Origin of the sequence: Polaribacter sp. AHE13PA (assembly GCF_019278505.1) — a bacterium.
In the GTDB taxonomy this organism is placed as follows: domain Bacteria; phylum Bacteroidota; class Bacteroidia; order Flavobacteriales; family Flavobacteriaceae; genus Polaribacter.
Map to the genome: position 1 here is coordinate 4,019,042 of NZ_CP058985.1, position 57,671 is coordinate 4,076,712.

The 57,671-nt window shown below is 30.0% G+C and carries 56 protein-coding genes and 2 tRNA genes (2 of these 58 running past the window's edge); 36 read left to right on the top strand and 22 right to left on the bottom strand.

Translation table 11 applies throughout. From position 1 onward, the window contains the following. From H0I28_RS16970 to H0I28_RS17755, 6 genes are all read right to left on the bottom strand, one after another. Nucleotides 1-1,216, bottom strand: the 5' portion of a protein-coding gene (locus H0I28_RS16970; protein WP_218759879.1) for a sodium-translocating pyrophosphatase. It extends 1,133 nt beyond the left edge of the window; only the first 1,216 of its 2,349 coding nucleotides appear in the window; its start codon is at nt 1,214-1,216; its stop codon lies beyond the left edge, outside the window. A gap of 283 nt (nt 1,217-1,499) precedes the next feature. Next, entirely contained in the window at nt 1,500-2,033 is a 534-nt protein-coding gene (locus H0I28_RS16975; RefSeq protein ID WP_068448985.1) for an inorganic diphosphatase, read from the bottom strand. A 129-nt stretch (nt 2,034-2,162) separates the two neighbouring features. Continuing rightward, nucleotides 2,163-4,673, bottom strand: a complete 2,511-nt coding sequence (locus tag H0I28_RS16980; RefSeq protein WP_218732577.1) for a DUF5686 family protein — start codon at nt 4,671-4,673, stop codon at nt 2,163-2,165. 250 nt (nt 4,674-4,923) lie between these two features. After that, nucleotides 4,924-5,904, bottom strand: coding sequence for a pyruvate dehydrogenase complex E1 component subunit beta (locus H0I28_RS16985; protein ID WP_165732143.1), 981 nt, complete (start codon nt 5,902-5,904; stop codon nt 4,924-4,926). A gap of 253 nt (nt 5,905-6,157) precedes the next feature. After that, nucleotides 6,158-6,814, bottom strand: a complete 657-nt coding sequence (locus tag H0I28_RS17750) for an acyltransferase family protein (RefSeq protein WP_218761834.1) — start codon at nt 6,812-6,814, stop codon at nt 6,158-6,160. Continuing rightward, the gene (locus H0I28_RS17755) at nt 6,802-6,948 is read right to left on the bottom strand and encodes an acyltransferase family protein (protein WP_368384475.1); all 147 of its coding nucleotides are present in this window, start codon (nt 6,946-6,948) and stop codon (nt 6,802-6,804) included. Before H0I28_RS17755 ends, H0I28_RS17750 begins: the two co-directional genes overlap by 13 nt. Nucleotides 6,949-7,144: 196 nt before the next feature. Between H0I28_RS17755 and H0I28_RS16995 the strand changes: the two genes are divergently transcribed. The 5 genes from H0I28_RS16995 (at nt 7,145) to H0I28_RS17015 (ending at nt 12,409) form a co-directional block, all read left to right on the top strand. After that, nucleotides 7,145-7,891, top strand: a complete 747-nt coding sequence (locus H0I28_RS16995) for an electron transfer flavoprotein subunit beta/FixA family protein (protein ID WP_218759880.1) — start codon at nt 7,145-7,147, stop codon at nt 7,889-7,891. Between the two features lie 107 nt (nt 7,892-7,998). After that, nucleotides 7,999-8,955, top strand: coding sequence for an electron transfer flavoprotein subunit alpha/FixB family protein (locus H0I28_RS17000; protein WP_218759881.1), 957 nt, complete (start codon nt 7,999-8,001; stop codon nt 8,953-8,955). Nucleotides 8,956-9,344: 389 nt separating this feature from the next. Further along, nucleotides 9,345-9,956 carry a bifunctional nuclease family protein gene (locus H0I28_RS17005; RefSeq protein WP_218759882.1) on the top strand — a complete coding sequence of 204 codons (612 nt, stop codon included), beginning with the start codon at nt 9,345-9,347 and terminating at the stop codon, nt 9,954-9,956. 17 nt (nt 9,957-9,973) lie between these two features. Next, nucleotides 9,974-11,419: a NupC/NupG family nucleoside CNT transporter gene (locus tag H0I28_RS17010; protein ID WP_218732582.1), complete on the top strand. Its 1,446-nt coding sequence runs from the start codon at nt 9,974-9,976 to the stop codon at nt 11,417-11,419. 165 nt (nt 11,420-11,584) lie between these two features. Beyond that, nucleotides 11,585-12,409: a thymidylate synthase gene (locus H0I28_RS17015; RefSeq protein WP_218759884.1), complete on the top strand. Its 825-nt coding sequence runs from the start codon at nt 11,585-11,587 to the stop codon at nt 12,407-12,409. A gap of 85 nt (nt 12,410-12,494) precedes the next feature. On the opposite strand, the gene H0I28_RS17020 is transcribed toward H0I28_RS17015, so the two are convergent. Continuing rightward, a complete protein-coding gene (locus H0I28_RS17020) occupies nt 12,495-12,791 on the bottom strand; it encodes an isoamylase early set domain-containing protein (RefSeq protein WP_218733771.1) in 297 nt (98 codons plus the stop codon). A 302-nt stretch (nt 12,792-13,093) separates the two neighbouring features. On the opposite strand from H0I28_RS17020, the gene H0I28_RS17025 reads away from it, so the two are divergent. Continuing rightward, the gene (locus tag H0I28_RS17025) at nt 13,094-13,588 is read left to right on the top strand and encodes a dihydrofolate reductase (RefSeq protein ID WP_218759886.1); all 495 of its coding nucleotides are present in this window, start codon (nt 13,094-13,096) and stop codon (nt 13,586-13,588) included. Here the strand turns inward: H0I28_RS17025 and H0I28_RS17030 are convergent. Next, the gene (locus H0I28_RS17030) at nt 13,581-14,012 is read right to left on the bottom strand and encodes a DUF6146 family protein (protein ID WP_218752128.1); all 432 of its coding nucleotides are present in this window, start codon (nt 14,010-14,012) and stop codon (nt 13,581-13,583) included. The genes H0I28_RS17025 and H0I28_RS17030 overlap by 8 nt on opposite strands. A gap of 98 nt (nt 14,013-14,110) precedes the next feature. Here H0I28_RS17030 and H0I28_RS17035 point away from each other — a divergent pair, with 98 nt between their 5' ends. From H0I28_RS17035 to H0I28_RS17045, 3 genes are read left to right on the top strand one after another with little or no spacing between them, the layout of a single operon-like run. Then, nucleotides 14,111-14,671: a DNA-3-methyladenine glycosylase I gene (locus H0I28_RS17035; protein WP_218759888.1), complete on the top strand. Its 561-nt coding sequence runs from the start codon at nt 14,111-14,113 to the stop codon at nt 14,669-14,671. Then, nucleotides 14,668-15,429 (top strand): hypothetical protein, encoded by a 762-nt coding sequence (locus H0I28_RS17040; RefSeq protein WP_218752129.1) that lies wholly within the window; start codon nt 14,668-14,670, stop codon nt 15,427-15,429. Before H0I28_RS17035 ends, H0I28_RS17040 begins: the two co-directional genes overlap by 4 nt. 38 nt (nt 15,430-15,467) lie before the next feature. After that, nucleotides 15,468-17,507 (top strand): dipeptidyl peptidase 3, encoded by a 2,040-nt coding sequence (locus H0I28_RS17045; RefSeq protein ID WP_218759890.1) that lies wholly within the window; start codon nt 15,468-15,470, stop codon nt 17,505-17,507. Nucleotides 17,508-17,658: 151 nt separating this feature from the next. On the opposite strand, the gene H0I28_RS17050 is transcribed toward H0I28_RS17045, so the two are convergent. The 4 genes from H0I28_RS17050 to H0I28_RS17065 form a co-directional block, all read right to left on the bottom strand. After that, on the bottom strand, nt 17,659-18,615 hold the full coding sequence (locus H0I28_RS17050) for a type IX secretion system membrane protein PorP/SprF (RefSeq protein ID WP_218759892.1): 957 nt from the start codon (nt 18,613-18,615) through the stop codon (nt 17,659-17,661). Further along, a complete protein-coding gene (locus H0I28_RS17055) occupies nt 18,612-23,321 on the bottom strand; it encodes a cadherin-like domain-containing protein (protein WP_218759894.1) in 4,710 nt (1,569 codons plus the stop codon). The genes H0I28_RS17050 and H0I28_RS17055 overlap by 4 nt, the downstream gene beginning before the upstream one ends. A 319-nt stretch (nt 23,322-23,640) precedes the next feature. After that, nucleotides 23,641-23,889: a hypothetical protein gene (locus H0I28_RS17060; protein ID WP_218759896.1), complete on the bottom strand. Its 249-nt coding sequence runs from the start codon at nt 23,887-23,889 to the stop codon at nt 23,641-23,643. Nucleotides 23,890-24,061: 172 nt separating this feature from the next. Continuing rightward, nucleotides 24,062-24,268, bottom strand: coding sequence for a hypothetical protein (locus tag H0I28_RS17065; RefSeq protein ID WP_218732591.1), 207 nt, complete (start codon nt 24,266-24,268; stop codon nt 24,062-24,064). Nucleotides 24,269-24,481: 213 nt separating this feature from the next. On the opposite strand from H0I28_RS17065, the gene H0I28_RS17070 reads away from it, so the two are divergent. Further along, entirely contained in the window at nt 24,482-24,868 is a 387-nt protein-coding gene (locus H0I28_RS17070; RefSeq protein WP_208890263.1) for a nucleoside triphosphate pyrophosphohydrolase family protein, read from the top strand. A 138-nt stretch (nt 24,869-25,006) separates the two neighbouring features. Here the strand turns inward: H0I28_RS17070 and H0I28_RS17075 are convergent, their stop codons facing one another. Both H0I28_RS17075 and H0I28_RS17080 read right to left on the bottom strand, forming a co-directional pair. Further along, nucleotides 25,007-25,489: an ABC transporter ATPase gene (locus tag H0I28_RS17075; protein ID WP_218752137.1), complete on the bottom strand. Its 483-nt coding sequence runs from the start codon at nt 25,487-25,489 to the stop codon at nt 25,007-25,009. A gap of 90 nt (nt 25,490-25,579) precedes the next feature. Continuing rightward, entirely contained in the window at nt 25,580-26,191 is a 612-nt protein-coding gene (locus H0I28_RS17080; protein WP_218759897.1) for a thioredoxin family protein, read from the bottom strand. Nucleotides 26,192-26,406: 215 nt separating this feature from the next. Between H0I28_RS17080 and H0I28_RS17085 the strand changes: the two genes are divergently transcribed. After that, nucleotides 26,407-27,075 (top strand): hypothetical protein, encoded by a 669-nt coding sequence (locus H0I28_RS17085; RefSeq protein ID WP_218759898.1) that lies wholly within the window; start codon nt 26,407-26,409, stop codon nt 27,073-27,075. Nucleotides 27,076-27,078: 3 nt separating this feature from the next. After that, on the top strand, nt 27,079-27,600 hold the full coding sequence (locus H0I28_RS17090; RefSeq protein WP_218759899.1) for a nuclear transport factor 2 family protein: 522 nt from the start codon (nt 27,079-27,081) through the stop codon (nt 27,598-27,600). Nucleotides 27,601-27,766: 166 nt separating this feature from the next. Here the strand turns inward: H0I28_RS17090 and H0I28_RS17095 are convergent, their stop codons facing one another. The 5 genes from H0I28_RS17095 to H0I28_RS17115 all read right to left on the bottom strand — a co-directional run bounded on the left by H0I28_RS17095 (nt 27,767) and on the right by H0I28_RS17115 (nt 34,979). Then, nucleotides 27,767-28,240 (bottom strand): regulatory protein RecX, encoded by a 474-nt coding sequence (locus H0I28_RS17095; protein ID WP_254712808.1) that lies wholly within the window; start codon nt 28,238-28,240, stop codon nt 27,767-27,769. Nucleotides 28,241-28,313: 73 nt separating this feature from the next. Then, nucleotides 28,314-31,847: an efflux RND transporter permease subunit gene (locus H0I28_RS17100; RefSeq protein WP_218759900.1), complete on the bottom strand. Its 3,534-nt coding sequence runs from the start codon at nt 31,845-31,847 to the stop codon at nt 28,314-28,316. An 11-nt stretch (nt 31,848-31,858) separates the two neighbouring features. Next, the gene (locus H0I28_RS17105) at nt 31,859-33,031 is read right to left on the bottom strand and encodes an efflux RND transporter periplasmic adaptor subunit (protein ID WP_218759901.1); all 1,173 of its coding nucleotides are present in this window, start codon (nt 33,029-33,031) and stop codon (nt 31,859-31,861) included. A 6-nt stretch (nt 33,032-33,037) separates the two neighbouring features. Continuing rightward, a complete protein-coding gene (locus H0I28_RS17110; RefSeq protein ID WP_218752144.1) occupies nt 33,038-34,372 on the bottom strand; it encodes a TolC family protein in 1,335 nt (444 codons plus the stop codon). 7 nt (nt 34,373-34,379) lie between these two features. Further along, entirely contained in the window at nt 34,380-34,979 is a 600-nt protein-coding gene (locus H0I28_RS17115) for a TetR/AcrR family transcriptional regulator (RefSeq protein WP_218732600.1), read from the bottom strand. Nucleotides 34,980-35,106: 127 nt separating this feature from the next. On the opposite strand from H0I28_RS17115, the gene H0I28_RS17120 reads away from it, so the two are divergent. The 3 genes from H0I28_RS17120 to H0I28_RS17130 all read left to right on the top strand — a co-directional run bounded on the left by H0I28_RS17120 (nt 35,107) and on the right by H0I28_RS17130 (nt 37,317). Further along, complete coding sequence (locus H0I28_RS17120; RefSeq protein WP_218732601.1) at nt 35,107-36,078, top strand: polyprenyl synthetase family protein; 972 nt, start codon at nt 35,107-35,109, stop codon at nt 36,076-36,078. A gap of 63 nt (nt 36,079-36,141) precedes the next feature. Next, nucleotides 36,142-36,218 (top strand) — tRNA-Ile (locus tag H0I28_RS17125). A gap of 919 nt (nt 36,219-37,137) precedes the next feature. Beyond that, complete coding sequence (locus H0I28_RS17130) at nt 37,138-37,317, top strand: PID-CTERM protein-sorting domain-containing protein (protein ID WP_218732616.1); 180 nt, start codon at nt 37,138-37,140, stop codon at nt 37,315-37,317. Here H0I28_RS17130 and H0I28_RS17135 read toward each other — a convergent pair. Beyond that, on the bottom strand, nt 37,307-37,891 hold the full coding sequence (locus H0I28_RS17135; protein ID WP_218752159.1) for a riboflavin synthase: 585 nt from the start codon (nt 37,889-37,891) through the stop codon (nt 37,307-37,309). The genes H0I28_RS17130 and H0I28_RS17135 overlap by 11 nt on opposite strands. Before the next feature lie 59 nt (nt 37,892-37,950). Here H0I28_RS17135 and pdxA point away from each other — a divergent pair, with 59 nt between their 5' ends. From pdxA to H0I28_RS17185, 10 genes are all read left to right on the top strand, one after another. Further along, nucleotides 37,951-38,985: a 4-hydroxythreonine-4-phosphate dehydrogenase PdxA gene (pdxA, locus tag H0I28_RS17140; RefSeq protein ID WP_218732618.1), complete on the top strand. Its 1,035-nt coding sequence runs from the start codon at nt 37,951-37,953 to the stop codon at nt 38,983-38,985. A gap of 71 nt (nt 38,986-39,056) precedes the next feature. Next, complete coding sequence (locus tag H0I28_RS17145; protein WP_218732619.1) at nt 39,057-39,593, top strand: DUF177 domain-containing protein; 537 nt, start codon at nt 39,057-39,059, stop codon at nt 39,591-39,593. Between the two features lies 1 nt (nt 39,594). After that, the gene (gene rpmF, locus H0I28_RS17150; RefSeq protein WP_165733114.1) at nt 39,595-39,792 is read left to right on the top strand and encodes a 50S ribosomal protein L32; all 198 of its coding nucleotides are present in this window, start codon (nt 39,595-39,597) and stop codon (nt 39,790-39,792) included. A 154-nt stretch (nt 39,793-39,946) separates the two neighbouring features. Further along, on the top strand, nt 39,947-40,942 hold the full coding sequence (locus H0I28_RS17155) for a beta-ketoacyl-ACP synthase III (RefSeq protein WP_218732620.1): 996 nt from the start codon (nt 39,947-39,949) through the stop codon (nt 40,940-40,942). 25 nt (nt 40,943-40,967) lie between these two features. After that, nucleotides 40,968-41,438, top strand: a complete 471-nt coding sequence (gene accB / locus H0I28_RS17160) for an acetyl-CoA carboxylase biotin carboxyl carrier protein (protein ID WP_208890249.1) — start codon at nt 40,968-40,970, stop codon at nt 41,436-41,438. Between the two features lie 81 nt (nt 41,439-41,519). Next, the gene (gene accC, locus H0I28_RS17165) at nt 41,520-42,857 is read left to right on the top strand and encodes an acetyl-CoA carboxylase biotin carboxylase subunit (protein ID WP_218732621.1); all 1,338 of its coding nucleotides are present in this window, start codon (nt 41,520-41,522) and stop codon (nt 42,855-42,857) included. A gap of 90 nt (nt 42,858-42,947) precedes the next feature. Further along, a complete protein-coding gene (locus tag H0I28_RS17170; protein ID WP_218759902.1) occupies nt 42,948-43,397 on the top strand; it encodes an Lrp/AsnC family transcriptional regulator in 450 nt (149 codons plus the stop codon). Nucleotides 43,398-43,520: 123 nt separating this feature from the next. Next, a complete protein-coding gene (locus H0I28_RS17175; RefSeq protein ID WP_218759903.1) occupies nt 43,521-43,931 on the top strand; it encodes a response regulator in 411 nt (136 codons plus the stop codon). 15 nt (nt 43,932-43,946) lie between these two features. Beyond that, on the top strand, nt 43,947-44,264 hold the full coding sequence (locus tag H0I28_RS17180; protein ID WP_218732624.1) for an Hpt domain-containing protein: 318 nt from the start codon (nt 43,947-43,949) through the stop codon (nt 44,262-44,264). Nucleotides 44,265-44,278: 14 nt separating this feature from the next. Continuing rightward, entirely contained in the window at nt 44,279-44,986 is a 708-nt protein-coding gene (locus H0I28_RS17185) for a LytTR family DNA-binding domain-containing protein (RefSeq protein WP_218759904.1), read from the top strand. 160 nt (nt 44,987-45,146) lie between these two features. Here H0I28_RS17185 and H0I28_RS17190 read toward each other — a convergent pair. Beyond that, nucleotides 45,147-45,219, bottom strand: a tRNA-Phe gene (locus H0I28_RS17190). Between the two features lie 125 nt (nt 45,220-45,344). On the opposite strand from H0I28_RS17190, the gene H0I28_RS17195 reads away from it, so the two are divergent. The 7 genes from H0I28_RS17195 (at nt 45,345) to H0I28_RS17225 (ending at nt 52,958) form a co-directional block, all read left to right on the top strand. Next, a complete protein-coding gene (locus H0I28_RS17195; protein ID WP_218761837.1) occupies nt 45,345-46,073 on the top strand; it encodes a type III pantothenate kinase in 729 nt (242 codons plus the stop codon). Further along, nucleotides 46,070-47,359 carry a hypothetical protein gene (locus H0I28_RS17200; RefSeq protein WP_218759905.1) on the top strand — a complete coding sequence of 430 codons (1,290 nt, stop codon included), beginning with the start codon at nt 46,070-46,072 and terminating at the stop codon, nt 47,357-47,359. The genes H0I28_RS17195 and H0I28_RS17200 overlap by 4 nt, the downstream gene beginning before the upstream one ends. A 15-nt stretch (nt 47,360-47,374) precedes the next feature. Next, nucleotides 47,375-48,697, top strand: a complete 1,323-nt coding sequence (locus H0I28_RS17205; RefSeq protein ID WP_218732627.1) for a lipopolysaccharide assembly protein LapB — start codon at nt 47,375-47,377, stop codon at nt 48,695-48,697. Between the two features lie 4 nt (nt 48,698-48,701). After that, nucleotides 48,702-49,265 (top strand): LPS export ABC transporter periplasmic protein LptC, encoded by a 564-nt coding sequence (lptC, locus tag H0I28_RS17210; RefSeq protein WP_218732628.1) that lies wholly within the window; start codon nt 48,702-48,704, stop codon nt 49,263-49,265. A gap of 1 nt (nt 49,266) precedes the next feature. Continuing rightward, nucleotides 49,267-49,464, top strand: a complete 198-nt coding sequence (locus H0I28_RS17215) for a hypothetical protein (protein WP_218732629.1) — start codon at nt 49,267-49,269, stop codon at nt 49,462-49,464. Between the two features lie 15 nt (nt 49,465-49,479). Next, on the top strand, nt 49,480-50,745 hold the full coding sequence (locus tag H0I28_RS17220) for a hemolysin family protein (RefSeq protein ID WP_218732630.1): 1,266 nt from the start codon (nt 49,480-49,482) through the stop codon (nt 50,743-50,745). Nucleotides 50,746-50,867: 122 nt separating this feature from the next. After that, nucleotides 50,868-52,958, top strand: coding sequence for a peptidylprolyl isomerase (locus H0I28_RS17225; RefSeq protein ID WP_218759906.1), 2,091 nt, complete (start codon nt 50,868-50,870; stop codon nt 52,956-52,958). 322 nt (nt 52,959-53,280) lie between these two features. Here H0I28_RS17225 and rho read toward each other — a convergent pair whose 3' ends face one another. Further along, nucleotides 53,281-54,990, bottom strand: coding sequence for a transcription termination factor Rho (gene rho / locus H0I28_RS17230; protein ID WP_218759908.1), 1,710 nt, complete (start codon nt 54,988-54,990; stop codon nt 53,281-53,283). Nucleotides 54,991-55,186: 196 nt separating this feature from the next. Between rho and H0I28_RS17235 the strand changes: the two genes are divergently transcribed. The 4 genes from H0I28_RS17235 to H0I28_RS17250 form a co-directional block, all read left to right on the top strand. Further along, entirely contained in the window at nt 55,187-55,618 is a 432-nt protein-coding gene (locus H0I28_RS17235) for a DUF4293 domain-containing protein (protein ID WP_218732633.1), read from the top strand. A 289-nt stretch (nt 55,619-55,907) separates the two neighbouring features. Beyond that, on the top strand, nt 55,908-56,573 hold the full coding sequence (locus H0I28_RS17240) for a response regulator transcription factor (protein ID WP_165733098.1): 666 nt from the start codon (nt 55,908-55,910) through the stop codon (nt 56,571-56,573). 168 nt (nt 56,574-56,741) lie between these two features. Beyond that, on the top strand, nt 56,742-57,434 hold the full coding sequence (locus tag H0I28_RS17245) for a hypothetical protein (RefSeq protein WP_218759910.1): 693 nt from the start codon (nt 56,742-56,744) through the stop codon (nt 57,432-57,434). Nucleotides 57,435-57,440: 6 nt separating this feature from the next. Further along, nucleotides 57,441-57,671, top strand: the 5' end (the start) of a protein-coding gene (locus H0I28_RS17250; protein WP_218759912.1) for a tetratricopeptide repeat-containing sensor histidine kinase. It continues 1,575 nt past the right edge of the window; only the first 231 of its 1,806 coding nucleotides appear in the window; it begins with the start codon at nt 57,441-57,443; the stop codon falls past the right edge of the window.

Consider the following 57,671-nt stretch of genomic DNA (forward strand, 5'->3'; position numbering starts at 1 on the left):
ATACTATAATTGCAGCAGCAATTAAAAGAATAGGGATCATGGTAGACATCATTCCCACACCTAAACCAGCAATAATGTTTGTTGCTGCTCCAGTTTCCGATTGTGCTACAATAGACATTACAGGTTTTTTACCTGTAGCAGTATAATATTCTGTTATTTTACCCACACCTAAACCAGCTACTAAACCAGCTATTGTTGCTTTAAAAACACCCATTGCTCCAAATGGTAAACCTTCTATAGATTCAGGAATTAAAGCTGTTATTATAAAGTAAGAAGCTACAACCATTAAACCTGCAGAACCAAATTCTCCAATATTTAAAGCTGTTTGTGGATTTCCACCATCTCTTACTTTTACAAAAAATGTACCTAAAATAGACATCAAAATACCTACAGCCCCAAGAACTAAAGGTAAATAAACTGCTCCTAGACCATCAAAATTAGGTGTTAAAATAAAAGCACCTAATACCATTGTACCAATAATAGAACCAACATAAGATTCAAATAAATCGGCTCCCATACCAGCAACATCACCTACATTATCACCTACATTATCTGCAATAGTTGCAGGGTTTAAAGGATGATCTTCTGGAATACCAGCTTCCACCTTACCAACTAAATCTGCACCAACATCTGCTGCTTTTGTATATATACCACCACCAACACGTGCAAATAATGCAATTGAAGATGCACCTAATGAAAAACCAGATAATACGTTTAATACTAATGTTAAGTTCTCTGCCCCAGGCCACATTGTTTGGTAAAACATAAATAAGCTACTAAGCCCTAAGATACCTAAACCTACAACTCCTAAGCCCATTACTGCACCTCCCGCAAAAGCTACTTCTAATGCTTTACCTAATGAGGTTTTTGCTGCTTGTGTTGTTCTAACATTTGCTTTGGTTGCTACTTTCATTCCAATAAAACCTGCCAAAGCAGAACAAATTGCTCCAATAATAAAAGAGACAGCAACCATTCCGTTAGAACCTACTTCTGTATTTCCTTTAAAGAAAAGTAAGATGGCTACAGCAATTACAAAAATTGCTAAGACTTTATATTCAGCTTTTAAGAATGCCATTGCTCCATCTGCAATGTTTTTTGCTATTCGAGACATTTTTTCGTCACCAACTGCTTGTTTGGATACCCAACCACTTTTTAGAAAAACGAAGATTAACGCTACCACACCAAATAGTGGTAAAAAATTTACTATTATTTCCATGTTATTTAGTTAATTTAATTCATATTTTTTTTAATTATGTTAAAAATAGTTAAATTAAATTAATAAAAAAAGTATACATAAATTAAAGATTCTATATTTAATTATGGTTTATTTTATATTATTTATACTATGACATATGTCAGATTTATGAATAATTCCAATTGAATTTTAATATTATTATGTTTGTTTTGATAATTATTATCGATATAAGAGGTTTAAATTGAAAACAAAAAAAACACCTTAAAATTTAAGGTGTTTTATACTTCTGTAATTTGTTATCTACTTATATAGTAAATGTTCTTTTTTTCTTGTGTTCGCTATCATCATAACGTTTAACACATTCATCATAAATTTTAATTGCAGCTGCTGCGTCTCCCCATCCACCTGTATCAACTTTTTTCTTTTCTAAGTCTTTATAAACTTGAAAGAAGTGTTCAATTTCTTTTAATCTGTGAGGATTTAAATCTGCGATATCTTCTTTATTACTCCAAATAGGATCAGAAACAGGAACACAAATTATTTTTTCATCAGGACCTTTTTCGTCAGTCATGTAGAAAACTCCAATTGGTCTAACTTCCATAACAACCATTGGGTAGGTTGGTTGGTGTCCTAAAACTAATACATCTAATGGATCTGCATCTAATGCTAAAGTTTCAGGAATAAACCCGTAATCACCAGGGTACATCATAGATGAAAAAAGCATTCTATCGAATCTGATTTTGTGTAATGTAAAATCATATTCGTATTTATTTCTACTTCCTTTAGGTATTTCTATAAGTACGTCAAAAGTTACTTGTCTTTTTGGTTCTTTACTCATTGCTTTCGGTTCTTTCATTTTTTGGTTTTACACAAAAATAGTTATAAATTAAATTTTATTTTAGTTTTGAGGGCATAAATTTACGCAAAGGATTTCGATTTGGTTCTTAAAATGCTTCAATTTCTTGTTTTAAAAATTAAATATCAATCCTGCTGTCACTCCAAATTTTCTTGCTTCTGAATTATCAAAGTAGTTTCCTCTAAAGTTAAAATCTACTCGTAATACCTTAAAAATATTAGCAACACCAACACTGTATTCATAATACGGATCTTGAGAAGGAGCAGTTAAGGGGATCTCAAAACTATTGCCGGTTGTGTTCAGTGCAACATTTTTGTCAGAGATATCTCCTAAAAAGGTTTTAAAACCTATTACAGTTCTTAATTTTGTCTTTTTTAACAACGGAATTCTAGAAAAAATTCTACCATTAAAATTATGCTCTAAATGAAAAGAAGCATATTTATCTGTTACAAATTCGTAGAAATTTAACAGGTTAAAGGTGTTGTTAAACATAAAATAAGTTTGATTTCCTGGAGCAACACTTAATAAGCCTAAAGGGACTTCTCCGAAAGTTTGTCCCATTTCTAAGGAAGTTTTTAACCTTCCTAGACCGCCAATTTCCCATAATTTAAATACAGAAAGCTGTACTTTAGTATAATCAAAATCACTACCAAAAATATCTTTAGTTCCTCTTGTTATTTGGGTAAAGTATTTTGTGTAGTTTGTATTTGCAGGCTCTCGCTGTACTCCAAAACCAGACATTTTTCGTTTAGGATAATAGCCCATAGAAAATACGGTTTCTAATTGCCTTATATTAGAAGATATGCCACCTGAAGCGTTAACATCATTATAATCTAAACTAAAACTATCTGAAGCTGAACTTAATGTTTTATAATTTGCAGAAAGCTTTAATATTAAATTTGGTGCTGGTTCTATTTCTCCTGTTAGCGTAGTAATATTAACGTTTGTTAGTTTATCATTTGTACCAGTGCTTATTAATGATGAAGAACCATCGCTTCTACCTAAAACATCTGTATTTGCAGTTAAAGTAGCTCCAATTTGTTCTATATCATTTTTCTTTCCACCCGTAATTATAAATCTATTTTTTTTGTTTAGAAGCCATTTTGCTTGAAATCCATATTTTAAATTTTCATCTTTTAAGCCATAAGCAGTATAGGCTTCTAGTCTAAATAAGTCATTAGAAGATTTATAAGTTCTTGCCCCAACTCTTACTCGTAATCCTTCTACATCATTATAACCAAAAGTAGAAAAAATAGGGCCATAATCTATGTTTAAGGATTCAATTTCAAAGTATCCAGAATACGAAGTCTGAACAGCTTTGTTTATATTCTTAAACTTTTTAACCGTTTTTAAGGTATCTATTAATTTGTAAATACCTTTTTCATTTTTGTTGAGTTCTTCTAATCTATTATTGTCCCAAAACTCTCTAGATTTACTATATATGGAATCGGTGTTTGGCGTAAAAACTTTTTTATCATAAAAGTGTTCATCCTTTAGTGGTTTATTGAAAACATAATCTTTATATATGGTTGTTTTTTTACCATAGATCCCTCTTGATTTATCTTTTTTACTAAGTGCAAAATCAGATAATAAATAGTCTCTTTTTAAAACAAAAATAGAATCGTTTAACAATTCAAACTCTTGCTCTATATACACATCTTTAACCCAGTTTATATTCGCATTTTTTACTACTTGTAAATTAATTTCTTTAACAGCAAATGTGGAATCATTTACCCAAAAATTACCTTTAAAAGTAAGTTCGTTTTGTCTTCTAGGATAGTAAATAATATTATAACACCATTTTTTACCTATAAAAGAACTGTCTGCTAAAACATAATTATAGTTGTTGATTCCTGTTTTAGACAATGGACTTACAAAGCTTTTATCGAAGATTTTTAAATAATTATCATAAATATCATATTCAGCATATAGGTCATCTACATAATCGATAAGTTGTTGGTCTTTGCTAAAACCAGAGTTTTGGTTTGCAATTAAAACTTCTTTTTCTTTATTTAAAGTATTGTCTCCATATACGTGCGTAAGGTTTTCATTTAAAAAAACGGGTAAAAAAGTTTTTCCGGTTATGCTAGAGGTATCTACATCTTTAAAAACAAATTCTAATCCTTTAAATATTTTTTTCTCTTTTAATTTTTCATCAATAGTATTTAAATCAAATTCTACCTTTTGGTATTTTTTATAGGTATATTGATTAAAGTGACTTAAACCATTTTTACGTTTTTGAGCCCAAATTTTTCTAAGAATGTCTATTGCAGGATTGTTCTTTTTGGGTTGTTTTCCTGTTGCTATTATAATTTCATCTAAAGCATCTGTTTCTTCTTCAAGTATAATTTTTAAGTTATAGCTAATTCGGTTTTCTAAAGGAACTATTAGTGTTTTATAGCCAATGAAAGATATTTCTATTTCTTTCCAAGTTTCCTTAGATTCAAAATAAAAACCACCATTTTCATCACTCGTAGTTCCTTCTATAGAGCCCTTAAATTGTATACTACAATAAGGAAGAGGTGTGTTGTCTGCGTCTGTTATAATTCCCTTTACTTTTGTTTGTGCTAATAAAGAGATAGAAAATAATAGAGTATAAATTAAAGCGAGTTTTATTTTCATTAGTAAGAATAATTCTTGTTGTTTTTTGTGAATTAGATAACGTAATCGTCAATTAATTATTTCCTAGTCGGTGTGTTATTTACGTCCTTACTAAAAAAAAGATATTTTGATTGAGGTAGTATTTAAAAGTAGAAAATACGTGAGTTTTAGATAGTGTAGAAGTGTTATTTTTTTGAATTAATCCAAATAAAAAAAAGACTAATAAAATATATATTTATTAGCCTTTTTTAAGAATTTATTGAAGTTCTTTTTATTTTTTATACATCACTTCTTTTACCGCTTTTATAACATCGTTATAATTAGGTATCCATTTCTCAAATAAAACAGGAGAATAAGGAGCAGGAGTATCTGCAGTAGTAATTCTTTTAATAGGAGCATCTAAATAATCAAATGCTTCTTCTTGTATTCTATAAGTTATTTCTGTAGAAATACTAGCAAATGGCCAAGATTCTTCTAATATAACTAATCTATTTGTCTTTTTTACTGATGTTAAAATAGCAGCATGATCCATTGGACGTACTGTTCTTAAATCAATAATTTCACAAGAAATATTTTCTTTTGCTAATTCGTCAGCAGCTTTATAAGCTTCTTTAATAATTTTTCCAAAAGAAACGATTGTTACATCTGTTCCTGCTCTTTTAATGTCTGCAACTCCAATAGGGATAATGTATTCTCCTTCTGGGATTTCCATTTTATCACCATACATTTGTTCAGACTCCATAAAAATAACCGGATCGTCATCTCTAATAGCTGCTTTTAGTAAACCCTTTGCATCATAAGGATTAGAAGGTACAATTACCTTTAAACCAGGTGTATTTGCAAACCAGTTTTCAAATGCTTGTGAGTGTGTTGCCCCTAATTGACCAGCAGAACCTGTTGGACCTCTAAAAACAATTGGACAATTGAATTGTCCACCAGACATTTGTCTAATTTTGGCAGCGTTATTTATAATTTGATCAATTCCAACTAAAGAGAAGTTAAAAGTCATATATTCTACAATTGGTCTAAGACCATTCATTGCAGAACCAACAGCAACACCTGCAAAACCAAGTTCTGCAATAGGTGTATCTATAACACGTTTAGCACCAAACTCATCTAACATACCTTTAGATGCTTTGTATGCACCATTATATTCGGCTACTTCTTCACCCATTAAGTAAATGCTTTCATCTCTGCGCATTTCTTCACTCATGGCTTCACATATAGCCTCTCTGAATTGAACTGTTTTCATCTAGTATTAATTGTAATTAGTAATTTCTATTGCAAAAGTAATCATTTATGAGAATAAAATTAGTCAAAAATAAATAAATAATGATATGAATTAAATTCATTTATCATTATTTATTTTTTAATTAAAAATACTAAGACTTTTTGTGTAATCAAAACCTTTTATATTAGATAAATCTAAAAGGGTATGAGGATACATTAATAATAGTTGAAAAAGGACTAAGATTATTTTTTCTAGTTCGGTAAAATTAAAAACACTAGATACTATGGTTAAAAAGAGTACTAGTTTTATAAAAGTTACACCAAAAGAGAACTCCTACAAGTGCATTTATAATAAATAAAAACTCATTTTCATATTTAAATCTATACATGTCTACTTCTTGCAGAAGGAATAAAGAAAAAATTAAATGAAGTATACCTAAAATAAAAAGAGATATTTTCTCTCCTTTCCAATTATTAAAAAACAAATAGTTTTTAGTGTAGTAACCAAAGGTGTAAAAAATTAAAGAAACGTCTAAACTCCAAAAGAGCTTTATGTTTGTGAATCTAGGAATTAAAAAACCCATAAATACACTAATAATTATGATTAGGAATTTAACTTTTTTGTTTTGGATGATTTTTTTTATCAACCAAAAAATAAGAAAAGTTAAAAAAATGGAGGGTAAAAACCACATTGGAATTCCCCAATTCATATATTCTACGTCTCCTTGAGCATAAAAAACACCCATAAAATTTTTAACTGGAGAAAGTTCTAAAGCTGCTGATTCTCCATATTTTCTGCCTAAAAATAACCAAAAGAGAAAAAACATAAAACTCCATAGAAAGTATGGGATTAAAAGTTGTTGAACCCTTTTTTTAACGATCTCGAAATAAGATTTCTTAGGATGAAAAACGCTCGCAATTAAAAAAAAAATAAAGGCATATGAAAACTATAAATATAATTCTCGATTAAAGGGAAATTATGTCCGATAACAACTAGAATGATACCAAAACCTTTAATTTGGTCAATCCAATTTATTCTTTTTTGATTTGAAACTAGAGCGCTGATATTTTTTTTGAAATTTTATTTTACTATTAATTTTGTTTTAACTGTAAAGAGCATACTTTTTTTACATTTTATTAAATAAATGTATCTTCTTAATGAGAAAAAGTTAAATAATTTAAAAAAATACTATGCATGCATAGTATTTTTTTAAAAAATTACGTATTTTCGTTGCAGATAAAAAGTATAAAAATAGAATTTTATGAAAATATTGGTTTGTATTAGTCATGTTCCAGATACCACATCTAAGATTAATTTTACAGAAAACGATACAAAATTTGATACAAATGGTGTACAGTTTGTTATTAACCCTTACGATGAATTTTGTTTAACAAGAGCCATGTGGTTTAAAGAAAAACAAGGTGCTTCTGTTACAATTGTAAATGTTGGTGGTCCAGAAACAGAACCTACATTACGTAAAGCTTTAGCAATTGGAGCCGATAATGCAATACGTGTAAATGTAAACCCAACAGACGGATTTCAAGTAGCAAAAGAATTAGCCGCAGTAGTTAAAAATGGCGAATATGATTTAGTATTGGCAGGAAAAGAATCTGCAGACTATAATGGTCAAATGGTTCCTGGAATGTTAGCTACTTTAACCGATTTTAACTTTATAAATGGTTGTGTTGGTATAGAAGTAGACGGTACTTCTGTTACTGCAACTAGAGAAATAGATGGAGGAAATGAAACCTTATCAACAAGATTGCCTTTAGTAATTGGTGGACAAAAAGGAGTGGTTGAAGAAAAAGATTTACGCATACCAAACATGCGTGGAATTATGATGGCACGTAAAAAACCATTAGAAGTGGTAGAGCCAGTTAGTAATGAAGCATCAACAAGTATTCAATCTTTTGAAAAACTACCAGCAAAAGGAGCTGTAAAATTAGTAGATGCAGATAATGTAGATGAGTTAATTAGCTTATTGCATAACGAAGCAAAAGTAATATAAGGAGGTGTAATTGGTGAATTGTTGAATCGTGTAATTGTTATAACGATTACCCAACAATTACACAGTTAAATAATTACACATTTTACACAATTTAAAAAAATAAATATATGTCTGTTTTAGTTTTTGCCGATTCATCGGAAGGAAAATTTAAGAAAACTGCTTTAGAAGTAGTTTCATATGGAAAAAAAGTTGCAGAACAATTAGGTACTAATGTTGTTGCAATCACAATAAATGCAAGCGATTCATCAGAATTATATACGTACGGAGCAGAGAAAGTAGTTTCAGTTTCTAATGATGCTTTACAAACTTTTAATGCAAAACAATATGCAGCTGTAATTACAGAAGTTGCAAAAGCACAAAGTGCAACTGTTGTAGTTGTAGATTCTAGTACAGATGGTTTGTATCTAGCGCCAATTATTGCAGTAAACTTAGAAGCAGGTTGCGTTTCTAACGTAGTAGATGTACCATCAAGTACGAGTCCGTTTACGGTAAAAAGAAAAACATTTTCTAACAAAGCATTTTCAAATACTGTAATTTCTACAGAGCATAAAGTTATAGGAGTTGCCAAAAATTCTTATGGCGTTCATGAAAATGAAGTTGCAGGAAGCACAGAAACTTTTGAAGCTACAATAGTAGAATCAGGAGTTAAATCAGAAAAAATAGAAAGAGTTACTGGTAAAGTAACTATTGCAGATGCAGAAATTGTTGTCTCTGCAGGTAGAGGTTTAAAAGGACCAGAAAACTGGGGCATGGTAGAAGAGTTGGCAGAAGTTTTAGGAGCTGCAACTGCATGTTCTAAACCAGTTTCAGATTTAGGATGGCGTCCACATGCAGAACATGTAGGGCAAACAGGTAAGCCAGTTGCATCTAATTTATATATTGCCATTGGTATTTCTGGAGCAATCCAACATTTAGCAGGTATCAATGCATCAAAAGTAAAAGTAGTTATAAACACAGACCCAGAAGCGCCGTTTTTTAAAGCAGCAGATTATGGTATTGTTGGTGATGCTTTTGAAGTTGTACCAAAATTAATCGAAAAATTAAAAGCTTTTAAAGCATCTTAATTATTAAAAAGTTAATGAAAGCATTGCTTGGGAGTTTCTTTTAAAATAGGAATCTAATTAAAGAATTTATTCTTTTTGGGCGTGCCAAAATTATTTAAAATGTATTATTAGAAACTTATCAGAAGTAAAATTTTGATAAGTTTTTTTTATAAACATTTACCAGAACCAAATAATTTTGTCAGGCTTTCCGCACTCGCTTTTTTATTTTTAAAAGAAAAATAAAAAGAGCTCAAACAACTGCTACAATCCTTCACGCAATAGTAAATATCACTTTTTTGAGAAATATCAGCTTTAAGCTATTATTTTTATTAAATTGTGCCCTCTAAAAAGTTTGTGAAAATGACCTCAAAAAAAATTACAAATATTTTTAGTTTTACGTAAATAAATTTATGAGTTTAATACAATTAACTATAAAGGGTATTTCTTACAGTCAAACTCAGAGTGGTGCTTATGCATTGGTTTTGAGTGAGATGGAAGGAACGAGAACTTTACCTATTATTATTGGAGCCTTCGAAGCACAATCTATTGCCATAGCTTTAGAAACAGAAATTAAACCTCCAAGACCACTTACACATGATCTCTTTAAAACATTTTCAGACCGCTTTTCTGTCACAGTAAAAGAGGTAATTATCCATAAATTAGTAGATGGTGTATTTTTTTCTAGCTTAGTTTGCGAAAAAGACGGTGTAGAAGAAATAATAGACGCAAGAACTTCAGACGCAATTGCCATAGCAGTTCGTTTTCAAGCACCAATATATACTTATGAAAATATTTTAGAAAAAGCAGGTATTTTTCTAAAAATAGAAGAAGAATTTGGTATCGAAGATACTTCAGAATCAGACGAAATTTCGTTAGAATTAGAAGACTTAGTTGTTCAAAAAGAAGAACCTTTTTCAGATGTATCTTTAAAAGAGCTTCACGATCAATTAAATAATGCAGTTTCCGATGAAAACTATGAGTTGGCTGCAAAAATTAGAGACGAAATAAGTAAACGCTCTTAATATTATACGTACACATTATGAAAAAAATATTTATTGCTGTTTTCTGTTTGTTGTCAATTTCTGTTTTCTCTCAAAGTACAGAAACTGTTTCTGCTATTACAGAAATTGTACCTAGTCAAGGTTTTTCTTTTCAGAGTTTATGGAGAGGTGTTTTAGGTATGTGTTCTTTAATTATAATAGCTTTCTTGTTTAGTGCAAACAAAAAAGCAATTGATTGGAAAAAAGTAGGTATTGGTTTATTCTTACAATTAATAATTGCTATTGGAGTTTTAAAAGTAGAATTTATTCAATCTATTTTCGAATTTGTTGGAGGGATTTTTATAGAAATATTAGCTTATACAAAAGCAGGAAGTGAGTTTTTATTTGCTGGTATTGTAGGCGATATGAATAAGTTTGGTTACATATTTGCTTTTCAGGTATTGCCAACAATTATATTCTTTTCTGCCTTAACATCTCTATTATTCTATTTAGGAATCATTCAAAAAGTAGTAAAAGTTTTAGCTATTGTTTTATCTAAGTTTTTAGGTATTTCTGGTATGGAAAGTCTTTCTGTAGCGGGTAATATCTTCTTAGGACAAACAGAAGCACCACTTTTAATAAAAGCTTATTTAGAGAAAATGAATAAGTCGGAAATGCTATTGGTAATGATTGGTGGTATGGCAACTGTTGCAGGTGCTGTGTTGGCTGCTTACATTGGTTTTTTAGGTGGTGGAGATAAAGAGTTAGAATTGGTGTTTGCTAAACATTTATTAGCAGCTTCTGTAATGGCGGCTCCGGGTGCTATTGTAATCTCAAAAATATTATATCCACAAACAGAAGAAGTAAATTCTGACGTTTCTGTTTCTCAAGAAAAAATAGGTGCTAATATATTAGACGCTATTGCTAATGGAACCACAGAAGGGCTTCGTTTAGCAGTAAATGTAGGAGCAATGCTTCTAGTTTTTGTAGCTATCATTGCGATGTTAAATGGTATTTTAGGAGCTGTTGCATCTTTTGATGGTTTTACAATTGAATATCTAAGTCTAGAATGGAGAATTACTTCTCTAAACGATATTATTGCACAAAACACTCTTTATGATGGTCTTTCTTTAGAGTTTATTTTAGGATATATATTTGCTCCTTTAATGTGGCTTATTGGTGTTGCTCAGGAAGATATGGCGTTAATGGGGCAGTTATTAGGTATTAAATTAGCCGCAAGTGAGTTTGTTGGTTATATACAATTGGCAGATTTAAAAAATGCAACAAGCGCTACACATTTAACTTTTAACAAGTCTATAATTATGGCGACTTATATGTTATGTGGTTTTGCTAACTTTGCTTCTATAGGAATACAAATAGGAGGTATTGGTTCTTTAGCTCCTGGGCAACGTAAAGTATTGTCAGAGTTTGGAATGAAAGCTTTAATAGGAGGTACTATTGCATCTTTAATGTCTGCAACAATTGCAGGTATGATTATAGGATAGTGGCGAATCGCTACAGATAATCATAAAATGTTATCTTCAATCCGTTAATAACTTTTATACAATATTTAAAAAGCATCAAGAAAAATTATTGATGCTTTTTCTATTTTTACAGAAGTTTATTATTGACGTTTACACAAATAAACAATTAAACGCTTACACATTATAATGAAACAATATCACGACTTAGTAAAACACGTTTTAGAAAACGGAAACGAAAAAGGAGATAGAACAGGTACTGGAACAAAAAGTGTCTTTGGATACCAAATGCGTTTTGATTTAAGTGAAGGTTTTCCAATGGTTACTACTAAGAAACTACATTTAAAATCTATTATTTATGAATTGCTTTGGTTTATAAAAGGCGATACAAATATTAAATATTTACAAGAAAACGGCGTAAGAATCTGGAATGATTGGGCTGATGAAAATGGAGATTTAGGTCCTGTTTACGGACATCAATGGCGTAATTGGAATAGTGATGAGGTAGATCAGTTAAAAGATGTTATAACGTCTATAAAGACCAATCCAAACTCAAGAAGAATGTTGGTTTCTGCTTGGAATCCTTCTGTATTACCAGACACTTCTGTGTCTTTTTCAGAAAATGTTGCCAATGGAAAAGCAGCATTACCTCCTTGTCATGCTTTTTTTCAATTTTATGTAGCAGATGGTAAGTTATCTTGTCAGCTATATCAAAGAAGTGCAGACATCTTTTTAGGAGTGCCTTTTAATATTGCATCTTATGCCTTATTTACAATGATGATTGCACAAGTTTGTGGTTATGAGGCAGGCGAGTTTATTCATACTTTTGGAGATGCTCATATCTATAATAACCATAAAGAACAATTTGAAGTTCAGTTGGCTAGAGAAATTAGACCTTTACCAAAAATGAAAATAAACCCAGCAATAAAAAATATCGAAGATTTTACTTTCGAAGATTTTGAGCTGTTAGATTATAATCCTCACCCACATATTAAAGGAAAAGTTGCGGTTTAGAAATTAAACTTACTTGATCATAAAACAGAAAAGAGCTTTCAAAATTAATTGGAAGCTCTTTTTTTTTATATCAATAACGTTGTTATTATAAATTTAATACGCTGTTTTCTGTTCCTGCAAAGTCGTTCCAAGCAAGTCCATCTGCTTCTTGTTCGTTTGTATATGTACCATCTATTAAGTATTTAAACTCATAAGATTTTCCCGATTCTAAATCTAAAGTACCTTTAAAAGAACCATTTTTCAATTTCTTTAAAGGAGCCGATTTTTCATTCCACTCATTAAAGCATCCTACTACCACTACTTTTTTAGCTTCTTCAGCAGGCACAGTAAAAGTTACTTTACAAACTGGTTTGCTTTTTAAAAATTGTTTTTTAATTGCCATAATTATTCTATTCAAAAATTTTAAGTAAAAATATGTAACTACTTGGTTATAAACATCATTATTTAGTAAGAAAATAAAAGAATTATCAGTTATGTAAAATGGCTATATATATTATTAATAATTCAAAATTAAAGGGAATTAAAATTATTGTTTATATAAAATAAAGCATGTTTGTTTCTGCTTGATTTTCAGTGTTTTCAGTTCGAAAACGTATTCGTAAGTATGCTATATTGATTTAAAGTATCCTTAAAACGTCAAATCTTGGTAGAAATATTCTAATTTTGTTGAAATTTTAGGATTCTATGATTACAATTATAGCAGCAATTGCAAAAAATAATGCTTTAGGAAAGGATAATGCTTTAATTTGGCATTTACCGGCAGATTTAAAACGGTTTAAAAAGGTTACAACCGGACATCACATTTTAATGGGTAGAAATACTTTTGAGTCTATAGGTAAACCTTTACCTAATAGAACAACTATTATAATTACCCGAAATAAAAATTATTTTAAAGAAGGGTGTTTAATTGCCAATAGTATTGAAGAAGCCATAGAAATGGTAGAAAATAAAGATGATATTTTTATAATTGGTGGTGCACAAATTTATAAAGAATGCATAGAGAAAGACTTGGTAGATAGGTTAGATATTACTCAGGTGCATCATGAATTTGAAGCAGATGTTTTTTTTCCGGAGATAGATTTAAAAATTTGGAAAGAAACAGCAAGAGAAGATTTTTTAGCAGACGAAAAAAATAAATTTGATTTTAGTTTTGTAAGATACTCAAAGAAAACTATCTAATTCTACTAGAAAAACCTCCCCCTAAATTCATTTTATACTTTTGTTGAGCAAATAAAAAGTAATTAAATAATTTGTAGTTTACGTCGTAACCGTAATCTGTAGTAGATTGGTAGTCTACGATATTTTCATAGATATTAGCGTTGAATTGTATAGGGTTTCTAGCTCTATTATTCCATTCTAAAACCCAAGTTCTATTTCTAGCCTCTAGGTAGTTTTGAGAATAATAACCTTCTGGTTTCGCTACGGAAGCTAAAAATGCATTAAAACCAGGGTCTATAATAATTACTTCATACTCTAAACTATCATTGGCAATAATAACAGGTTTTTCTTCTGTAGTTGTATTTTTTTTTATTGGTGATGAACCACAAGCGTACACAAATAATCCAAAAGAAAAAAGGATAAGAAGTTGTTTTAATAGTTTCATAATCAATTGTTTTATTTATAGTAAAGTTCCGAAAAATATTCTAAAATAGATTGGTTTTTAATTGATTTAACATTAATTTTCAACCTTAATAAAAAGGAATGAGACAAAGATGCTTTTGGGTAACAGACAGTGACTTGTATAAAAAATATCATGATGAAGAGTGGGGAGCACCTGTCTATGATGATCGTATTTTATTTGAATTTCTAATCTTAGAAACTTTTCAAGCGGGTTTAAGTTGGATTACAATTTTAAATAAAAGAGAAAATTTTAGACTTGCTTTTGATCAATTCGATTATAAAAAAATAGCAACCTACTCTGAAAGTAAATATGAATCTTTGCTAAAAGATTCAGGTATTATCAGAAATAAACTAAAAATTAAAAGTGCCATTACAAATGCGCAATTATTTATAGAAATTCAACAAGAGTTTGGTTCTTTTTCTAAATTTATTTGGTCTTACGTTAATAACAAGTCAATTATTAATAAGTTCGATAAAAGAGAGGAAGTTCCGGCAACAACAGCACTATCAGATAAAATTTCTAAAGACTTAAAAAAGAGAGGTTTTAAATTTGTAGGATCTACTGTAGTGTATGCGTATATGCAAGCTATTGGTATGGTAAATGACCACACCACAGATTGTTTTAAATATTTAAAAGAATGAATGTATTTGAAATACCTAAAGATGATTTAAAAAAAATCATTTCTACTTTTAACAGAGAAATTGGTCGCTTTATTTTTTTTGTTTTCGTCTTGTTTTTTGATAGTATTTATTTTGCAGAAAACGTAACAAGCTCGCAGCTATTAATTAATATTTTAATGCTAGCTGGTTTTTTTAAAATGTACTTTAGATCTACTCCAAGAGTAAAAGAACTAATGATTTATGCTGTAATTTTAGGTTTTGCAGGAGAATATCTTTTTTCTAGAGCATTAAGTATGTATACTTATAGGTTAGAGAATGTACCGTTTTATGTACCTATTGGTCATGCCGCTTTGTATGGTAGAATTTTAATGTTTAGTAAGGCATCAGTTGTAAAAAAATACAATAAAGCTATAGAGCAATTGTTTGCAATTGTAATTGCCATTTTTGCAACCACATATCTTGTTTTCTTTTCAGATGTTTTTGGTTTTGTAATGACAATAGGTGTTTTTCTATTACTTTGGAAAAGGCCTAAGGATAGGTTGTTTTTCTATGCGATGTATATTTTAGTAGCAATTCTAGAAATTGGTGGTACTGCGTTTGGATGCTGGAGATGGCCAAGTATTGGGTTTGAGGTTTTTGAGTTTTTACCAAGTAATAATCCCCCAAGTGGTATTAGTTTATTTTACTTTTTATTAGATATTGGTTGCTTTGTAATTTATACTCAAAGACATAATATAACTTGGAGTAGACTTAAAAATATACGAAGTATACGCGCTTAAAATTTGTACCTTTATACATCAATTATAAATTTAATAAAATGAATATAAAACAGATGATTTTTGGTTGTTCAGTTGCCTTATTATTGGCTTCTTGTACTTCGGAACCAAAAAAAGAAACCGAAAAAGAAAGTGAAAAAGTAGCCACTGAATTTAACCATTTTGTAGAGCAATTTGGAGATATTAAAGTATTGCGTTATAAAATTCCAGGATTTGAAGAACTTACTTTAAAAGAAAAAGAACTTGTTTACTACTTAACCCAAGCAGGTTTGTCTGGTAGAGATATTATGTGGGATCAAAACTATCGCTATAATTTAAGTATTAGAAAAGCGTTAGAAAATATTAACCAAAATTATACGGGAGATAGAGAAAATGATAATTTTAAATCGTTTAAAACCTTCTTAAAAAGAGTTTGGTTTTCTAATGGAATTCATCATCATTATTCTAATGATAAATTAAAACCAGCATTTACAAAAGAATATTTTACAGAGGATTTATTAAAAAACTCAAACACAGAATTGTCATCAGAAATAATTGAAATTTTGTTTAATGATGCTGATAATAAAAAAGTAAATAAGAAATCTGGAGTTGACAATATCTTGTCATCAGCAATTAATTTTTATGGACCAGATATTACAGACAAAGATGTTGCTGAATTCTATAAAACAGCTTATAAAGGATCTAAAGAGCAACCAATTGAGGCAGGTTTAAATTCTAAACTAGTAAGAGAAAATGGTAAGTTAGTAGAAAAAGTTTGGAAATCTGGCGGCATGTATGGTGCTGCATTAGACAATGTTATTGGTTGGTTAGAAAAAGCAAAAGGAGTTGCAGAAAACGATAAACAAGCGCATACTTTAGAGTTATTAATAGAATATTACAAAACAGGAAGTTTAAATGTTTGGGATCAGTATTGTGTTGCTTGGGCAACTTCAACAGAAGGAAATATCGATTGGATAAATGGTTTTATCGAAGTCTATAACGATCCAAAAGGATATAGAGGTTCTTATGAAACTATTGTTCAGATTAAGGATTTTGACATGTCTCGTAAAATGAAAGTTTTATCTGATAATGCGCAGTGGTTTGAAGATAATGCTCCTTTAGATCCTTCTCATAAAAAAGAAAATGTAGTTGGGGTTTCTTATAAAACGGTAAATGTTGCTGGTGAGGCTGGAGATGCATCTCCAAGTACGCCAATTGGTGTAAACTTACCGAATAACAACTGGATTCGTGAACAACATGGTTCTAAATCTGTTTCTTTAGGAAACATTATTGGTGCTTATAACAATGTAGGCGGAACTGATCGTTTAAAAGAATTTGCCAATGATGAAGAGGAAGTTCGTTTGGAAGAAAAATACGGTCAGATTGCAGATAAACTACATACTTCTTTACATGAAGTTGTTGGGCATGCCTCTGGTGTTATTAATGAAGGAATAGGGCAACCAAAAGAAACACTTCAAAATTATGCTTCCACAATGGAAGAAGGACGTGCAGATTTAGTTGGTTTGTATTACTTAATGGATGTTAAATTGCAAGAATTAGGGTTGACAGATAATTACAAGGAGTTAGGGATGGCTGCTTATGATGGATATATTAGAAATGGATTAATGACACAATTGGTGAGAATTAATTTAGGAGATGATATTGAAGAAGACCATATGGTAAACAGGCAATGGGTTTCAGCTTGGGCTTTTGAGCAAGGTAAAAAGGACAATGTAATAGAGAAAGTTGTAAGAGATGGTAAAACGTACTTCAATATAAATGATTACGATAAGTTAAGAGAAATATTTGGAAGTTTATTAAAAGAGGCACAACGTATAAAATCTGAAGGTGATTTTGAAGCTGCTAAAGCTTTGGTAGAAGGCTATGGTGTTAAAGTGGATCAACAATTACATGCAGAAGTTTTAAAAAGAAACGAGCAATTTAAATCTGCACCTTATAATGGTTTTGTAAACCCTGTTTTGGTTCCGGATGTAGATGAAAGTGGAAAGGTTGTAGATGTACAAGTTACACACCCTAAGGATTTTGAAGAGCAAATGTTATTTTACTCTAAAAATTACAACTTCTTAGAAACGGAAAATTAAAATTAATTATTCCTGATAAGGAATATCTTTAAAATTAATTTATGTAAAAACCGACTCTGTTTAGAGTCGGTTTTTTTATGATTATCAAATTGTGAACTGATTTTATTATTTCTAGGTAAATAATAAACAGACTAAAATTAAAAGGAATATTTTAAAAGTAGCAACGGTTATGAAATAACCAGCGTGTATTTCTTTTTAAATCTAAATCAAAACTAATTATAATTTCATGAGAGCTTAGATTTTCTCCATAATTAGCAAGTCTATTATCATAAGAGTACCCAACTCTATACTTTTTATTGATAACTATAGCAAACAGAGCACTCATAGATTCTTTATAACGGTAAGATAAACCTGCTTCAATTATTTCTTTATAAATAAAATTAGCATTTAGATCTATAGAAACAGGTAGACTAGGCGTGTATTTTATAATCATTGAAGGTTTAAATTTTAATTCTTCAGACATTTCATAGATATATCCTGATGCTAAAAAGAAATTGTGATTGCTTATTCCAAAGCTTTCATCAAGGTTTTCTAAGGTTTTAAATTGTCTAGATTTTAAAATATTTGGAATGGATAATCCTATAAAAAAATCTTCAGTATAATACAATCCACCAAAACCAATATTGGGGTAACTTCCATCTGTAGAAGCATATATTTCATTATCTGGTGTTACACCTCCTGCATAGTTATTATTAAAAAAAGTAACGCCACCTTTTAAACCAAAAGAGAGTCTTTCGTAGCGAGATATAGGCAATGTATAAGAGACATCTAAATTTATATTAGTACTATTTGCTAAACCTAATTTATCGTTTATAACCGTTGCACCAAAACCTAAACCAGCTGCTGTTCTTCCGTTTATGGAAAACGTTTTGGTTTCTGGTGCTCCTTCTACACCAACCCATTGTTGACGAGATAATAACGAGATGCTTAAATCTGCTCTAGAACCAACAAACGCAGGATTTATTACCTGCATATTATACATGTATTGTGTATAATGTGGTGTCTGTTGTGCGTAATTAAATGTGCTAAAGAAAAGAAAAATTAAGACACGTGTAAAAAGCGTTTTATTTGTGATTTTTAAATTGTTTTGGGGGCTTTTTTGTATCATCTTATTAATTGGATAAAGCTTTTCTTAGGTTTTGTAACACCATCGTTATAATCTAAAGAGTAATAATAAATGCCTTCTGTAACAGGTTTTCCGTTGTTGGTACCGTCCCACCAAAGTGGATTTGCATTACCGTTATTTTTATAATCAAATACTTGACCTCCCCAACGGTCAAGTATCGTTATTCTAAAGTTTGGATACTCTTCAATTCCAGAGATTTCAAATACATCACTTTTTCCATCATCATTTGGCGAAAAAAGGTTTGGGTAATCATTGTCCTTTATGGTTCCAACACCATAAATTGTTGAAGAGTAGTTAGAAACACCTGTAGTTGTAATTTCTACCTCTAATAGCATTGTTTCTGTATCTTCGTTTATAGTATCATCTATGGTTTTTACATCTTGAGTAATAGATGTTTCAAATGCAGGTATATAAGCGATGGAAAATTCCGGATTATAGTCTTCTAAATCACTTGCTGTTTCATTAACCGTTTCTAAATTGAAGTTGATTGGTAAATAATTCTGCATTGGTTCTTCCGTATCTGGGTTTACCAATGAGACTGTAAAAGTTAAAGTACGCCCTTCAATAACAGTAACATTATCTATTATAACTTTAGGATCTGGGTTTATGTCTAAAATAGTACCTGTTTTAGTTAAATCTTGAGCGCCAATATGAGCAGAAGCTACAACACCAAAAACGTTTATAAATTCATCTGATTCGTTTATATTGTCTATAAAAGTAGGAATGTTAAAAGAACTTTCTGTATTTGCATTATTAGGGTCTGTGGTTCCATTAATGGTTAAAGATTTATAAAAACTTTGGTAATCTTCTGGGCTAATTGCAGTGTCGTCTGTTGTATGAATGTCTATGTAAATTGGTCGTGAAGATGGACGGCTTAAAATAACTTTATGTTCTAAATCATCTCCTTCATTACTTATAGAGTTATTCATGGTAATAGACGGTGCATCTTCATCATCTAAAAGAGTACCAATCCCATTTATTTCTGTATTAATGGTGTTGTTAGAAGTTATGTTACCTTTTAAAGTAAATAATTCATCTAGCTCATCAATATTGTCATCAAAAGAATTTACGGTAAACGTATTTGTATCTGTAAAAGGATCTATTGTTAAAGTTTTAGAGTTTACTTGTTTATAATCATAAGGAGCAATTGCTATATTGTATGTGTCTGTAGTTTCGGTACCATCTATTGTTGAAAAGCTAATGTTAATCGGTGATGCACTTTGAATTAATTTTGAGTGATCTGTCTTTTTAACTAACAAGATTGTGAATTCTAAATCTTCTCCTTCTATTACAGATACATTATCAATAAGTACAACAATGGCTATAATCTCTCTCCAGTCTCTTTCTGATGTGTCAGGGTCATCGTTGTTTGGGAAATCGGTAGGAACTTGACTGTTTGTTGGGTTTGCCAATGCAGTATTATTGTCATAAGCATCATCTAAACCATCATTATCACTGTCTATATTTAGTAGAGTAGTTTCTGCAATTCCATCATTATCTAAATCCCAAGCTTCAATAGCATCATCACGAATGTCATTATCAGAATTTAAATCAATATAATCAGGTTTACCATCACGATCTGTGTCTGTTGGAGTAATTCCGTTTGGATATGCAGTATCTATACCTAAAGCATTAATAACACCATTCGGTGCTTTGTAATTAGCAGTAGTTTGTCCTTCAATATTATCTACAATACCATCTCCATCAGCATCAATATCTATAAAGTCTTGATTGCCGTTGGTGTCTGTATTCGGAATAGTGTAATTAATTGAGGCATTGCTATTATCATTATTTTCTTTAGTGTTATCAAGTCCATTTTTACCGACTGGTTTATTGGTACGACCATTACGGTTTGTATCTACAGACTTATTTCCTGCTTCTACAATATCTAAAATTCCATCATTATCACTATCTAAATCTAAGTGATTAGGAACTCCATCATTATCAAAATCAAAAATATCTACAATACCATCGTTATTCGCATCAGCACCAAAATCGGTATCTCTGTAATTAGGTATAAAATCTTTGTCATGGTCATCTAAAGGATTTAATCCATTGTATTCATCAACATCTAGGATGGTGTCGTTATCATCATCAATATCAACAGCGTTAGAAATACCATCATTATCAGAATCTGTCGTGGCATTAACAGCTACAAAATCAGATGAGCTTATAATTTTATTTAATGGATCTGTTGCGGTAAATTTAGAAGTGTTATTGCCAATACAGTCTTCATAAAAAACAACTGTAAATTGAACAGTAATTGTTTCTCCTCGCATTAATATACCAGAAGTACCATCAAAAAAATTGATATCTGAAGTTCCGTTGTAATTAGGGTTTAAAATTGGGTCTTTTGTTGCTGTTGAGTTCTCTATAAAAGGAGTTGTCACAGAAACAATGTTACCAGAACAAATTTTATTTAAGTCGTCTTGTAGATTTAAGTTTTCTAACTGTACAATGTTACTATTGTTTTTGATGGTAAGTTGAAAGGTAACCTCATCATGTTCTAAAATACCATTAGGAATTTTATTAACTTCTGAAATTTCTTTCTCATTATTATTGGCAGAGCTAAATAATAATACCATATTAGAAGAAGCGCAACTGCATTGCATTGCAGATGTTACTGGTGCTGTAGACGAATTTGTTGGGTAATATCTATCTAAATGATTTCCTAAGCCATCAGACCAATTAACAAAAGAGAATTTTTTGTTGTTAGATGAAGTAGACTCATCTAGTCCGTCTAAATCTCCTTGGGTTTGTGAAAGGTTTAATTGATAAAAATTGTTAATTCCAGTGGAAGAGAAAGGTTCTGTTAAATAATAAACTTCTAAAATTACAGTTTCTCCAGGTTCAAGAGAATTATTTGGCATTAGTAATTTTGTGTTTGTTCCTCCGTTATAAGAATTGTTAACAGTAACATTAGGCCCTGAAACTTGAGTAACTTTAAGCTCTCTAAAAGCAATACCATTGCTTAAGAAATCGCCTAAACCCATGTTATAGTTAATATTATTAGCTGTAGCGGTACCTTCATTTGTTAAGATAACTCTGTTATTATAATCAAAAGTTCCGTCTGAATTTACATTAGGTCTTGAATCTGGCACATATAATCCACCAGCCACAATAGCTTCTGTAGTATGAAAATCTTCAAGTAAGATACTGTTAGCGTCGTTTCCTATTGTAGAGGTTACCTCTGCTACATGATTAAAATCGATTTCAGAACCAGAAGGAGTAGGGTTAGGTCTACCACCACAAAAAGGATTTACCGTTACGCAAAATTCAATATTTATAGATTGCCTTGGGTATAAAATAAAATTATCTATAGCATCTTTGTTAAAAAGAGAGTTTGATGTAGCGTTTAAAAAATCATTATTTACAGCATCTGTATTAAATTCGGTAGGGTACGGGTTGTCTACAAAATCTTGAACAGCAGTAGTATTAACCGTAACACCTTCTATTTGTTCTACACATCCATTGCCATAAATAGAGTTTAAGTCATTTGTTAAATCTATGTTTTTTATAAGGTTTTCTGCATGGTAATCTCTTGCAGTACTTTTATTTTTAAGCGTTAAACTATATTTTATCTTATATACTCCATCTACGGTGTAGCCTTGGTTACAGCTAGATATAGAGCTTATTTCTAATAAGTCGGTTATGTGTTCTACTGTTAAATATAAATTAGCTGAATCTGTAAAAGTTCCGTCAGAAATAATATATTTAATTACAGGAATATTCCCTGTATAGTTTTTAGTAGGGATAAAAGTATAGCTACCATCTGGTTTAAAAGAGATACTACCACCTGCAAAAATAGCTTTTTGATCTGTGCTGTAAGTTGTTCCGTTTATGATAAAATTGATAATCGATAATGAGTTGTTATCTTGATCACTGTCATTTATGAGTACACCAGGAGTATCTACATTTAAAGTAGTGTTTATGTTTGCTGTATCATAATCATCATTAGCATCTGGCGGGTATAAGTTAATAATTTTTACAGTTAAGTTAGCGGTACTTGTAAAACCTCCGTCTGAAACGGTATAGCTAATTGTAGGAATTTTGTTGTTATAATTAGCGGCAGGTATAAAAGAAAAACTACCATCTTCATTTATGGTAATAGATCCTTCAGTAAAATTTGCTTTTTCACCTGCATTATAACTTATAGTATCTATTTTAAATTCTGTAATGGATAAAAAACTGTCGTCTTTATCTGTGTCATTACTTAATATACCAGGCGCATCAATATTAAGAGTTGCGTTTGTTTCTGTTGAGTAATTGTCATTTTTAGGATCGGGCGCATATAGATTGTTAACTTTAATGCTCAGGTTAGCAGAAGCAGTATACGTGCCATCAGAAATTACATAGTTAATTGCAAGAGTAATATCATTATAATTAGTAGTAGGTGTAAAAAGAAAACTACCATTTGCATTTATAGTAATTGCTCCATCGGTTAAGTTAGCTGTGTCTCCTGCAGCATATGTGATACTATCTAATGTAAACGACGTAACCTCTAGATCATCGTCATCTATATCAGTGTCGTTACTTAATAAACCGGGAGTATCAATCCTTAATTCTGTATTAGATGTAGTGGTATAACTATCATCTTTTGCTACAGGTGCTGTTTGTGCAGAAGTAAATTGATAGAAAAATAAAAAGAATATAAGTATTTTATACGTATTGTATTTAGGGGGTATCATTTTTTGGGGGATTAAATGATTTTAATAAAAAAGTTTAAATATTGTTAGATAATTATACGGTTTTGAGTGAGGAATAATTTAGACCTAAATCTATTATATTAACATATAAGCTCAAAGATTTTATCTTTAAGGTAGTATTATTTTGGGCAGAAGCATTATCCTTATTTGATTCAGGGCCTGCTAGAGCAAACTGATTGAATAAGAAATAAAATAATATAAATAGTAGTAAAAGGGATACTACATATAATATAAATGTACTGTATTTGTTTTTTTTAGTAGATATCATTTTTGGGGGAATTAAATGATTATAATATTTCTATTAATTATTAGTATAAGTGTTTGTTGGATTATAACAGATAGGGTAACTCGAATAAAAACTAGTTACCAATTGAGGATTTTCATTTAGACCTATGTGATTAATAAGAATGTCTAGCTTGTTAATTTTTAATGTAGCGATTGTTTTAATGACGTAATTAACTGCTGTACCTACAGAAGTTGCAGTAGCAAACTGATAAGGAAACATGAGGAATACAAGTAGCTTGTATTTGTTTGTATTTAAGGGTATCATTTTTTTGGGGGATTAAATGATTATGTATTTCTAATAATATGTTGATAAATGTAGCTAAAAATATTTTAAACACAAGCTACTTTTAATTTTTAATTTTGCAAAATTATAAAATTATTATGAAAAACAACCTTTAATTTTGATTTAAAAGCTAATTAAGTGTTTGTAAATTAGCTCATTGACCCCAAAGTATTCTGATGGCTACAAAAACAGCAATAACAATTGCGCCGTAAATAAGTACTTTTTTACCCGTTCCTTTATAATAACGTTCGTGGTTTTTTATGTCTTTTCTATAACTGTAAATCATTAGAGCTACAAAAGAAATGAAAAATAAAGTCATAAAAATAATTCTTCCTGTTGTAAAATAAGCACTTAAAAACATAATTTGTATTCTTTAAAAGTTGTGGATTAATGGTAAACAAGAAGCTTTTATTTTATCAGAAAGTTTATATATATTGTCTAACTAAAATTAATAAAATTCTATTCTGCAAAATTACAAATTAAATGAAGAATGTCCTCGTTTTTGGTATAACTTCTAAAATTGAATCTTATTAACTAAAAAAAAAATAATAATTTAAATAAAACAGAGTATATAATGAAAAATAAAATAGCAGCAGTAACTGAATTCCACACCGCTTTTAAATTAAATATGAATCAAAAGCCAATTGCAAATATTGGTAAAGATAGAAACACGCTTCGTTTTAATTTAATGAAAGAAGAAAATGAAGAATATTTAGAGGCAGCAGAAAATAATGATTTGGTTGAGGTTGCAGATGCTTTAGGTGATATGCTGTATATTTTATGTGGCACAATTATAGAACACGGAATGCAAGATAAAATTGAAGAGGTTTTTAATGAAATTCAGCGTAGTAACATGAGTAAATTAGGGGCAGACGGTAAACCTATTTACAGAGAAGATGGTAAAGTTTTAAAAGGACCTAATTACTTTAAACCAAATATTGGCGATATTTTAGATAAATAGACAATTATAATAAGTGAAATTTGTATCGAGAACCAATGGTAGTTTCTTAATTTGTTCTCGATACAAGTTTTTAATAAAAAGAACTTGTATCGCATTATAAGAGTGATTTAAACTTTATAATGTAGACAAGATAAATTGTTATAAATATCTATTGTACCAGCTTTCTTCAAGAGGAATTTCCCAATTGTTATCAAAGTCCACTTTTGTAGTTATTAAATTATCAAAAATGATGCTTTTTGCTGTTACAGCTTTATTTTTAAGTAGTTTTTTAAAGTCTTTTAAATCTTTATATTGTACATACTCTCCTTGTTTAAAACAAGCATTCATTTTGTCTAACAACTCTACTTCATATTCTTGTTGTAGTCCTAAGATAAAAGAAACAGAAGCATCTATGTCTGAGTTTGTTAACGTTGAATTTTCATCATCTGCAAATAGCACAATAAAACGATTGTATAAAAATTGGTAGGAAGCTTTAAAGTTTTCATCGTCAGATTTCCAGTTTTCTAGAAAGTCTTTTACTTTACTTTCAATTCCTTCAATTTCATTCGGGTAAAATTTTCTACTAGAAGGGTACACCCAAACTTTTGCTTCTTCGGTAATTGTGGAATAATCTACAAACATTTATATATAATTTTCGGTGCAAATATACAGAAAAGAAAAACCGTAAATCAATTTATTAATTTACGGTTTTAAATTTATTTTTTATTTTTTTTATACTTCTTTTGCAAGTGTATTTGTAAAAAGTTGTATAAAGTCGTCTTGTATGTTTTGTCCCTTGTTTTTGTTATACCAAACCTGTAAATCTTCTTTAAATTGTGCATCTATTACACCATGTTTGGCTTTGTAATCTGTAACCATTTTTGTAGCTTCACTAGGTCTAGGTCCCCAAGTGTTAATTACATTATTGTCTTTATCTAGAGCAACTAATTTAGGGATTGATTTTCCTCCATTTGTTAAAAATAGGTTCATTAAATCTTCATGTTCATCTCTTAAAACTAATTTAAGATTAATAAGACTATTTGTTGCTGCAATTTTATTTATAACAGGTAAGTTTTGAGCAGCATCTCCACACCAACCTTCTGTAATAAGCAGCCAAGTTTGAGGTTCAGTAATTTCTTGCATTTTGGTAATGGTTGCTTCAGAAATTTTTATGGTTTTATCTAAACGCTTCATTCTTCTGTCGTTTAACATACTGTAATTTGTTAAATCTTCAGATTGTTGAGTTCCTGTCGCTTTTCCTTCAGCTAATAAACTACTTACTAAATCTCTATATTCTTTATAAGATAATGTGTCTTGTAAACTTTTTTCAATAATTTTTTTCATCTCCTAATATTTTATACAAAGGTATTTTTAATGATTAAAAAAAAATGTAACCTTTGTTACAAACTTCTTGTTTTTTATTAATAGTGTAGACGAAATAAAATGGATAGCTTACATTTTAATTTTATGGTTAAAAAAAAAGACTTTTGTTACAATTTCCTTAAATAAATAAGAGATGTTTTTAAAATGCTTATTTTTACCACTTATTATAAAAAATCGTGAAACAAATTATTTACTTATTGCTGTCTGTTATTTTATTTTCTTGTGGTAATAATAAGAAAGAAACTGTTAGTACGCTTCAAGAAACACCAAAATTAAGTACTCCCGTAAAGCATATTTCTCTAGAAGGTGTTAAAGCTATTTATGAGCCAGAAATAGAAAATTGGCAAGAACTAAAAACGGTAAATTCTTTTCTAAAGAAATTTGAAAAAGTATCGCCTAACGAAGCTTTAAGTAATGCGTTAGAATTAAGAGATTTGGTTATCAGTTTAAAAGACAGTGTAAAGCCAGAAATTTTCGACACTCCTCCTTTTGAAACAAGAATTAACGTTTTGCACAATGAGGTGTTGCGTTTGGCAGATCTTACTTTTATACCCGCAATTACCTCCGAAGAAGTTAATTTACAGGTAGATAAAACAATAGCCGCTTTTTCTACTGTAAACTCTAAGATAAATAGCATACTTGCTAAAAAGCGTTTTGAAGAAGAAATAAATATCGACTTCGATTTCATAGGTATAGATTCTACGCAAATGGATAGTATTTCTAAGAAATCTATTAATTTAAAAAAATTGGAACAAGATTCAATAAGTAAAGAAAGGAATGCAGTACAAAGAAAAGAATTTAACGAGATTTCTCCAGAAAATCAAGTTTTTTTAAAGAAAGAATAGGCAATGAAAAACGGTTTTTTAATCTTAGTGATAGTTGTTTTATTTTTTAATTGTAACGTTAAAAAAGATATTGAAAATACTCCTACAATTGTATCGATAAAAACCAATGCGAATACTTTGCTAGATGAGTGGCACCAAGCGGCTTCAGAAGCAAATTATGAAGGTTATTTTGCTAAGATGGACAGTCTTTCGGTTTTTATTGGCACAGATGCAACTGAAAACTGGAGTAAAACACAATTTCAAAAATTTAGCAAACCTTTTTTTGATAAAGGCAAAGCGTGGTCTTTTAAACCTTTAGAAAGAAATGTTTATGTAAACGAAGCTAAAGATTTTGTTTGGTTCGATGAGTTATTAACAACTTGGATGGGAACTTGTAGAGGTTCTGGAGTCTTAGAGAAGAAGCAAAACGTTTGGAAAATTAAACACTATGTATTGTCTGTAGAAATACCAAATAACGATATACAAGCCGTTATTTTAGCAAAGAAAAAAAGTGATTCTATCTTTTTAAGTACAATTAACAAGTAATATTAGAAGCTATTTCCTGCTTTACTCTATATCTTTTTGCCGAAAAAGCAAAAAGGATGCCGTTTCAATCAGGGCTAAAATTGTTTGTAAGCAGTTAGCTATTAATAGGTTTTGCAGTGCTGTTTTATTCTTTAGAATGCTATTTATTTGTAGCGCATAGAAACCTTTAAGTAACTACTTCGGCAACAACTTTATAAATCAACTCGCTTTCAAAACCTTTTCGCATTAAAAAACCAATTAATTTTTGTTTTCGTTTATAAATATCAGATTCAGAAATTACTTCATTTCTGTTTTCTGTAATTCTATAAATAGTTTGTACGTACTCTTTTTCATCAATTTCTTTTAAAGCTGTTTTAATGTTGTAAGCAGAAATATCTCTAAATTTTAATTCTCTAACAATACGTTGTTTTCCCCAAGATTTAATTCTGAATTTTCCGCGTGCAAAACTTTTAGCAAAACGTTCTTCATTTAAAAAGTTATCTTTCATCAAACTTAATAAGATCATTTCTCTAGCTTCAGGAATCAGCTTGTATTCATGCATTTTCTGCTCTACTTCTTTGTGGCATCTATCTTGGTAAACGCAGTAGTTTTCTAGCTTACGTTTTAATTCATCAACCGTAAAGGACTTCTTTTTTATCATTAGTTCGAAAATACAAAAAGAGATGAAATTATATGAATTTCATCTCTTTTTTATAAAAAAATATGTTTAAAATTTAGATTTGATTTTTTTCATCAATTCTTTTATTTTCAATAATCACTTCTTGAGAAACCATTTCGTTTGAAGTTGTTTTGGTTCTAATCCACATTTTAAATAAGGTTACTAAGTAGAATAAAACAGGCACCACAATTAGTGTTAAAAAGGTTGCTATTAATAAACCATAAATAACGGTCCAAGCTAAAGGTCCCCAGAAAACAACGTTATCTCCACCCATATAAATATGTGGGTTGTATTCTGTAAACAAACTAAAGAAGTTTATATTTAATCCAATTGCTAAAGGAATTAATCCTAAAATGGTGGTAATTGCTGTTAATAAAACAGGTCTTAAACGCGCTCTACCAGCATTTACAATTGCTTCGAATAACATTTGTTTGTCTAAATAATCTTCGTGGTCTATTTCTAATTCACCTTTCTTTCTATCAATTAACAATTGTGCATAATCTAACAGTACAACTCCATTGTTTACTACAATACCGGCTAATGAGATAATTCCCATCATGGTCATCATAATAACAAAAGAACTACCAGAAATAACGATTCCTCCAAAAACTCCAATAAAGCTTAAGAAAATTGCCAACATGATAATTCCTGGTTTAGAAACCGAGTTGAATTGGAAAATTAAAATGAAGAAAATTAAAGCCAATCCAGTAAAGAAAGCACCCACTAAGAATAACATTTGTTTGTTTTGTTCTTCTAACTGACCTGTATAATCAATCTTTATTCCTTTAGGTAAATCTTTAAAGTTTTTCATTTCTTCTCTAATTTTACCAACCACGGCTCCAGCATCCGTTTCTCCAGGAGACAATGCAGAATAAACGGTAACAAGTCTTTTTATATCTTTGTGCTTAATAGCACTAAAACCAGAATTGTTAGATTGTGTTGCTACAGTAGAAACCGGAATCTCCTTTATTTTACCAGAAGCCATATCTCTAAAGATAATATTCTGATTAAAAATAGCACTCTTATTATATCTGTCTTCTTTGTTAAAACGAACGTAGATATCATAATCGTCTCCATCTTCTTTGTAAACACCTGCTTTGTTTCCAAAAATAGAAGCTCTTAATTGTTGCCCAACCTGTCCTGTAGAAACGCCTAATTCACCCGCTTTTTTACGGTCTACGATAACCTCCATTCCTGGTTTGTCTCGGTTTACATCAATCTTTAATTCATCTATACCAGAAATACTTTTTGTGTTGATAAAATCTCGCATTCTTTGTGCTACATGAATTAATTCTGCATAATCATCACCTTCAATTTCAATATTAATTGGAGATCCTGCAGGTGGTCCATTTGCATCTTTTTCAACAGAAATTAAAACTCCAGGATAAATACCAACCAATGCAGTTTGTACTTTCTGACGCATTAACTCACTATCTAAGCCTCTTCTATATTTGTATTCTCTCATAGAAGCGGTTACTTTTCCTTTGTGAGGCATTTCTGCAGCAGAACCACCATCGGTCTGTGGGTTTCCTGCACCTTCACCAACTTGAGAAATTAAACTTTCTACCATAAAATTGTAGTCGCCATCCATATACTCATCAGCATATAAAACGCCTTCTACCTTCTCTTCAATTTGTTTTGTAATAGCATTTGTTTTTTGAATATCTGTTCCTTCAGGGTATTCTATATAAACAATTATTTGATTTGGCTTATTGTCAGGGAAAAATTCAACCTTAGTTCTTTGAGTACCTAAAGACCAACCAAAAGCAATAAATGAAGCAAATAAAAGAATAGTGGTACCAATTACTAAAAAGTAAGGAGTTTTACCTCTTAAAGAAAAACGCAAACTACTTTCGTACCATCTTTCTAAAACTGGCAATACTTTGGTTTGAAAACTATTAGCCCATCCTCTTAAGAATAAACGATACACCCAAAGCATTACTGCTACAAAAATCATTAATGCACCAATGGCACTGTAAGTTCCGCCTGCAATTAAGATTAAGATCCCTATTACTGCCATAACACCTGTTACGATTGCAATCTTTTTAATAGGCATGTCTACATCTTCTACACTCATAAATTGAGAAACCAATACAGAGTTAAAGAATATTGCCACTAATAATGATGAACCTAAAACGGTAGATAATGTAATTGGTAATAAAACCATAAAATCTCCCATTACACCAGGCCAAAGACCTAAAGGTATAAATGCGGCAACGGTTGTTGCAGTAGAAATGATAATAGGAAATGCAATTTCGCTAATTCCTTTTTTAGCAGCATCAATTCTATTCATGCCTTCTTCGTCCATTAAACGATATACGTTTTCGACGACGACAATTCCATTATCTACCAGCATTCCCAGTCCCATAATTAATCCGAAAAGAATCATGGTGTTCATGGTGTAACCTAACAAGTTTAAAATCATTAAAGACATAAACATAGACATTGGTATGGCAAAACCAACAAATACTGCATTTTTAAATCCTAAGAAAAACATTAAAACAGTTACCACTAAAATAACCCCGAAAATAATGTTGTTTACTAAATCGTCTACCTGACCGATGGTTTTGTTAGATTGATCGTTGGTAATGGTAACACTTAAATCACGAGGGAAATAATTATCAATAGCATCGCTTACAATTACTTGTATTTGCTCTGAAGCTGCAACCATATTTTCTCCAGCACGTTTTTTAACATCTAACATTACAACCTCTTGTCCTCTTTCTCTGGCAAATGTTGTTTTGTCTTTGTCTTTAAAAGAAACGGTTGCTACGTCTTTTAAATATATAGGATTGTCGAATTCAGATTTTATTACAAAATTCTCTAAATCATTTGGTTTGTCAATTTCACCAATAATTCTTACCGTTCTTCTTTGTCCAGAGGTAATAAAATTACCAGCAGACATGGTTACGTTTCCATTGCTAATTGCAGAAGTTATGTCGTTAAAACTAACTTTTGCAGCCATCATTTTATATATATCTACAGCAACTTCTACTTCTTTTTCTTGAGCACCTCTAATATCAGCTTTTTTAATTTCAGCTAAATCCTCAATATCATCTTGTAAATATTCTGCAAATTCTTTTAATTTATGAACAGGGTAGTCTCCAGAAATATTAATATTTAAGATGGCTATTTCTTCAGACATACTTAAATTAAATACATTAGGCTCTACTTTAGCATCATTAAAAGTAGGCCAATCTTCACTAGATGTTTCTGTAGAAAGCTCGTCTTTAACCTTTTGTTTAGCTAGTTCTACGGTAATGTTTTCATCAAACTCAACAATTACCATAGAGTAATCTTCTTGAGAGGTTGAGGTAACTTCTACCACATTACTAATGGTTTTTACTTTATCTTCTATCGGGTCTGTAATTAGTTTTTCTATATCTTCTGCAGTGTTACCAGGGTAAGCAGTACTAATATATATCTTGGTTTCTTTAACTTCAGGGAAATTCTCTCTGGCCATACTTAAGTAAGCAGAAATACCGTAGAAAAATAAAACTCCCATTAGTACGTAAACAGTAGTTTTATTGTGAATTGCCCAAGCGGATAACTTAAACTCTTTATCGACTTGTTTTTTTTGTTTTGTCATCGTTATTTTTTTTATTTATTGATAACTTTAACTACTTGTCCATTATTTACACTTCTCGCACCTTCATCAATAATTTCTGTGCCTGCAGGTAAGTTTTCTAAAACTTCGATGAAATTTCCTTGTGTTTTACCTGTTTTTATAATAACTCTTTCTGCAGTTGCTTCGTTGTTGGATTTTTTATTTTTAATGGTATATATAAATTGTTCTCCATTTGCATTTTCAGAAATAATACTTTGCGGAATTAAAATAGCATTTGCATCTGTATAATCATTAACTTGAAGTTTTGCTGTTAAATTTGGCTTTACATTTCCGCTTTTATTTTCAACAGGAACTTCAATTCTAAAAGATCTATTATTTGGGTTGATAAAACTACCAACTTGTCTTACTTTACTGTCTACACTTGTACCAAGTACAGGGAATTCTATTTTTACTTCTTTATTTTTTTGAATACTTGTTATGTATCTTTCTGGCACTTCTGCTTCTACATACATATTATCTAAGTTTACAATTCTAAAAATTTCTGAACCTTGCCCAGGAGCAATTACGGTTCCAGCTTCTTTCATAACATCATCTATAACTCCAGAAAATGGCGCTCTAATAGATGCTTTGTTTTGTTGACTTTTTAGTTGCTTTAAAGAGTTTCTTTGAGATTCATAATTTGTTTTAGTTTGTAAAAACTGAATTTCCGACCCTATTTTTTGTTCCCATAAACGTTTTTGACGTTCAAATGTAGTTTTTGCTAATTGCGTAGTTGCTTCTAATTGTGCAACCTGATTGCCTATACCACCATCATCTATAGTTGCTAATAATTGTCCTTTAGAAACTTTCTGACCTTCTTTAACATAAACTTTTTGTAGAATTCCAGGCATTTCTGGGTAAATTAAAATGTTTTGTTTGGTCTTTACACTTCCTTGTATTTCTAAATAATGTTTAAAAACGGCCTCTTTTGCTGTAAAAGTGGTAATTAAAGGAAGTTTCTTAAGCGTGTCTTTTTTAGCAATTGCATTATTTATAGCTTCTAAATCTGCATTTATAGTTTCTAAATTTGCTGTAATTTCTTTCTTTTTAGCGGTTAATTCTTTTAAATCTCCAACAGAAATGATGGCTGCAACTGATGTTGGTTTTTTTTCTCCACAAGATATTAAAACAAGTGTAAATGCTAATAATGTATATATTTTTCTCATGCCTATTTATTGTTTAATTGGGGTGTTTAGTGCGTTTTCTAATGCTGCTTTACTAGCAATTACATCTAACATAGATTGTATGTATGATTGTTGTTGTGAGTATAGTTGGTTTTGTGCTTGTAGTAAATCGAAACTAGTAGAAATTCCTTCAAAAAACTTAATTCTTTGTTTCTTTTCTATTCTTTCTGCTAAACCAACATTCTTTTTAGCAGTATTATAGTTTTCAATACTTAGTTGATACTCGCTTTTTGCTTTTTCAGCTAATAATTCTAAACGTTGTTTGGTTTCTTCTAGCTTAATATCTGCTGTTTCTAAAGCAATTTTTGCTTGCTTTGTTTTAGAACTTCTTCCTAAACTACTAAAAATAGGTATGTTTAAGCTGACTCCTAAAAGAGAAGATTCAAACCATTTCTGATCATTATCAAAGAAAGTAAAATTGTTTGAATAACCAGAATATCCGTAGTTTACAAAAGCTGATAAGCTAGGTAGTGCTTTACTTTGTTCTAAGCGAACTAATAAACGTTTAGATTCTCTATCGTTCTCTGCTATTTTAAAATCGATATGATTAGAGAAGCTAAAATCTTCTGAAACTAAACTTAAGTTAATGTTGCTTTCGGTTAATGAATCTAAAGAATCTGTTAGCGTAAGTTCTGTTTCAATTGCAGCTCCTAAAGAAAGGTTTAGCATTTTATAAGCTATAACTTTCATTCGCTTTACACTGTTTAGTTGACTTTTTAAGTTTCCTAAAGTAATTTCTAGTTGTTCGACGTCTTCTTCTTCATTAAATCCGTTTTCATAGATTTGTTTTGCATCACTTAAATTTTTCTCAAGAATTTTAATGTTTCCTTCTAAAATTGTAATACTATTTTCTGCGACTAATACGTTTCCGTATGCATTTATAACAGTTTCTCTAGTTAAAAGTTCTGTTTTTTCGTTTGCTTGTTTAGAAATTTTTAAATAGGTCTTAGAGGCCTGTAACCCTACTAAATAAGAACCATCGAAAATTAATTGATTTAGAGTTACAAAACCGGTTAAGCTTTGTTTTGTTCCAAAAACCAATTCATCCTCAGTTCCGTCTCCATCAATATCAATTAAACTTACTTGTTGTTTTATCCAATTTTGATAATCTACTGCGGCGCTAATTTGAGGTAAACCCGTTGCGGTTGTTTCCCATACTTTTTCATTTGCAGATTTAATATCATTTTTAGAAGCCTTTGTATTGTAACTATTGTCAATAGCAAAATCTATAGCTTCTTTTAATGATAAAGTCATTGTTTTTTCTTGTGCATTGGCAATAAAGAAAAAACAGGTACTTATGCATACCAGAATTATTTTTTTCATGTGGTTTTTATTTCTGTTTTAATTGGTTTTCTAATTGATGTATTCCTTTAATTGTACAAATTCCTCGTAAATGGTATTCTAAAAAATAATTCATTAAAGTGTTCATAGAATAATCTGTTAATGGAAATAAATCTTTATCCTTTAAGCCTATTATTCCGTTAAAATATATTCTAGATACAAACTCTAAGTTTATAGATTCTCTATATAAGCCAATTTCTATACCTTTTTTTAAATTGGCAATAACGCAATCTTGCATTACATGAAATTGCTTTTGCTTTAAAGAAGCATAAATTTTAGGGTAGTATTTTTGAAGTTGATATATAGGTGAAGATTTTTCATCTTTTAAATTGTTTAAAACTACTCTTTTTATCGAGAAAAGTTCATCAATCGGGTTTAGATTTAATTCACATATACCATTTATGCCAGAACAGATCACGTTAAACATATGGTGTGTAACAGCGTTTATAAGTTCTGTTTTGTTTTTAAAATACTTATAGATCGTCTTTTTAGAGACGCCTAAAGCACTGGCAATTTCGTCCATGGTAACACTCTTAAAGCCTAGGTTTAAGAAGAGTTCATTTGATTTTTCTAATATTTTATCTCTCATAATTCGGGTGCAAATGTACGAACGGAAACTTTAGAAACCAATTTAGTTTCCAAAGTTTTAATTATTTTTTAACATTGGAATTATAAAGTGAAATTTCTTTACGTTATTTTTACAAAAAATTACAGATTTGGAGATTTTACATTATCAAAAAGATTTTATCAATTATTTAGAATCTAAAAAGTGGGTTAGTGAACCTAGAAATTTATATGAGCCTATAGATTATATCCTAAAATTAGGAGGTAAAAGAATGCGACCAATTTTAACATTAATGGCCGCAGATATTTTTTCAGGAGGATATGAAAAGGCTATGCCAGCAGCATTGGCTGTTGAAGTTTTTCATAATTTCACTTTAATTCATGATGATATAATGGATGATGCTCCTCTTAGAAGAGGGAAAGCTACGGTTCATGAAAAGTGGGATTTGAATACAGGTATTCTTTCTGGAGATGCTATGCTGATATTAGCCTATCAGTATTTTGAGAATTATGAGCCTGTTGTTTTTCAGAAATTAGCAAAATTATTTAGTAAAACAGCTTTAGAAGTTTGTGATGGACAGCAATTAGATGTCGATTTTGAAACTAGAAATGATGTAACTATTGATGAATATATAAATATGATTCGGTTAAAAACATCTGTTTTGGTAGCAGCCGCATTAAAGATGGGGGCAATTGTTGTTGAAACAAATGAAGAAAATGCAGACTTAATATATGACTTTGGTTTAAATTTAGGTTTGGCCTTTCAGTTACAAGATGATTACTTAGATACTTTTGGAGATCCTAAAACATTTGGGAAACAAATAGGAGGGGACATTATAGAAAATAAGAAGACTTTCTTATATTTAAAATCATTAGAGATTGCATCTCAGGAAGATAAAAATAAATTAAGTGTTTTTTACAATCAAAATTTAACCGAGAATTCTTTAAAAATTAAAGAAGTAACTCAAATTTTTGATAAAAATGATATCCCTGCTTTAGTAAAAGAACAGATTAAGAATTATACAGAGAAGGCGTTTGATACTTTAAACACTATGGATGTGTCAGAAAAAAACAAGAAAAGTTTAAAGAATTTTGGACTTTGGCTAATGAATAGAACGGTTTAGAAAAAAAACTAATATTTTATTTAATAATGTAATAAAAAGTATTACATTTGCAGCCAATTATTTGGTCCCATAGCTCAGCTGGTTAGAGCATCTGACTCATAATCAGAGGGTCCTTGGTTCGAGCCCAAGTGGGACCACCATTAATAGCAGGCCTTTACAGAAATGTAGAGGCTTTTTTTTGTTTAATTTTTCATGTCGTTTGCACATTGACTATAATATTCCTTTGTATTACAAATTTAAAACTAATGTAAGTTATCAAATTGTTTTCAGAAGATTCTATAAAGAATATTTAGTATATAGAAATAAATGATATAACCCAATAGAGGACGTTTTATGTTTTAGAATAAAAGATTCTTTCTTATTCTAAAACATATTAAAGTGGCATGCTGAAGACAGTATAGGTCTATTACTGTTTCTGATTTATTTTAAATATCTAAGAAATATAGAAAAGAAAAATTTATTAGTTTAGATTGATAACACTATTCCATTTCATTTTTTTTAATTGATAAACGTTGCAACTTTCGAACTTAAAAATAAAATCCGAGTACAATTTACGTAAGAGTGTAGAGTGCGCAGACTAATTGCTATTTAGTGTTTCTGTAAACAAACACGAATTTAGTTATTTATTTGATAGTAAAATTAAGAATACAATAAATGCTGTTAGAAGTGCTAGACAATGGTAGGTATTCAGGTCTACTAATTAGTGTCATGATTAATGTGGTGTGTTTAAGATGAAATTTGGGGTATAATTGTGTTACTTGATTCTTTGATAAGGTTGAGGATAGAGGAATCAAATTATATTTAAAACTTAAGAGAAAAATTGTGATTAATTAAGAAAAGTATATATATTTGCACCATAAAACAATTAGATACTATTCTGATACTCAAAATAGTTTATTGTTTTTATAAGAGTTGAAAAAAAGTGGTTTTTTTTTTGATGTAATATCAAGTGAGATTGCTTTTTACTTCTTATTAATAAAGAAATATACATTTGTTCTAACAAGTGGTATAGTTTGTATAAAGTTTAATTAATATTAATTTTAATCTGGGGGGATAAAAATGATAAAAAAAAAACATTTCGCATTTATAATAATGCTAGCATTTACTTATGTAATTAGTGCACAAAACGTGCCGCCACCTGCAGGACCACCACCACCACCTGGTTTAGCGATAGATGGAGGTCTAATTTTCTTAATAGTTTCAGGAATTATTTACGGAGTTAAGAAGGTTAAGGATTAGTAAGTCTACTAACATATTTTCCAATAACATCAAATTCTAAATTTACACAATCATTTAGTTTTAAAAACTTAAAGGTTGTGTTTTCTGCTGTATAAGGTATTATAGCAACACTAAATTCATTCTTTTTAGAGTTTACCACTGTTAAACTTACTCCATTTACTGTAATTGATCCTTTTTCTATTGTTATGTTTTTATTAGAAGCATCATAATTAAAAGTATAAACGGTACTTCCATTTTCATTTTTAATATTTATACAAGTTGCTGTTTGGTCTACATGGCCTTGTACTAGATGACCGTCTAATCTGTCTCCTAATTTCATTCCTCTTTCTAAATTTACAGAATCAGTTTTAGATAAACTACCAATATTTGTTTTGTTTAAAGTTTCTTTGATAGCTGTAACGGTATACTCATCATTTTTAATATTTACTACAGTTAAGCATACGCCATTATGAGCAACGCTTTGATCTATCTTTAATTCATTTGTAAAATTACTTTTTACAGTTAAATGAATGTTGTCTTGTTCTTTAGTTATATTTGTGACTGTACCAAGGGTTTCTATAATTCCGGTAAACATATTTGTAAAATTTAGTTACTTTTGTGATATTCAAAAATAGGAATAATAGAAGAGTTACTATGGATAAATCTGATAAAATTATAGTTGGTATTTCAATAGGAGATTTAAATGGAATAGGTTTAGAAGTTATTCTAAAAACCTTTCAAGATAAAAGAATGTTAGATTTTTGTACGCCAGTTATTTTTGGAAGTACAAAGGTAGTTACTTATCATAAAAAAGCATTACGTGCAGAGACTCCTGTTCATGGAATTACCTCTATAGAGCAGGTTAATCATAATAAGGTTAATGTATTAAATATTTGGAAAGAAGAAGTTGCTGTAGCATTAGGTGAGGCGACTAAAGAATCTGGAGAATATGCGGCGAAATCATTAGAGATAGCTACTACTCATTTAAAAGAACAGAAGATAGATGTTTTAGTTACTGCACCAATTAATAAAGAAACAATACAATCTGATACTTTTAATTTTCCGGGGCATACAGAGTATTTAGAAGATAAGTTAGAAGGAAAGAGCTTAATGATTTTAATGACGGATGCATTAAGAATAGGATTGATAACCGGTCATATTCCTATATCTAAAGTTGCAGAATCCATAACTCCAGCATTAATTAAAGAGAAAGTAGGTACTATGTATACTTCTTTGGTGCAAGATTTTGGTATTAATAAACCAAAAATAGCAGTTTTATCTTTAAATCCACATTGTGGAGATAAGGGGGTTATTGGTGTAGAAGATGATGAAATTATAAAGCCAACTATAGATGAAATAAAAGAATCTGGTAAGCTAGTTTTTGGACCTTATGCAGCAGATGGTTTCTTTGGTTCGGAAACATATAAGCAATTTGATGGTGTTTTAGCAACGTATCACGATCAAGGGTTGGCGCCATTTAAAGCATTGTCTTTTGGTAGTGGAGTAAATTATACGGCAGGTTTAAGTGAGATTAGAACGTCTCCAGACCATGGTACAGGCTTTGATATAGCTGGAAAAAACATAGCAAACCCATCTTCTTTTAAAGAAGCATTATTTACTGCTATCGAAATTTATAAGACAAGAAAAGAATATAAAGAGCTCACAAAAAGTCCTCTTTTAGTAAAATAAAAAACTTTTAATAGAAAAGAGTGTAGAATAATAAAATTTTATATCTTTGCACGCTTAATTGATATTTGGAAATGAAAGACTTAAAGGAGTTCGACATACAATTTGTAGGATTAAAGGAAGGAATTCATTTGTTTGAATATGAAATTAACAATACGTTCTTTAATGTTTTTAATTTTGATGAATTTGAAAGTTCATCAATTAAAATATCATTAAATTTTATAAAGAAGAGTACGTTACTAGAATTAACTTTTACCGCCAATGGTTTTGTAGAAGTACCATGTGATGTTTCTAACGAACTTTATAAACAAGATGTTCAAGCAGTTTTACCTTTAGTGGTAAACTTTGGACCAGAATTTAATGATGAAAATGAGGAGATTTTAATATTACCTCATGAGGCGTATGAGTTTAATGTCGCTCAGTTTATTTATGAAATGATTGTATTATCAGTTCCTAATAAAAGAGTTCATCCAAAAGTTTTAGATGGAACAATGGACTCTGAAGCATTAAATAAGTTAAGAGAATTAGAAATAAAAGAAGTAAAGACTGTTGAAGAGACAGACCCAAGGTGGGATAAATTAAAGAATTTAATAACAGAAAAAAAGACATAAAATGGCACATCCTAAGAGAAAAATATCCAAAACTAGAAGAGACAAAAGGAGAACTCATTATAAGGCATCTTATCAGCAGATTGCTACAGACCCTACAACAGGAGAATCTCACTTATATCATAGAGCTCACTGGCATGAAGGTAAATTATACTATAGAGGACAGATCGTATTAGAATCGGCATCTGCAATAGAAGCATAAAAGAATCAAAAGTTTTTTTTAAAACCCTCATTAATTGAGGGTTTTTTTGCGTTTTTAAAGTTGAAATTAATTCTTTTGATAATTTTTACTTTAAAAAGTGAAATAAATTTCACTACTTTTGATTTTCCTAACCACATGGAAAACAACTAAAATTATGACAAAAATCACTGCAGCAATTACAGCAGTAGGGAAGTATGTTCCTGAATATGTTCTAACTAATAAAGAGTTAGAGACCATGGTAGACACTAATGATGAATGGATTACCAGTAGAACAGGGATTAAAGAAAGAAGGATTTTAAAAGGAGAAGGTTTAGGTACTTCATACATGGCAATAAAAGCTGCGGAAGAATTATTACAAAAGTCAAACGTAGATCCTGCAGAAATAGATTTAATTATTATTGGTACTGCAACTCCAGATTTACCTATAGCATCTACAGCGGCTTATGTGGCATCAGAAATAGGAGCAGTAAATGCTTTTGGTTATGATTTGCAAGCAGCATGTTCTAGTTTTTTATATGGTATGTCTACAGCAGCTAGTTATATAGAGTCTGGTAGATATAAAAAAGTATTGTTAATAGGAGCAGATAAAATGTCTTCTATAATAGACTATAAAGATAGAGCTACTTGTATTATTTTTGGTGATGGAGCGGGAGCTGCTTTGTTTGAACCAAATTATGAAGGCTTAGGTCTGCAAGACGAGTACTTAAGAAGTGATGGTATAGGACGAGACTTCTTGAGAATAGAGGCAGGTGGTTCTTTAATGCCAACAACTAAAGAAACTGTTGCGTCAGATAAACACTTTGTATATCAAGAAGGAAAAACTGTTTTTAAATATGCAGTTTCTAATATGGCAGATGTTGCCGGAAAAGTATTAGAAAGAAATAATCTTACAGAAAAAAATATTCAATGGTTAGTAGCACACCAAGCTAATAAACGAATTATTGAAGCAATAGCTAAAAGAGTAGGGGTTCCATCAGAAAAAGTTATGATGAACATTCAAAAATACGGAAATACTACATCTGCAACTTTACCACTTTTACTAGCAGATTATGAAAGTCAATTAAAAAAAGGAGATAATTTAATTTTTGCGGCATTTGGTGGCGGTTTCACATGGGGAGCAGCTTACGTAAAATGGGCGTATAATTCATAAACACAACAATTAAACAATTATGAGTATGGATATTAAAGAGATTCAAAATCTTATAAAATTTGTAGCTAAATCTGGCGCTAGCGAGGTAAAGTTAGAAATGGAAGATGTAAAGATTACAATTAGAACTGGTTCTGGTAAAACAGAAACAACAATTTTACAAGCAGCTCCGATGGCTGGTATGCCTCAAGTTGCACAACCTGTTGCAGCAGCTCCTGTTACAGCAGATACAGTAGTAGCGGAAAGTGGTGATTCTAAATATATTACTGTAAAGTCTCCTATTATTGGAACTTTTTATAGAAAACCATCACCAGATAAGCCTAATTTTGTAGAAGTAGGAACAGATATTTCTGTAGGAGATACTGTTTGTGTTATTGAAGCAATGAAATTATTTAATGAAATAGAATCTGAAGTTTCAGGTAAGATCGTTAAAATATTAGTGGATGATTCTTCTCCTGTAGAATTTGATCAGCCATTATTCTTAGTAGACCCATCGTAATAGAAAGAGTTTAGATTTTTGATTATAGAATAGATGTTCTAACTCAAAATCTTATAACTTATAACTTATAACTCTTAAATTATGTTTAAAAAAATATTAATTGCCAATAGAGGGGAGATAGCACTTCGTGTTATTAGAACCTGTAAAGAAATGGGCATTAAAACTGTAGCAGTATATTCTACTGCGGATGCAGAAAGTTTGCACGTAAGATTTGCAGATGAAGCAGTTTGTATTGGTCCAGCACCAAGTTCTGAGTCTTACTTAAAAATGTCTAATATTATTGCAGCTGCAGAAATTACAAATGCAGATGCTATTCACCCTGGTTACGGATTTTTATCTGAAAATGCTAAGTTTGCTAGATTATGTGAAGAGCATAATATAAAATTTATTGGAGCAACAGGTGATATGATTGATCAAATGGGAGATAAAGCGAATGCTAAATCTACCATGATTGCTGCAGGTGTACCTTGTGTACCAGGAAGTGAAGGTGTTATTGAAGACTTTGAAAGTTGTGAAAAAACAGCTATAGAAACTGGTTATCCAGTAATGTTAAAAGCTTCTGCAGGAGGTGGGGGGAAAGGAATGCGTGCTGTTTGGAAGCCAGAAGATTTAAAAGATGCTTGGGATTCTGCAAGACATGAAAGTAAAGCAGCTTTTGGTAATGATGATATGTATATGGAGAAGCTTATTGAAGAGCCTAGACATATAGAGATTCAAATTGTTGGAGATTCTTACGGGAAAGCTTGTCATTTATCAGAAAGAGACTGTTCTGTGCAACGTCGTCATCAAAAGTTAACAGAGGAAACTCCTTCTCCTTTTATGACAGATGCTTTAAGAAAGAAAATGGGTACTGCAGCTGTAAAAGCAGCAGAGTTTATAAAGTATGAAGGTGCTGGAACTGTAGAGTTTTTAGTAGATAAGCATAGAAACTTCTTCTTTATGGAGATGAATACTCGTATACAAGTAGAGCACCCTATTACGGAAGAAGTAGTAAATTACGATTTAATTAGAGAGCAAATTTTGGTAGCTGCAGGTGTACCAATTTCTGGAAAAAATTATTTTCCTCAAATGCACTCTATAGAATGTAGAATTAACGCAGAAGATCCGTATAACAACTTTAGGCCAGCTCCAGGAAAGATTGCAACTTTTCACTCTCCAGGAGGACATGGAGTAAGAGTAGATACTCATGTGTATGCAGGGTATATGATTCCACCAAATTACGACTCTATGATTGCGAAATTAATAACTACTGCTCAAACAAGAGAAGAAGCTATTAATAAAATGAAACGCGCATTAGATGAGTTTGTAATAGAAGGTGTTAAAACAACAATTCCTTTCCATAGACAATTAATGGATCATCCAGATTATGTTGCAGGAAACTATACAACTAAATTTATGGAAGATTTCGAAATGAAATAATACATAAGATTTAAGTTTAAATTGATATTAAAATAGAGAACACAATTTGTGTTCTCTATTTTTTTTACCTTTATGGTCTAAGATATAAAGATGAAGATAGACGGTATTGATAAAAAAATTATAAGAAGTTTAGTAAAAGATGCAAGAGTACCTATTTTAAGTATTGCAAGAGATATTGGTATATCTGGAGCAGCAATTCATCAAAGGTTAAGAAAATTAGAGAAATCTAAATTAATCGAAGGTTACCAAATGAAGATAAATCCAGAAGCTTTGGGGTATACTACAATTGCTTTTGTAGGTGTTTATTTAGAAAATACCGCAGTGTTATCATCAATTATAAAGAGGCTTAAAGAAGTTAGAGAAGTTGTAGAATGCCATTATACAACGGGTAATTTTACAATTTTTATAAAAGTATTATGTAAAGATAATGAAGACTTAATGTGTTTGTTAGAGACTAAAATAAAAGTGATTAATGGTGTTACTAAGTTTGAAACATTCATTTCTCTCAATCATAAAATTGATAGACAGGTTTATGTATAGCATTATATTAAACATTAAATCTTTACCACTTAACGAGTTTTTACTTCAAATAAGCTAACAAATATTTTTTTTTAATTTTATTAGTTCATTTTTACATCATCTTAAAATAAAATGTAAGAAAATATGAACTTCCTCTCCATATTACTTGTTGATGATGATGAAATAGAAAGAATGAAGTTTAAAAAGGTGTGTAATGATAATAATTGCCGCTCTAAAGTAGTAGAAGCAAAAGATGGTAAACAAGCATTACGTATTTTAAATAAAGCAGAACATTCTTTTAATATTATTATTATGGATTTGCATATGCCGGAAATGAATGGGTTAGATTTTTTAAGTAATTTAAAATCTAATGTTAAATTTAGAAATATCCCTATAATAGTTATGTCTAATTCTGAAGATGATACAGAATTAAAAAGATGTTATGATTTTGGAGTTTCGGGCTTTTTTACAAAGCCGTTACAATTTTCTGATTATTCTAAAAAAGTAGTATCACTATTAAATTATTGGAAAGAGAATAAACTTATTAAAGAATAAATAATATGAACAAAGATGGAAGAACCTAATTTAAGTTATATAAAAGATCTTTCTGGAGGAGATAAAGAATTTGAAGAGAGTATTTTAATTGTTTTAAAAAATGAATTTCCAGAAGAATGTTTACTTTTTAATAAACATTATAATAATAAAGAGTACTCAGAAGCTGCAGACAAAGTGCATAAGATAAAACATAAAATTAGTATTTTAGGATTAAAAAAAGGTACTGAATTAGCTTCTAAATTTGAAAAAGATTTAAAAAATAATGATACCAAATTATATACCGATTTTATAAATGTTTTAAACAAAATTCATGTATATTTAAAAGTCGAATAATTTTTAAAAATAGTATGAATTGTATAGTAATTGATGATGATGCAACAGCAAGACTGATTATTAAAAAGCTATGTGCCGATTTTAAGGATTTTGCTGTTTTAGAGGAGTTTGGTTCTGCTATAGAGGCTATAAAATACCTTAACTCAAATGAAGTAGATTTAATATTTTTAGATATTCACATGCCTACATTTTCTGGTTTCGACTTTATTCAAACTTTAAAATCTCCACCAAAAATAATTTTAACAACATCAGATAAAAATTTTGCGCTTCAGGCATTTGAATATGACTGTGTAGTAGATTATCTTGTAAAGCCTATTGCTAAAACAAGGTTTAATAAGTCTTTGCGAAAATTAGCTAGTTTAGAAAAGTCAGTCAGTTCCAAGAGCGTAACTAATTCTTCAAAGGAAGGTTCTGATTTTATTTATGTAAGTGTAGAGAGAAGACTTGTTAAAATTAATATTCCTAGTATTTGTTTTGTAGAAGCAAAAGGAGATTATATTAGCATTAGAACAGATAGTAAGAGCTATATAGTACATTCAACATTAAAAAAAATAGAAGATAAACTACCTTCTTCTTTATTTCTTAGAATACATAGGTCTTTTATTATTAATATTTCTGAGATTGTAGATATTGAGGATAACAGCGTACTTATTCAAAAAAGTGTAATACCAATTAGTAGATCTAATAAAAGTGAATTGATGAGAAGGTTGAATTTACTTTAACATTCTTTTAAATATCAAATTCCGTTTTAATTAAATAATCTAGGATTTACTATGGTTTGTTTATAGTATTGAGGTGTTTCTAAATTTTAGATAACACCTTTTTTATTTAGTATCCTAAAAAGTAAAAACCCTATAAACATATTGTTTATAGGGTTTTAAGTGGTACCTCCAGGAATCGAACCAGGGACACAAGGATTTTCAGTCCTTTGCTCTACCAACTGAGCTAAGGTACCATTACTTTAGAAGTTAGATTAATATCTTTCCCTTAGCGGTGGCAAATATACAACCTTTTTTAAGATGTGCAAGCATCTTTTTAAAAAAATGTATTGTATTTTTGATTTTTATAAATATAGTAATGATGAATTTAATAATTGATGCAGGTAATACAAGAGTTAAGGCTGCTGTATTTGAGGGTGATACCATTTTAGAAGTGGTTTTTATTGACCAGAAAAAAATTTTATCAGAAATAAAAAAAATTTTAAAAAAATATAAAATTAGTCAAGGAATCTTGTCTTCGGTTAGTTTTATATCAGAAAAAACGTTGAATAAGCTTCAAGATTTAATGCAATTGACGATTTTGTCCTCTTCGACGAATGTTCCTTTTGTTAATTTGTATAAAACACCAACAACTTTAGGAGTAGATAGAATTGCATTGGTTGTGGGGGCCGTAAATGAGTTTCCTGAAAAAAACACATTAATTATAGATGCTGGTACTTGTATTACTTTCGATTTTGTGAATAGTAAGTCAGAATACTTAGGTGGTGCAATTTCTCCGGGAATAAAAATGAGATTTGATTCTTTAAATCATTTTACGGCAAATTTACCATTACTGCAAATAGATGAAGTGAATAGTTTTATTGGTCGTGACACCAAAGAAAGTATGAATTCTGGTGTTGTAAATGGAGTGGTTCAAGAAATTGATGGTGTAATTAATCAATATAAAAAGAAATATATGGATTTAACAGTCGTTTTAACAGGAGGAGACACAAAATTCTTGTCAAAGCAATTAAAAAGTAGCATATTTGCCAAGAAAAATTTTCTTCTTCAAGGATTAAATAGAATATTGATATTTAATATAGACAAATGATTAGAAACATATTATTAGTTTTTATACTAATAACCTCTTCAGCTTTAACAGCTCAAAGAACAAGTTCATCACCATACTCTTTTTTTGGTATAGGAGATGAATTTAACCCTGTTACAGTAGAACAAAGTGCAATGGGTGGTATTGGAGTTGCTTTTAACCACTACAAATATTTAAACTTTACAAATCCTGCAGCGTATGCTAACTTAAGATATACAACATATTCTTTTGGTTTGTTAAATAATAAATTATCAGTAGAGAATGACGGTGTTAAACAGTCTTCAAACTCTACTAGTTTAAGTTATTTTGCTTTGGCTTTTCCTATCGGTAAGAAAGCAGGTATGTCTTTTGGATTACAACCTGTATCTTCTGTGGGTTATTCTTTATCTAATTCTATTTTAGATGACGAAGAAAATATTTTGGAGAGAACTCGTTTTACTGGTGATGGCGGTGTAAGTAGAATTTACACTAGTTTTGGTATAAAAGTTTATAAAGAATTATCTTTAGGGGTAGAATTAGATTATAAATTTGGAAGTATAGATAATAGTATTCTTAATGAAAGGTTAGGAGTTGCTTTAGCTACAAAATATAAGGAAGCTACTATTGTTAGAGGTGGATCGGTTACACTAGGAGCACAATATAAAAAAGCACTTAAAAATAAACTGATAATAAGCGGTGGAGCTACTCTTAAAATGGGTAATGATTTAGAAGTTACCGGAGATGATTATTTATACTCTCTTACTATAACTAATACTGGAGGAGAATTTGGAAGAGATACCATTTCGCAATCAGAAATTAGTGGAAATTATAAATTACCATTAAAAGCAACTTTAGGTGCAGGAGTAGGAAAAGATGATCAATGGTACGTTGGTTTAGAGTACGAACAACAAGATGCTATAGAAACTACAGGCTTTTTAGCTACTTCTAACAATGCTTACATGTATGGTGAGTCAAATAGAATTTCTTTAGGTGGATTTTATATTCCTAAAATTAATTCAATTTCAAATTACTGGGAAAGAGTTACTTATAGAGCGGGTGTTCGTTTAGAAAAGACAGGGTTATTAGTAGATGGAACAACTCCATATACAAATTTTACCGCTGTAGACGACTTTGGCATATCTTTTGGTTTAGGTTTACCACTGAAACAATTATCCTCAGTAAATATGGGATTTGAATTTGGTCAAAGAGGTACAACTGCTAATAATTTAATTAAAGAAAATTATTTTAATTTTAGATTAAGTTTATCTTTGACAGATACTAATTGGTTTCAGAAAAGAAAAATAGATTAACAAAAAACTAACAAAATGAAGAAAATTACGTTTTTACTAGCTGCAATGTTGTTATTGGCATCAGCAAAAACAAATGCGCAAGACGATGCAAAAAGAGAATGTACTATTAAGTATAATCTTTTTAAGGGAGATTTCCAATCTAAAAAGTATGAAGAAGCTTATACAAACTGGATTTATTTAATGGATAATTGTAAAGATTTATCTGTAAATATTTACAAGTTAGGTTCTACTTTGGCTGAAGACGTTAGAAAAGACCCTGTTTTAGCAAAAAGAGTTTATGAGCAAAGATTACAGTATTTTCCTAAAGACAATCCAGCAAAATTACATAGTGATTATGCAACTTATTTGTTAGATAACAAATTAGCATCTGATGATGAAGTATTTGCTATTTTAGAAAAAGGATATAATATCGATCCTGCTAAAATGGGAGTAAAAAACTTGTATATCTATTTTCAAGGAGTTACAGATAGAAATAAAGACACAGATCCTCAAAAAGTATTTGATACTTATGATGATGTTTTAGAATCTGTAGGTACAAAATTGGAAGGATATGCGGCTAGACTAAAAGAACTTTCTAAAGATTCTGTAGCTAACAAAAAATTAATACATGCATATTCGACAAACTCAAGAGCATTGGGTACTGTAGAAGGAGGTTTAGATAATATTATTTCAGAAATAGCAACTTGCGAAAGATTAATACCTATTTACAAAAGAGATTTTGAAGAAAATAAATCTAATGCTGTTTGGTTAAAAAGATCAGTTTCTAGAATGTTTAACAAAGACTGTCAAGAAGATCCTTTGTACCAAGAATTAGTTAGAGCTTATGCCGAAGCATCTCCTTCTCCTGAAGCATATTCATTTTTGGCTAGTGTTTTAGAAGATAATGGAGATACAGCTGGGGCTAATGAAATGAGAGAAAAATCTTTCGATTTAGAAACAGATCCTTTAAAGAAAGCAAAGTATAAATTAAAATTCGCTCAATCAGCTAAGTCTAGAGGTCAATTAAGTAAAGCTAGAGGTTTAGCAAGAGAAGCTTTACGTTTTAACCCTAACTATGGTAAAGCATATTTATTTATTGCAAGATTATACCAGTCTAGTGTAAATAATTGTGGTGATAATGAATTTGAAAAAAGAATGGTATATGTTGCTGCTTTAAATCAAGCACAGAGAGCTGCATCTGTAGATCCTAGTATTTCGTCTACTGCAGGTTCATATATTAGAAGTTATAGAGCTAATGTACCAAGTTCTAAAGTTGTTTTTACTGCAGGTGTTACTCCTGGTAGTAGCTATACTCTAAAATGTTGGATTGGTGAAACAGTAAGAGTACCTTCAAATTAATTTTTTGAAAAACACAGAAAAAATATTATATAAAAGCATTACTGTACTATTTGTTACAGTAATGCTTTTTTCTTGCTCTAACAATACGAAGGAAGTGAGGGATTTTTTGGTGTCTAAGAATTTGCCTATCGGAATTGCTAAAGATGCACTTCATGTATATAAAGATTCTGGTAGAATTACATCAAAACTAATTACGCCGTTATTGTATGATTTTAGTAATAGAAAACAACATCCTTATAACGAATTTCCAGAAGGTATTGAAATTATAAATTTTGATGGAATGGACTCTGTTACTATTTCAGGAAATTATGCATTATCATATACAAACACTCAGATTTCTGAAATAAAAGGAAATGTGGTAGTTGTAAATCCTAAAGAAAATTCTAAATTAGAAACAGAACAATTATTTTGGGATCAAAATACTAAGTACTTTTTTTCAGAAAAAGCATTTACTTTAACCACTTTAAAAGATACTATATATGGTGTTGGGTTTGAGTGTAAAGAAGATTTAAGTAAGCATTTAGCAAAGAAAACAACAGGAAGATTACTAACATCAGAAGGAGAATAATATGAATACAGTTTGGAAATTTTTTCAATATGGCTATTTAGTAGTCGCTTTAATATGTTTGGTAGAAGGTTTTCTTAGTTGGGGAGCAGATAGGCAGAAATCTTATATGTTTTTTGGTGCTTCTATTTTTATTATCTTAGTTTTTTTCTTTAAAAGACATTTTAGAAAAAAAGTAGAAACTAGAAATAACCAAAAATAGATTATAAATTTCTTAATGGAAATTGAAATTATCATAATATTGACCTCTATTATTCTTTCCGCTTTCTTTTCGGGAATGGAAATAGCATTTGTTTCTGCTAATAAGCTGCATATAGAATTAGAGAAAAAAAGAGAAGGCTTTATACCTAGTGTTCTTAATAAAATTACTCAAAAATCATCAAAATTTATTACTACCATGTTAGTTGGTAATAATATTTCTTTGGTAATTTACAGTTATTATATGGGCGGATTCTTAATTAGAATTCTTCCCTTAAATACCTACAATGAGTTTACTACGCTTCTTTTACAAACAATTATATCTACCATAATAATACTAATTACTGCAGAGTTTTTACCAAAAGCTATTTTTAGAATCTATGCAAATGAGGTTTTAAAATTATTTGCTGTACCTGCCTATTTTTTTTACGTTTTATTTCATTTTTTTTCTGAAATTATTTCTTTTATTTCAGATTTTTTTCTGCGTGTATTCTTTAAAACAGATGCAGAAGAGCAACAGACGGAATTTAGTAAAGAAGAGTTAGGTTACTATATTACAGAGCAATTAGAAACAGGTAATAATGATGAAGAAGTAGATTCTGAAATACAAATTTTTCAAAATGCACTGGACTTTCATAATGTAAAAGCAAGAGAGGTTATGGTTCCTAGAACCGAAATTGTTGCAGTTGAATTACATGAAAAAGTAGCGAACTTAAAAAATATATTTATAGATTCGGGTTTGTCTAAAGTGTTAGTTTATAAATCATCTTTAGATGACGTGATAGGGTATGTAAATGCTTTTGAATTATTTAAGAAACCAAAAACTATTAAATCTATTTTATTGCCAGTAGAGATTGTACCCGAGTCTATGATGATAAACAACATTTTAAACAGTTTAATGAAAAAACGTAAAAGTGTTGCTGTTGTTGTTGATGAATATGGGGGTACTTCTGGTATGATAACCGTAGAGGATATTGTAGAAGAATTGTTTGGTGAAATTGAAGATGAGCACGATACTCAAGAATTTTTAGAAAAAAAAATATCTGAAACAGAATTTAATTTTTCAGCAAGATTAGAGGTAGATTATTTGAATGAAGAGTATAGTTTAAATATACCAAAATCTGAAGCTTATGAAACTTTAGGAGGCTTTATTATAGAGCAAACAGAAAGTATTCCTATAGAAAATGAAGTGGTTGATATTGAAGATTTTGAAATTAAAATCTTAAAAATGAGTAGTGCTAAAATAGAAGAAGTACGCTTAAAAATAGTAGATGAAGATGCTTAATAAATCTCTTTGTTTTTAGAACTAATTATAAGTCAATTTAATTACTACTAATAAGTATAAATTCGATTGCAATATTAAATCCCAAATCGTATATTCGCAAACTGAAAATTAAATAAATTCGTATGGCAATTTTATCAAAAATTAGAGAACGTTCAATGTTCTTAATCATTATAATTGGTTTAGCACTTTTTGCTTTTGTATTGGACCCATCTACTTTAGGTGATTTTTTCGATTCAAGTAAAGTAAATCAAGTAGGTGAAATAAATGGAGAGAGTATCTCTTTACAAGAGTTTACTGGAGAATTAGAAGCCTATAAGCAACAAGTAGGTAACGGTGTTACTGAAATGCAAGCCTCTAAAAATGTTTGGGATAATATTGTTAGAAAAAAAATCTACCAAAATCAATTATCAGAAGCAGGAATTACTGTTGGTGAAGCTGATGTTTGGAATGAAGTAATTAATGCTCCTTCAGTAAAAGATAATCCTCAATTTCAAAATGAAGTAGGCTTTTTTGATGAAGTTAAATTCAAACAATTTTTAGCCGATACAAAATTAAACAATCCAGAAATGTGGGGAGCTTGGTCTAACTACATGACTCAAATTAGAGATAATGGATCGAGAAATACATATAATAATCTAGTTACTGCAGGTCTTGGTGCTTCTTTAAAAGAGGGAGAGTCTCAATATTTTGCAGATAATACTAAATTAACTTCTCAATTTGTATTTGTACCTTATACTTCAATTGCAGATAGTTTAGTTTCTGTTTCTAAAGGAGAAATAGAATCTTATATCAAAGCAAACTCTAACGACTTTAAAGTAGAAGAGTCTAGAGATATTTCTTATGTACAGTTTAATATTGCTGCTACAACAGAAGATGAAAATGCTATTAAAGCTAGTGTTTCTGAATTAATTGAAGATTTTAAAAATACTTCTAATGAAAGTGTATTTTTAAGCGAAAATGATTCTGATACTAGTATTGATGATAGTTTTAAATTTCAAAAAGAGATTAATGCAACAGTAGCTTCGGAAATTTTTAAAGGTGCTAAAGGAGATGTTTTTGGTCCTTATAAAGAACAAGGATATTTTAAAATATCTAAAATTACTGATGTAACTAGTATGCCAGACTCTGCTAGAGCAAGTCATATTTTAATTCCTTTTTTAGGAGCTCAAAGAGTTGCTGCAGATGTAACAAGAACACAAGATGAGGCTAAGGTTTTAGCTGATAGTATATTAAATGTTGTAAAAAGAAACAAAAATAAATTTGAAGACTTAGCTAAAACAATGTCATCGGATCTTGGTTCTGGTGCAAAAGGAGGAGATTTAGATTGGTTTACTTATAACAGAATGACACCTGAATTTAGAGACTTCGTTTTTGAAGGAAGTACTGGTGATATCGATGTTGTTGAAACTCCATTTGGTTTTCATATTATTAAGATTGATGGACAAAAGAACAATCAGACAGCTTTAAAATTAGCTACTTATAGTAGACAAATAATAGCTTCTGAAGTTACTGAAAATGCTATTTTTCAAAAATCAGAACAATTTGCTTTAGCGTCATCAAAAGAAAATAAGTTTTTTGAAGTAGCAAAAGAAAATAACTATGTTACAAAACCTGCTATTGGTTTAAAAGTTTTAGATGAAAATGTACCTGGTTTAGGAAACCAAAGACAAATTATTTCTTGGGCTTTTAGTAATGATACTAAACCTGGAGATTTTAAACGTTTCGATTTAGAAGGTAGTCATGTGGTTGCTTTTGTAACGGCTAAAACTGAAAAAGGATTAATGTCTGCTGCTAAAGCAACAAATACTGTAAAGCCTATTTTAGTAAACCAAAAGAAAGCTAAATTAATTGCAGATAAATTTAATGGAAGTACGTTAGCAGATATCGCTAAAGAGAACAATACCAATGTTAGAAATGCAAGTGGTATTAATTTAAAAAGTCCTACGTTGTCTGGTGCTGGTTCAGAGCCTATGGTTGTAGGAGCTATGTATAACGCAGAAATTAATAAAGTTTATAAAAACATAGAAGGTAATAGAGGTGTGTATGCTTTTGCTGTAACAAACAAAGAGTTGCCAACTGCTTTACCAAACTATGAAACTACTAGAAAGAGTATTGCTGAGTCTAGAAAAACAAAAACTTTTGCAATTTATGAGGCTATTAAAAATGCTGCTGATGTAGAAGATTACAGATCAGACTTATACAGAAGTAACTAGTATAAGTTTTATTAAAAATATAAAAATCCGTTCAACTTTTTGAACGGATTTTTTATGCTTTAAATTTAACTCAATAGAGCTTTTAAATCTATATAGATGTGAACTTTGTTACTTTGTTTATGTAGTGACAAAAGCAAGTAGGTTTAGCCCTGATTGAAGCATTTGTTTGAGCTCTTTATTATTCTTTTTGGAATATTAAAAGCGAGTGCCTTTCGACTGCTCTCAAGATAAACTCCAAGCAAGAAATAGCTTCTAATAAAAAACCTTCTTGATTGCTCAAAAAGGTTTTCTATAAAGTTTATTTTTTATCTAAATGTTATTTCTAACCGTTCATAGAGATTAAAAACTCATCATTATTCTTAGAGAATTTAATTTTATCATTGATAAATTCCATTGCTTCAATAGGGTTCATATCTGCAAGGTATTTACGTAAAACCCACATTCTTTGTACAGTTTTAGCGTCTAATAATAAATCATCACGTCTTGTAGAAGATTTAATTAAATCGATAGCAGGATAAATACGTCTGTTAGATATATTTCTATCTAATTGAAGCTCCATGTTACCTGTTCCTTTAAATTCTTCGAAAATTACTTCGTCCATTTTAGAACCAGTTTCTGTAAGTGCTGTAGCAATAATGGTTAAAGAACCACCATTTTCTATGTTTCTAGCAGCTCCAAAGAAACGTTTTGGTTTGTGTAATGCATTTGCATCGATACCACCAGAAAGTATTTTACCAGATGCTGGTGCAACGGTATTGTAAGCTCTTGCCAAACGCGTAATTGAATCTAAAAGAATAACAACATCATGCCCACATTCTACCAAACGTTTTGCTTTTTCTAAAACAATATTGGCCACTTTTACGTGTTTGTCTGCAGGTTCATCAAAAGTAGAAGCAACAACTTCTCCACGTACATTACGTTTCATGTCTGTAACCTCTTCCGGACGCTCATCAATCAATAATACTATCTGATAAACTTCTGGGTGATTTGCAGCAATTGCGTTTGCCACATCCTTTAATAACATGGTTTTACCAGTTTTAGGTTGTGCTACAATCATACCTCTTTGCCCTTTTCCTAAAGGAGAAAATAAATCGATAATTCTTGTTGATAAAGAACTTCCTTTTTCTGCTAAATTGAATTTTTCTTGAGGAAATAACGGAGTTAAGTGCTCAAAAGATACTCTGTCTCTAACTAAATTAGGATTTAATCCGTTTATTTTTGATACTCTAATTAATGGAAAATATTTTTCACCTTCTTTTGGTGGACGAACATTACCTCTAACGGTGTCTCCTGTTTTTAAACCAAATAATTTAATTTGAGATTGAGAAACATAAATATCATCTGGAGATGATAGGTAGTTATAGTCAGAAGAACGTAAGAAACCATAGCCATCTGGCATCATTTCTAAGACACCTTCACTTTCAATAATTCCATCAAATTCAAAATCGGGATCTTTATAACGGTTTCCAGATTTATTACCATTACTTCTGTTAGAGTTGTTTTTGTCTCTAGTTTGGTTAGGGTTTTTCTTTGGAACGTTCGTTTTTGGTTGAGGCTTGTTTGGTTGTGTCTTGTTTTGAGTATTTGCAGGTTTTGGCTCTTGTTTATCTACTTTTTTAACAACTCTTTCTTTGGTAGCCTTTGGTTTAATTTCTGTCTCTGCTTCAACATCTTTTTGTACAGTTTCTTTCTGTACTGTTTTCCTAGGGTTAGGTTTACGTTGAATTGTTTTTTCTTGTTTTACCTTTGTTTCTGGTGTATCTAAAGTAGGTTGTCCAGTTTCTGCTTCGCTTGGTGCTTTTACAGAATCAGTAGCTTTAGAAACTCTTTTTCTTTTAGGTTTTTCTGTTTTTTGTTTTACTTCAGTTACAGGAGTTGATGAAGTATCTACAGGGTTTGCAGCTTGTGTATCTAATATTTGATACACTAAATCTAATTTTTTAAGTTGACTCGTCTTAGATAGACCAATAGATTTTGCAATTACTTGTAAATCAGCAAGTGTTTTTGCTTTTAGTTCTGAGATTTCGAACATTCGTTATATGTTAAGTTAAATTGTAAACCTTATTTAGATAAGATTAATTATAATTTTTTTAGAGTTTATGTATTGTATATAGTACTATACAATATTTAATGGGTGGTTACTATATTACAAATATATGCAAATTTTTTAAGTTTTAGGTTTTCTTTTTAAAAAAGAAAGTTCTACTTTTGTATTTCTATTTTTTAATATGATTCAACGAATACAGAGTATCTATTTATTGTTAGCAACCGCCGTTTCTGGAGGCTTGATATTTGTATTTGATATTTGGAGCACTATTAAAGAAGAAATTTTTGCTTTGGATTTATTTTTTAGAGATTCTATGCTTTTAAAAGTAATTCCTTTATTATATTTGCTTTCTGCAATCGTTTCTTTTGGAACTATTTTTTTGTTTAAAAATAGGAAGTTACAATTTGTTGTAGGGCGTTTAGTAATTTTGATCAATCTTTTTTTATTAGGATTATTGATTTATGTATCTCTAACTTTACCTGGAGAAGTTTCGATTTCGGAGAAGGGTATTGGGATGTTCTTACCAATTTTAGTTATTTTGCTTATTGTTTTGGCAAATAAAGCTATTAAAAAGGATGAAGATCTTGTGAAATCTGTAGATAGATTGCGATAAACCTATCATATTAGTATATTTAGTGCGAAAAAAAACCGAGAATTTATTTCTCGGTTTTTTGTTTTCTAGATCTTTCTAGAGTTTAAATCTAATTTGAATATTTAATTTGTATTTTTATTAACTTAAATAACATTATCCTATGAGGGGTTAATGTGTTGTAAGTTAGATGTGTAAGGTAGTAGTCTCACTGTTTTCAGTGAGAGGGTTCACTGAAAACAGTGAGATTGAAATTTCACCAAAAATGGGTATTGTAAGTTTATAAACTGTACTCTAAATTTGTAATATAATAATGAAAGAAAAGATATACGTTCACGTAGCAGATGATCACAAAATTTTAATTGAGGGCATCATCGCTGTAATAAATACTGATAAAGAGATTGAAATTAAAGGATATTCTTTAACAGGACAAGAAGTAATTGATTGGTTTGATCAAAAAGAAAACTCGGCAGATGTTTTAATATTAGATATTACAATGCCAGTTCTAGATGGTTTTGAAGTTTTAAAGCACTTTAGAAAAAGAAAAATAGACCAAAAAGTTATTATTTTATCTAGTTATGATGATCTTAAAATTGTTCAAGAAGTTTTATCTCTTGGTTCTAATGGGTATATCTCTAAAAATAATGCTGGAGAACATATTGTAAATGCTATAAAAGCAGTTGCAAAAGGCGAGCAATATTTTAGTGATGATATTCAGAAAATGTTATTACAATCTTTATCCGGTCAAATGGTTCCTAAAGGAGAAGTGCCAGACAAATATTTGTTAGAAAGTCTAACGGAGAGAGAGTTAGATGTTTTAAAATTAATCACAAAAGAGTATAGTACTATTGAGATGGCAGATTTAATGCACCTTAGTAGAAACACCATTGAAACATATAGAAAAAGTTTATTAAAAAAATTAAAAGTAAAAAATGCAGTAGGCTTGGCAATGTATGCAGTTAAAAACAATATAGTATAGTTCTTATGCCCCTAAAATAAATAACTATTAGACTTTGATTTATTTATAAATCGTTCCCCTAAAAAGTTTAATAGCTAATTCAAAGAACACTAATTGTTGCATACATTCTAGCTTACAAAAAATATGAATAGTTAACCCTAATTAAATATAATATTAATTATCTCCCTTATGAAAAACTTTAACTTATTTGCAGTATTAGTTTTGCTAACATTAGTTTTTACTTCTTGCTCATTCAATGAAACAGTATTGCCGGAAGAACAATCTACAGATTTATTAAAAACACATACAATTAAAAGAGATGTTGATGGAACATATTCTTTAGATTATAGTTTAAATGCAAATGCAGCAACTGAAAATGTTATAGATGAGTCTACGAATACAAATTATATTTATTTATATCCATCAGAGAATAAACTTAGCAGTAAGGTTACTCAAGATTTTACCATTGATGGTAATCAGCTTAAGATAGGTTTTGTAGATACTAATTCTAGTAAGAAATCTCAAATTACTATTAAAGATGAAGATGCTAAGTTTTTTAAAACTGAAAGCGAAGACATGTTATCTGAGTATAGCATTTCTGGAAACGAAAATGGAACATATACTTTAAATTTTAGTGTAAAGAATAAGGTAAAAGTAGATTTTGTTTTTAATGAAGAATTAAATATTTATGAAGTTCATTTAGAAGAAGGAAAGTCTGATGAATCAGTTTTTTCTAAGGTTTTTGAAAAAATAGAAGGTGAAGCTTTAAAGATTGATTTTGTAAATCATATTCGTGAAGATAATACTTCGGCTAAATCATCAAGTGAAGATGATGGTTATGTTTTTAAAAAAGAAAGAAGACCAGAAGTAATTATAATATAATAAGTATTGAGATTTATAGATAAAATATTTTTATTATTGTTTTTGGTGGTTGTTTTTAAAACATTACCAAATAGAAAAGAAGCTGTATGCAATACAGCTTCTTTTTATATACAATTAAATGATAGTACATTAGTTGAAAAATTACAAGATATTAATCAAGTTTATCAAGATAAAAAATTTGATTTAGCTTTAAAAAAGGCATTTACATTATTAGATAGCTCTAGAAATAATAACAGA

Excerpts from the sequence above, each read along its gene's own strand:
- H0I28_RS17205 (WP_218732627.1), top strand. The coding sequence starts at position 47,375 with ATGAAGAAAATTACGTTTTTACTAGCTGCAATGTTGTTATTGGCATCA.
- rpmF (WP_165733114.1), top strand. The coding sequence starts at position 39,595 with ATGGCACATCCTAAGAGAAAAATATCCAAAACTAGAAGAGACAAAAGG.
- H0I28_RS17030 (WP_218752128.1), bottom strand. The coding sequence starts at position 14,012 with ATGAAACTATTAAAACAACTTCTTATCCTTTTTTCTTTTGGATTATTT.
- H0I28_RS17060 (WP_218759896.1), bottom strand. The coding sequence starts at position 23,889 with ATGATACCCTTAAATACAAACAAATACAAGCTACTTGTATTCCTCATG.
- H0I28_RS17015 (WP_218759884.1), top strand. The coding sequence starts at position 11,585 with ATGAAACAATATCACGACTTAGTAAAACACGTTTTAGAAAACGGAAAC.
- H0I28_RS17155 (WP_218732620.1), top strand. The coding sequence starts at position 39,947 with ATGACAAAAATCACTGCAGCAATTACAGCAGTAGGGAAGTATGTTCCT.
- H0I28_RS17090 (WP_218759899.1), top strand. The coding sequence starts at position 27,079 with ATGAAAAACGGTTTTTTAATCTTAGTGATAGTTGTTTTATTTTTTAAT.
- H0I28_RS17050 (WP_218759892.1), bottom strand. The coding sequence starts at position 18,615 with ATGATACAAAAAAGCCCCCAAAACAATTTAAAAATCACAAATAAAACG.
- H0I28_RS16980 (WP_218732577.1), bottom strand. The coding sequence starts at position 4,673 with ATGAAAATAAAACTCGCTTTAATTTATACTCTATTATTTTCTATCTCT.
- H0I28_RS17195 (WP_218761837.1), top strand. The coding sequence starts at position 45,345 with ATGAATTTAATAATTGATGCAGGTAATACAAGAGTTAAGGCTGCTGTA.
- H0I28_RS17215 (WP_218732629.1), top strand. The coding sequence starts at position 49,267 with ATGAATACAGTTTGGAAATTTTTTCAATATGGCTATTTAGTAGTCGCT.
- H0I28_RS17020 (WP_218733771.1), bottom strand. The coding sequence starts at position 12,791 with ATGGCAATTAAAAAACAATTTTTAAAAAGCAAACCAGTTTGTAAAGTA.
- H0I28_RS17235 (WP_218732633.1), top strand. The coding sequence starts at position 55,187 with ATGATTCAACGAATACAGAGTATCTATTTATTGTTAGCAACCGCCGTT.
- H0I28_RS17180 (WP_218732624.1), top strand. The coding sequence starts at position 43,947 with ATGGAAGAACCTAATTTAAGTTATATAAAAGATCTTTCTGGAGGAGAT.
- H0I28_RS17095 (WP_254712808.1), bottom strand. The coding sequence starts at position 28,240 with ATGATAAAAAAGAAGTCCTTTACGGTTGATGAATTAAAACGTAAGCTA.
- H0I28_RS17225 (WP_218759906.1), top strand. The coding sequence starts at position 50,868 with ATGGCAATTTTATCAAAAATTAGAGAACGTTCAATGTTCTTAATCATT.
- H0I28_RS17070 (WP_208890263.1), top strand. The coding sequence starts at position 24,482 with ATGAAAAATAAAATAGCAGCAGTAACTGAATTCCACACCGCTTTTAAA.
- H0I28_RS17145 (WP_218732619.1), top strand. The coding sequence starts at position 39,057 with ATGAAAGACTTAAAGGAGTTCGACATACAATTTGTAGGATTAAAGGAA.
- H0I28_RS17175 (WP_218759903.1), top strand. The coding sequence starts at position 43,521 with ATGAACTTCCTCTCCATATTACTTGTTGATGATGATGAAATAGAAAGA.
- H0I28_RS17245 (WP_218759910.1), top strand. The coding sequence starts at position 56,742 with ATGAAAAACTTTAACTTATTTGCAGTATTAGTTTTGCTAACATTAGTT.
- H0I28_RS16975 (WP_068448985.1), bottom strand. The coding sequence starts at position 2,033 with ATGAGTAAAGAACCAAAAAGACAAGTAACTTTTGACGTACTTATAGAA.
- H0I28_RS16985 (WP_165732143.1), bottom strand. The coding sequence starts at position 5,904 with ATGAAAACAGTTCAATTCAGAGAGGCTATATGTGAAGCCATGAGTGAA.
- pdxA (WP_218732618.1), top strand. The coding sequence starts at position 37,951 with ATGGATAAATCTGATAAAATTATAGTTGGTATTTCAATAGGAGATTTA.
- H0I28_RS17010 (WP_218732582.1), top strand. The coding sequence starts at position 9,974 with ATGAAAAAAATATTTATTGCTGTTTTCTGTTTGTTGTCAATTTCTGTT.
- H0I28_RS17065 (WP_218732591.1), bottom strand. The coding sequence starts at position 24,268 with ATGTTTTTAAGTGCTTATTTTACAACAGGAAGAATTATTTTTATGACT.
- H0I28_RS17170 (WP_218759902.1), top strand. The coding sequence starts at position 42,948 with ATGAAGATAGACGGTATTGATAAAAAAATTATAAGAAGTTTAGTAAAA.
- H0I28_RS17135 (WP_218752159.1), bottom strand. The coding sequence starts at position 37,891 with ATGTTTACCGGAATTATAGAAACCCTTGGTACAGTCACAAATATAACT.
- H0I28_RS17080 (WP_218759897.1), bottom strand. The coding sequence starts at position 26,191 with ATGAAAAAAATTATTGAAAAAAGTTTACAAGACACATTATCTTATAAA.
- H0I28_RS17185 (WP_218759904.1), top strand. The coding sequence starts at position 44,279 with ATGAATTGTATAGTAATTGATGATGATGCAACAGCAAGACTGATTATT.
- accB (WP_208890249.1), top strand. The coding sequence starts at position 40,968 with ATGGATATTAAAGAGATTCAAAATCTTATAAAATTTGTAGCTAAATCT.
- H0I28_RS17105 (WP_218759901.1), bottom strand. The coding sequence starts at position 33,031 with ATGAGAAAAATATATACATTATTAGCATTTACACTTGTTTTAATATCT.
- H0I28_RS17000 (WP_218759881.1), top strand. The coding sequence starts at position 7,999 with ATGTCTGTTTTAGTTTTTGCCGATTCATCGGAAGGAAAATTTAAGAAA.
- H0I28_RS17055 (WP_218759894.1), bottom strand. The coding sequence starts at position 23,321 with ATGATACCCCCTAAATACAATACGTATAAAATACTTATATTCTTTTTA.
- H0I28_RS17240 (WP_165733098.1), top strand. The coding sequence starts at position 55,908 with ATGAAAGAAAAGATATACGTTCACGTAGCAGATGATCACAAAATTTTA.
- rho (WP_218759908.1), bottom strand. The coding sequence starts at position 54,990 with ATGTTCGAAATCTCAGAACTAAAAGCAAAAACACTTGCTGATTTACAA.
- H0I28_RS17025 (WP_218759886.1), top strand. The coding sequence starts at position 13,094 with ATGATTACAATTATAGCAGCAATTGCAAAAAATAATGCTTTAGGAAAG.
- H0I28_RS17130 (WP_218732616.1), top strand. The coding sequence starts at position 37,138 with ATGATAAAAAAAAAACATTTCGCATTTATAATAATGCTAGCATTTACT.
- H0I28_RS17035 (WP_218759888.1), top strand. The coding sequence starts at position 14,111 with ATGAGACAAAGATGCTTTTGGGTAACAGACAGTGACTTGTATAAAAAA.
- H0I28_RS17115 (WP_218732600.1), bottom strand. The coding sequence starts at position 34,979 with ATGAGAGATAAAATATTAGAAAAATCAAATGAACTCTTCTTAAACCTA.
- H0I28_RS17075 (WP_218752137.1), bottom strand. The coding sequence starts at position 25,489 with ATGTTTGTAGATTATTCCACAATTACCGAAGAAGCAAAAGTTTGGGTG.
- H0I28_RS16995 (WP_218759880.1), top strand. The coding sequence starts at position 7,145 with ATGAAAATATTGGTTTGTATTAGTCATGTTCCAGATACCACATCTAAG.
- H0I28_RS17200 (WP_218759905.1), top strand. The coding sequence starts at position 46,070 with ATGATTAGAAACATATTATTAGTTTTTATACTAATAACCTCTTCAGCT.
- accC (WP_218732621.1), top strand. The coding sequence starts at position 41,520 with ATGTTTAAAAAAATATTAATTGCCAATAGAGGGGAGATAGCACTTCGT.
- H0I28_RS17220 (WP_218732630.1), top strand. The coding sequence starts at position 49,480 with ATGGAAATTGAAATTATCATAATATTGACCTCTATTATTCTTTCCGCT.
- H0I28_RS17045 (WP_218759890.1), top strand. The coding sequence starts at position 15,468 with ATGAATATAAAACAGATGATTTTTGGTTGTTCAGTTGCCTTATTATTG.
- H0I28_RS17005 (WP_218759882.1), top strand. The coding sequence starts at position 9,345 with ATGAGTTTAATACAATTAACTATAAAGGGTATTTCTTACAGTCAAACT.
- H0I28_RS17100 (WP_218759900.1), bottom strand. The coding sequence starts at position 31,847 with ATGACAAAACAAAAAAAACAAGTCGATAAAGAGTTTAAGTTATCCGCT.
- H0I28_RS17040 (WP_218752129.1), top strand. The coding sequence starts at position 14,668 with ATGAATGTATTTGAAATACCTAAAGATGATTTAAAAAAAATCATTTCT.
- H0I28_RS17110 (WP_218752144.1), bottom strand. The coding sequence starts at position 34,372 with ATGAAAAAAATAATTCTGGTATGCATAAGTACCTGTTTTTTCTTTATT.